Here is a 55,042-nt window from a genome sequence, read left to right on the forward strand (position 1 = left end):
CCTGGCCCACAATAAGCAGAATATGCTTGTCCTGGGGAAGCGACAGCCCGTGATCCTGGTCGCCAACGTTATACTTGCTCAGCCCCAGGGCAACGATTCGCTCACGCAGCCGTCTGGCTCGCGCTAGTAGGTGGACCGAGAACTCGCTCTCCTCGAGCAGTGTCTCCAGGTCGCTGGGGCGACTAGGGTCGTAGTGGATGCCACTGCCATCGATCACCAGCGATAGCGGCCGTACCAGGTCCACCCCGAGACCGACTGAGCGGATGAAGCCATCCTCCATTCGCCATGGCCTCGGCAGCGCTTGATGCCGGGCCAGTTTCTGGTGTGTCTGACGGTCGCTCGACCACACCAGCAGGTGCTCCTGGGGTGCTGGGTCGGCGTGGGAGACGCTCCTGGCGTGGCGCAGGCTGGCGCACCCTCCGAGGAAGTCACCAACGAAGCCCCGCTTCCACGATGAGAAGCCAATACCTACCCACTCGCCCGCCAGTTGCGCTTGCCGTCGGCGCTGGTCGGCAATCAGGTCGATGGTGGCTTCAAGCGTCGATGGTTCACCGGTATAGGGGTTGGCGTAGCGGCAGTAGCGCAGGTAGGCCGCAGCGAAGAGCTGCTCCAGGGTGCGAGACTGGCCTCGCCGTTCGCAGCCGAGACGGTCGTCGGTCACGCCCCAGCCGGCATAGAAGGGCATGCCATGACAGACGACCCGGCGGCCGGCCAGCAAGGCCTCGAAGCCGAGCTGGCTGGTGACGACGTGAACGCAGTCGACCGCGTCGAGCAGCCCCCATGGGTTGAGGTCGTCGCCCAGCAGCTGGCAGCGCGGGTGCTTGCGGGCCGCCTCCAGCAGGTGCCCCCGCTTTTTTTCTGCAATCACATCGGGGTGCACCTTGACCAGGATGTCGGCCTGTGGATGCTCATCGAGGGCAACCTGCAGCATGGTCTCGAAAGTGGCCGCATCGGCGAGTCCGAACTCGATGGAGGCGTCGCCGGCGGTTTGATCGACCACTAGGACCCTCGGTCGATCGGCGGGCGGCAGTGGTTGAAGTGGAGCATGGTTGTACTTGGTCAGGCGGTAGTGGCGCAGTAGCGCCATGCAGTAGCGGGCTCGCCCCAGTTCTTCTGCATCGAATGGGGCCTCGAGAATAAGATTCTCGAGATCCGACGGCCGGGTGGCGTCGTAGTAGATACCGGCATGATCGACCACCAGGCTATGTGGTTGATGGCCGCTGACGCCGAGCCCCCAGGAGCGTAGAAAGCCATCCTCCAGAGACACATAGGGAATCCCTCGGCGCGCCGCGAACTGTCGAGCCTTCCGGCTAGTTGGCTTCAGCCCCCAGCCCAGCACGGCATCCGGCCGTTGCCAGGGTCGCAGCCTGGAAAAGCGTTGAAATTCGCCGAGACAGGCAGGGAGAATAGCGAGTCGACGAATGCCAGGCGTGGCACAGGCGGCGGTTAGGGGAGGCATCCTGCTACGTGCTCCATGCTGTAACGATGGGGGCGCATTGTACGCGATTCCCCTGGCGCTGGCTGACGATGATCGCCGTGTGGGGTAGTCTGGGCGTCAATATAGTCATCCCAGAGGGAGTACCGATGAGCGAGCTGAGAACGACCCTGGTGCAGTGTGATCTGCGCTGGGAGGATCCGACGGCCAATTGCCGGATGCTGGAGGAGACGCTTGGCGATCTCGGGGGGGATGACACCGACCTGATCGTTCTGCCGGAGATGTTTGCGACGGGCTTCACCATGAACTCTCGCGAGATGGCCGAGCCCATGGGTGAGAGTGCCACCGTGGCCTGGCTAAGGGAGCAGGCGTGGCAGCGGGGCTGCGTGGTCACCGGTAGCGTGGCGGTGGTCGACAATGGCGACTACTACAACCGGCTGGTGTGGGCGCGTCCCGATGGCTCCTACGCCACCTATGACAAGCGCCACCTGTTTCGCATGGCCGGCGAGCACGAGCGTTATGCCATGGGGCACGAGCGCGTGATCGTCGAGCTCAAAGGCTTCCGGATTCTGCTCAGCGTCTGCTATGACCTGCGCTTCCCGGTCTGGCTGCGGCAGCAGCCGGGCGCTGACGAACACTTCGAGTATGACGCCCTGCTGTGTGTGGCCAACTGGCCGGCACCCCGGCGCCACCCCTGGCGTGTGCTACTGCAGGCGCGGGCCATCGAGAACCTCTGTCCGGTGATCGGGGTGAATCGTGTCGGCGAGGATGCCAAGGGGCTGCCCTACAGCGGTGACTCCATGCTGATCGATGCCAAGGGCGAGGCGCTGATCGACGAACCCGAGGGCACTTCCTTTGTGAAGACCGCCATGCTTTCCTTGGAGGAGCTGAAGCGATTCCGCGACAAGTTTCCCGCCTGGCGCGATGCCGACCACTTCCGCCTGTCAGATGGGGTGGGCTGCTGATGCGTCTCGACCGCTTTATCTGTGAATCCACCGAGCTGACCCGCAGCCTGGCCAAGAAGGCGATGCATCGCGGCGAGGTCTGCGTCGACGGCGAGGTCATCAAGAACCCGGCCACCCAGGTGAACGAGGCGAGTCGCGTGACTCTCCAGGGCGAGCCGCTGGTGCTGGTGGGCCTGCGCTATGTGATGTTGCACAAGCCGGCCGGCGTCGAGTGTACCGCACGACGCACGCTCTATCCGCGCGCCATCGACCTGATCGATCTGCCGATGCTCGACCGTCTGCAGACGGTGGGGCGCCTGGATGTCGATACCACCGGTCTGGTGCTGCTGACCGACGACGGTCAGTGGTCGCACCGGGTCACCTCGCCCAAGCGGCGCTGCGGCAAGGTCTATCGGGTAACGCTCGACGAGCCTCTCGAGGGGAGTCGGCTCGATGATGCCGTACGCGCCTTCGCGGAGGGGGTCGTGCTCGAGGGTGAGGAGAAGCCGACCCGGCCCGCCGAGCTCTCGATGCGCGAGCCGCGCGTCGCCGAACTGGTCCTCTACGAGGGCAAGTATCATCAGGTGAAGCGGATGTTTGCGGCCATCGGCAATCACGTCGTGGCCCTGCACCGTGAATCGGTCGGTCCGCTGGCCCTGGGCGAGCTTGCCGAAGGCGAGTGGCGCGAACTCTCTCCAGAGGAAGTTGCCGCCTTCTAGCCAGAAGCGATCGATGGCGATGAGTCGAGCGTCACCGCACTCCAGGTGGCGCTGCGATTGCGCCCCCCGTATTTCGCCTGATAAAGGGCCTTGTCGGCGAGCCCCAGCAGAGCGATGGGCTCGCGTGCATGACAGGGGTAGGTCGCCACCCCGCATGATAGGGTAATCGTTGGCAGCGCCATCTCGGCGTATCGCATTCTCAGCTGCCGAACGCTCTCGACCAGCGCTTGAGCACGCGCCTCGGCACTTTCGGTGGTAGCGCCCGGCAGTAGGGCCACGAACTCCTCGCCTCCCAATCGGCACACCACATCGGCATGGCGAAAATGATCCTTAAGGAGCTCGGCCACCGACATCAGCACGCTGTCTCCTGCGGCATGCCCATATCGATCGTTGACCTGCTTGAAGTGATCCAGGTCGATCATGATCAATGACAGTGGCGTCCCCTCACGGTCGGCGCGCGTTGCCTCGTGCTGCATCAGCTCATCGAAGTAGCGGCGATTCTTGAGCCCGGTCAGTGGGTCTTCATAGGAAAACTCCTCGAGCTTGCGCACCAGATGGTCGAGCTCGACGGTACGCGTGCGGACCTGCTCCTCCAGGTGGTGATGGAGCCGGGTAAGTTGGTGTTGGGTACGTCGATAGTCCCATAGCGACACGCCGACGATGGTAAGTGAAAAGACCAGCAAGCCCAGGCTGACGGGCACCTGGCGCCACGCTAGAAGACCGTGGGCAACTGCCATATCCGCCAGCAGCAGGCCCGCCATGATCGCGAAGCTGCCGATGATCCAACGCTGTTCACCCTTTAGGCGGCTGAAATCCCAGGCGGAAACCGCAAGCATCAAGGGCAGGGTGATCGCCAGCATCAGATCGAAGGGTGGATAGGTGCTGGCGATGGTCACCAGACCCAACTGGCTGAGCCCTACCGCACCGAGCAGATAAGTTAGATGCAGGCGCCAGAGAGCCTGAACGCAGCGTTGCGGAACCCCTGTCATCCAGTGCGTGAGTAGCATCCCGATCCCCACTGGCAGGATGAAGTACCCGGCAGCCGCCAGGCCGTCCCAAATTAATGGTCGGTTCACAAGCAGCTGGCTGGCTTGTGTCTCGGCAAAGATCATGGTGCTGGCCGCCAGTGAGAAAAGCGCCACCGCTCCTAGGCTGTGGCGCTGGGTGCCTACAAGGGCAAAGCAGCCGGCGAGCAGGGCGACGAGCAACGAGAAGGCACTGATCACTACATCGGTCCAGGAACGCTTCATGACCAATGTCAGCAGGTCAAGACGATCCAGAACCATCGCTTCTCCCCAGAGGCCGATATCGGTGTAATCGGAGAACACCCTGATATGTAGGGGCTTGCCGGCAAAGTCGTCCGGCAGCTCGATCATATGCCAGGGCCACCCCGCAAACTCGCCGCGGCCCCGAGCGTCAAACTCGCCGTACTGATACAGCGGCTTTCCATCAAGGTAGAACTGGGCAATCAGGTCGATGCTGTAGATGTATAGGACAGGGTCTCGCCACTCCCCTGCGGGGAGCACCGTTCGTAGCCACAGGATTTCGTGATTCTGGCGGTCGGGAGGGTTGGAGGGGAAGTCGATGGCCTGCCAGCCGGCCTCTCCGGTTTCGTTTAGCCAGGCGAGAGACCCTGAGGGATCCACGGGCGAGTCGCCCCAGCGCCACTCCCACCCGGCGATCGGCTGTGATGGCGACGCAGTGGCGACGGGTGTCGCCAGCAAACACAACAGGCTCAGCAGCAGGGCTAGGCAGGGGCGCATGGGGCACCGCTTGAAAACGGGACAACGCCGATTATAGACCGGACTTCGGGTTGCGCCCCCATCGACTCAAACGGGGAGAATCAACGCAAGGTTGGTCATGTCTGTCGGCTCGCCGCGGCCACCAGGGCGCGGGTATAGTCGCTGCGTGGCCGTTCGAGCACCCCCAGGCAGTCGCCCTGCTCCACGACCTCGCCCTCCTTGAGTACCAGGATGCGGTGCGCCATGGCGCGTACCACCGCCAGGTCGTGACTGATAAACAGATAGCTGATGCCGTGTCGCGCCTGGAGGTCGCGCAGCAGTGCCACCAGCTGTTTCTGCACGGTGCGGTCCAGGGCCGAGGTGGGCTCGTCGAGCACCAGCAGTGCCGGTTGGAGGATGATCGCCCTGGCCACGGCGATACGCTGGCGCTGGCCCCCCGAGAACTCATGGGGGTAGCGGTCGGCGCACGCCTCGGGAAGCCCCACCTCGCGCAGGGTATCGGCCACGCGGCGGCGGACTTCCCCCTCCTCGAGCTCCGGGTGGTGGAAGCGCAGCCCCTCGCTGACGATATCGGCGACCGGCAGTCGAGGGGAGAGCGAGCCGTAGGGGTCCTGGAAGACGATCTGCACCCGCTGGCGCATGCGCCGCAGGGCGCCGCCGGAGAGACCGTCCAGGCGGGTGCCATCGAGATGGATCTCGCCGTGACTCTGCACCAGACGCAGCAGCGCCATGGCAAGCGTGGTCTTGCCGGAGCCGGACTCGCCGACAATGCCCAGGGTCTCGCCATGACCGAGCCACAGTGACAGGGGTTTTATCGCCTCGAAGGCCGGCGGGCGCTTCATCAGCAGCTTCTTGGGGCGCTGGAAGCTTACCCCGAGACGCTCTGCCTTCAGCAGCGGCGCCGCCGAGGCGACCGCCACGGGGCGGCCCTCGGGCTCGGCCTCCAGCAGGGTCCGGGTGTAGGCGCTGCGGGGCGAGGTAAAGACCCGCTCCACCGGTCCCGTCTCCTGTTCGCGGCCCTGGTTGAGCACGCAGACCCGGTCGGCGTGCCGACGCACCAGGTTCAGATCATGGGTGATAAACAGCATGCCCATGCCGTGCTGGTCACGCAGCTCGGCGAGCAGGGCGAGGATCTCCTGCTGCACGGTGACATCGAGTGCCGTCGTGGGCTCATCGGCGATCAGCAGCTCCGGCCCATTGGCGATGGCCATGGCGATCATGACCCGCTGACGCTGGCCTCCGGAGAGCTGGTGGGGCCAGGCGTCGGCCAGCTCCGCGGCGCGCGGCAGCTGCACCTGCTCCAGCAGTTCGATGACTCTGGCCCTGGCCCCCTTGCCGGAGATCCCCTGGTGGAGGCGCAGGGTCTCGCCGATCTGCTTGCCGACGGTATGCAGCGGATTGAGCGAGGTCATCGGCTCCTGAAAGATGAAGCCCACCCGGCCGCCGCGCAGGCCCTGCCAGTCACGGGCGCGCAGGCGGGCGAGGTCGGTATCGCCCAGCCAGCGGCCGCCGGTCACGCGGGCGTTGCCCGGCAGCAGGCCCATGGTGCCCAGCGCCGACACCGACTTGCCGGACCCTGATTCGCCGACCAGAGCCAGGGTCTCCCCACGCCTGACGCTGAGGCTCAGGCAATCCACCACGCTGACGCCGTCGAAGGCGATAGAGAGGTCCTCGAGACGCAACAGGTCAGGCATCGGCGGGTCTCCTCTCGATGGCCGGGTCGGGGGCAGCATGCTGGATATGCCGGGGATCGAAGGCATCACGCAGACCCTCGCCGATAAATACCAGCAGCGAGAGCATCAACGACAGGCTGACGAAGGCGGTGATGCCGAGCCAGGGGGCATGCAGGTTGTTCTTGCCCTGGGCGACCAGCTCGCCAAGCGAGGGTGAGCCCGGCGGCAGGCCGAAGCCCAGGAAGTCCAGGGCGGTGAGGGTGGTGATGGCGCCGGTAAACAGGAAGGGGATAAAGGTCAGGGTGGCGACCATGGCGTTGGGCAGCACATGCCGCCACATGATCAGCCGTGGTGTCAGCCCCATGGCGCGCGCCGCCCGCACATACTCGAGGTTGCGGGCGCGCAGGAACTCGGCGCGCACCACGTCGACCAGGCCGAGCCAAGAGAACAGCAGCATGATGCCGAGCAGCCACCAGAACCCGGGCTGCACGAAGCTGGCCAGGATGATCAGCAGGAAGAGCACCGGCAGGCCCTGCCAGATCTCGGTGAAGCGCTGGCCGATCAGGTCGGTCTTGCCACCGAAGTAGCCCTGAATGCCGCCGACCAGCACACCCAAGGCGAGGGAGCCGGCGGTCAGCACCAGGGCGAAGGCCACCGAGAGGCGAAAGCCATAGATCACCCGGGCCAGTACATCACGCCCCTGGTCGTCGGTGCCCAGCCAGTGGCGAGCATCGGGGGGGGCCGGCGAGGGGCGCATCATCTGCATGTCCAGGGTCTGGTACGAGAAGGGCACCGGCGGCCACAGCGCCCAACCGTGCGTCGCGATCTGCTCGCGCACGAAGGGGTCGTGATAATCGGTGGTGGTCGGCAGGAAGCCATCGAACTCGGTCTCGGGGTAGTCGATCAGCAGTGGTACATACCACTCCCCCTGATACTGCATCACCAGGGGCTTGTCGTTGGCGATCAGTTCGGCGGCGAGGCTCACCACGAACAGGGCGCCGAAGATCCAGAGCGAGACCCAGGCACGGCCATTGGCCCGGAAGACCCCGAAACGGCGCCGCGTGATGGGGGAGAAGCGCCCCGCCAGCTTGGTAAAGGCAGAGACCATCGGCTCAGGACTCCCGTGTCTCGAAGTCGATGCGGGGATCGACCCATACATAGGTGAGGTCGGAGACCAGCTTGAGAAGCAGGCCGATCAGCGTATAGAGGAACAGGGTGCCGAAGATCACCGGGTAGTCGCGCTGCATCACCGCCTCGAAGCCGAGCAGCCCGAGCCCCTCCAGGGAGAAGATCACCTCGATCAGCAGCGACCCGGTGAAGAAGATCGAGATCAGCGCGCCGGGGAGGCCGGCGATGATGATCAGCATGGCGTTGCGGAAGACATGGCCGTAGAGCACGCGCTGGTCGCTGGCCCCCTTGGCGCGAGCGGTCAGCACATACTGCTTGTGAATCTCGTCCAGGAAGCTGTTCTTGGTGAGCATGGTCAGGGTGGCGAAGCTGCCGATGGTCATGGCGATCACCGGCAGGGTGATGTGCCAGACATAGTCCTTGATCTTGCCCCAGACCGAGAGGTCATCGAAGTTCGGGGAGGTGAGGCCGCGCAGGGGGAAGAGGTCCCAGTAGCTGCCGCCGGCGAACAGCACGATCAGCAGGATGGCGAACAAAAAGCCGGGTATGGCATAGCCGACGATGACCAGCCCCGAGGTCCAGACATCGAAGCGCGAACCGTGGTGCAGGGCCTTGCGAATCCCCAGCGGAATCGAGATCAGATAGACCAGCAGGGTGGTCCATAGCCCCAGCGAAACCGACACCGGCAGACGCTCGATCATCAGTTCGATGACCGGTCGGTCGCGAAAGAAGCTGACCCCGAAGTCGAGGGTGGCGTAATCCGCCAGCATGCCGATGAAGCGCTCGTGGGCGGGCTGATCGAAACCGAACTGGGCCTCTAGCTGTTCGATAAAGCGTGGGTCGATGCCTCTCGCACCCCGGGACTCATCCTGCACCACCACTTCGCCACCGCCGGTGTCGAGCCGCGTGCTGGACAGGCTGTCGACTCCCTCGAAGCGGGCGAGCATCTGGTCGATGGGGCCGCCGGGGGCGGCCTGCACGATGATGAAGTTGAGCAGCATGATGCCGAGCAGGGTCGGGATCATCAGCAGCAGGCGGCGCAGGATATAACGGCTCACGTTTGCGGCCCTCGTGTTCGCAGCCCTCTTGTTCTCGGCCCTCTAGGCTGCCGGGTCTTGCGGGTCGTCGACATGCTCCTAGTCTCCCTGCTTGCGCTGTTCGAGTCGCGCGGCGCGCTCGGGGTCCACCCACCAGGCCTCGAGGTCCATGCCGTACCGAGGCGAGGGCTCGGGCCAGCCGAACTTGTCCCATACCGCCAGCCGGGTTTCGCCGGAGTGGTAGTGGGGAATGACGATAAAGTGGTGACGCAGTACCCGGTCGAGGGCCCGGGTGAGGGTGTTGAGGGTCTCGCGGCTGTCGGCGCGAATCAGCTGCTCGACCAGGTCGTCGACGACCGGGTTCGCCAGCCCCATCAGGTTACGGCTCTGGGGCCTCTGGGCATAATCGCTGGTCCAGAACTCCCGCTGCTCGTTGCCGGGGTTGTTGGACTGGGGGAACTGGCCGACCACCAGGTCGAAGTCGAAGCTGCGTAGCCGGTTCAGATACTGGTTGATATCGACGATGCGAATGGTGCCACGGATCCCCAGGCGTGCCATATTGCGCAGCATCGGCTGGACCACCCGCTCCATGCCGCTGTCGTAGAGCAGCACCTCCAGCGCCAGCGGTTCCCCCGTCTGGGCATCGACCAGGCCGCCGTTGCGCACCCTGTAGCCCGCGTCCCGCAGCAGCGTGAGGGCGAGGCGTAGCCGCTCGCGCAGCGCCTCAGGATGCTTCATGGGCAGCGGCTCGCTGAAGACATCCTCGGGGAGCTGGTCTCGCCAGGGCGTGAGCACCTCGAGTTCGGCCTCGCTCGGCAGCCCCGTGGCGGCCATCTCGGAGTTCTGGAAGAAGCTCTCGGTGCGTCGATAGGCATCGTAGAAGATATTGGCGTTGAGCCAGGGGAAGTCGAAGGTCAATGCCAGGGCCTCGCGGACCCTGGGGTCCTGAAACTTCTCCTGGCGCAGATTGTAGATAAAGGCCTGCATCCGTGCCGGCTGGCCGTCGGGCACGCGGAGTTTCCTGACCAGCCCGTTGTTGAAGGCCGGGAAGTCGTAACCGGTGGCCCAGGTGGCGGCGCGCGCATCGACACGATAGTCCAGCACGCCGGCCTTGAAGGCCTCCCAGGCGATGTCCCGGTCGCGGTAGTAGTCGTAGACCAGGCGGCCGATATTATGGCGGCCACGCTTCACCGGCAGGTCGCGCGCCCAGTAGTCTTCCACGCGCTGATAGACGATGCGCCTTCCGGGGTCGACCTCGGCGATGCGATAGGGTCCGGAGCCGGGGTGTCGCTCCAGGGTCGGCGAGCCGAAGTCGCGGGTTTCCCAGTAGTGCCTGGGCAGGATCGGCAACTGGCCGACGATCAGCGGCAGCTCCCGGGAGTGGGTGGAGGCGAACTCGAAGCGCACCGTGTCATCGTCCAGGGCGGTCACGCTCTCGACGTCGGCGTAGTAGGCCCCGTAGAAGGGATTGCCCTGCTCGGTAAGCAGTTCGAAGCTGAAGACGACGTCCCTGGCAGTCAGGGGCTCGCCGTCGTGGAAGCGCGCCTCGGGGCGCAGGTCGAATTCGATCCACTCCCGGCCGGGGTCCAGACGGATGCCTTCGGCCAGCAGGCCGTAGAGCGAGAAGGGCTCGTCGGGGTTGCCCTCGAGCAGGGTGTCGTAGATGCGCGATACCCCGGCAGCGGGGGTGCCGCGAATGATAAAGGGATTGGTGGAGTCGAAACTGCCCCCCACGGCGGCCTGCGTCAGGCTGCCCCCCTTGGGCGCTTCGGGGTTGACGTAGGGAAAGTGCGCAAAGCCTTCGGGGAGTGCCGGCTCACCGTAGAGCGAAAGTCCGTGCACGGTGGGAACCCTGTCATCGTTCGTCGCCGGGGCCTTCGGGTCGGGTGCGGCTTGGGCGCTGGCCTGAGAAGCGAGGAAGCCGAACAGGCCGAAAAGTGTAAGCAGCAAGAGATGTGAGGCGGCTAGGCAGCGGCGTGATGGTGTAGGCATTCTGACATCCCGTGTCGACGGTAACGCCGGCTGGCGCCGGCGTCGTTGCCTGATAAGGTGTCAGTCTCGAGCGTGAAAGACAATACCCATGCCGTGCTTAACGCGAGGCGAGGCTGCGGGTGGGAAGCTCAAGCGTCTGCCCCGGGCGAATCAGGTTGCCCGAGAGGCCGTTGGCCTGGCGCAGCTCGGCGACGCTGATGCCCTGGAGGGCGGCGATCTCGGCCAGGGTGTCGCCACGCTGCACCAGGTAGCGGGAGTCCTGGGTGCCGCCTGGCGCCACGGGAGTGTCGAGGCGTGCCAGCATGGCGTCGGCGCGCGCGGCGGGCACCAGCAGCACTCGATCATTGCCGGGGAGAACGGTGCCGCCGGTTACCCCCGGGTTGAGCTCGGCGATCGTGCCCTTCGAGACACCGGCGAGGCGAGCGGCCTCGTCCAGGCGCAATGGGCGCTCCACGGGGATCTTGGCGAAGGCCGGGGCATGCTCGATGGCGGGGAGGGTGACCTGGTACTCCTCGGGCGAAGCGATGATGGCGGCAATGGCCTTGAGCTTGGGCACGTAGTTCATGGTTTCGCGAGGCAGCGAGAGACTCCAGTAGTCGCCGCTTCTGCCCCGGGCGAGAGCCCGGCGGCGCGCCTTGTTGACGGTCCCGGCCCCGGCGTTATAGGCCGCCAGAGAGAGCTCGAGATCGCCCTCGTACCACTGGTCGGCCTGGTATTCGATATAGTCGAGGGCGGCGTAGGTCGAGGCTACCACATCCAGACGCCCGTCATAGCCGCGCTGCCGGCTCAAGCCCAGGGAGTCACCGGTGCGTGGCATGAACTGCCAGAGGCCGGCGGCACCGCGATGGGAGCGCGCGCTCGGATCGAAGGAGCTTTCGATAAACGGAATCAGGGCGATTTCACCGGGCAGGCCACGCTCCTCGACCTTCTGGATGATCCAGGCCAGCCAGGGGCGTGCACGCTCGGTGATTTCGGCAATATTGTGCGGGGACTGGCGATAGTGGTCGATCCAGGCCTGCACGCGTGGCTCGTCCAGTTCGTCCTGCCACTGGAAGCTGTCGCGCAGTTGGCTCCAGGCGTCACGGGGCTCAACCGCCAGTTCGTCCCAGAAGTGCTGGGACGTGAGGACCGGGGATGGAGTAAAGGTGGCGTGCTGCGCCGCTCGGGCACCACGGCTCTGGTCGAACGTCGCTGCCTGGATCTGGGCGCCGGCGCTCATCAAGGCCCCGAGCAGGGCCGCGCTGCTGGCGAAGGCGAAGAGCCGGCGGCGAGTGGTGTAGTAGGTCATCCGGTCGTGTTCCTCCAGGGCGCCTCAGGGCCTCCGGCAGTGTCGGAAGGCATCAGGCGTCCACGGATCGAGTTCAGAAGTTGTCTTTCCAGGCGCGCAGGGTGGCGAAGGTCGCCTCGTCGCTGTCGACGTCGCCATGGGCCGAGCTGGCCTGGCGTACGCCGGCATCCGCCACGCGCAGGAAGGGGTTGATGCGTTTCTCGCGGGCCAGGGAGGTGGGCAGTGTCGGGCGCTCAAGCTCCCGGGCACGCTGGCACTCTTCCATGGCCTGGACCACGTCCGAATTGTGGGGGTCGGCGGCCAACGCAAAGCGCAGGTTGGCCTGGGTATATTCATGGGCGGCGAAGATCAGGGTGTCATCGGGCAGGGCCGCAAGCTTCTGCAGCGAGGCGTGCATCTGTGCCGGGGTGCCTTCGAAGAGGCGACCACAGCCGGCGCTGAACAGGGCATCGCCGCCGAACAGCAGCGGCGGGATACCGGCCGTGAAGAACGCGATATGATCCAGGGTATGGCCGGGCACCGCGATCACCTCGAACAGCCGTCCCATGACGCGAACCTCATCGCCCTCGGTCACCCTGGTGTCGATGCCGCCGATGGCATCGTTGTCGGGGCCGATCACCCGCGGGGAGTAGCGCTCGATCAGCTCGGGCAAGCCACCGGTGTGGTCCGGGTGATGATGGGTGATCAGCACCGTCGAGAGGGTCAGCGACTCGCGCTCGAGCAGCTCGATGACCGGGGTGGCATCGCCGGGATCCACCACGCAGACATCGGGGGTCGTGTCCTGACGCAGAAGCCAGATATAGTTATCGCTAAACGCGGGAATCGGTGTCACGCTCAACATGGGCTGAGTGTCCTGAATGGGCATGAACGGTTCGCAAAATCCGCTCAATATGAAGAGTAGGGAGGGGCATGTCAACCGACAGGGGAGCCCAGCGGCTGGCGGCACTGTTTCGTGAAGGCCAGCGCTTCTGGGCCACGCCGCCAGGCGAGGCCGTACGGCGTGCCGAAAGAGCCTGCCTCGGGCCGGTCTGTGAGCGGCTCTTCGGTATGCACAGTCTCGAGCTGGGGTTCGGCAGTGTGCTGGCCGACATGTGTCCGGTACGCCACCCCATGCAGTGGGCACCGACCCGAGAGCTGGCCCAGGGGGCGTCGACGCTGATCTGCTCACCCGACGCGCTGCCACTCCCCGATGGTAGTCTCCACCTGGTGGTCGTCCACCATCTGCTCGAGGTGGCCCCCGACCCGCATCACATGCTGCAGGAGGCTGCACGCATTACCGCCGATGAGGGGCGGCTCATTCTCTTCGGCTGGATGCCACTCTCTCCGATCGCGCTGGGGCGGCTGTCGCCCGGGCGTCGCCAACGGCTGCCCTGGCGGGGTCAGTGGCGCTCTCCCGCTCGTCTGCGCGACTGGCTGGCGTTTGTCGACTTCGAGATCGAGCGGGTAGACTACTGCGCTTTTCAACTGCCTGGACGACTGCCCCGCAACTCCTTCTTCGAGACGCTGGGGCGCCGCCACAATCTGCCCCTGGGCGATAGTTACATGATCCGGGCCCAGCGCCGTCCGCAGCTGATCGAGACCCGCAGTAGCGGGTTGCGCTTTACCGCTCCCCTGGGAGGGGCGGCGTTCGGCACCGCCCGCCTGGAGCCCGACCAGGCCGCGGCTCGACAGGGGGCGGCTCGACAGGGGGCGGCCCACGAAAGAAGGATGACAGAGATTGAGTGATTCAGAGGCCGGCGGCTCCCCGTCGGTGACGATCTATACTGATGGCGCCTGCCGTGGCAACCCGGGACCCGGTGGCTGGGGGGCGTTGCTGATCAGCGGACCCCATGAGAAAACGCTGAATGGCTACGAGGCGCGCACGACCAACAATCGCATGGAGCTGATGGCGGCGATCATGGCACTGCGCGAGCTCAAGCGCTCCTGTCGCGTGGCGCTATGGACCGATTCCGAGTATCTGCGCCGCGGTATCACCGAGTGGATCCATGGCTGGGTCAAGCGGGGCTGGAAGACGGCCGGTCGACAGCCGGTCAAGAATGCCGAGCTGTGGAAGGAGCTGCTCGAGGAGACCCACCGCCACGAGATCGAGTGGCACTGGGTCAAGGGGCATAGCGGTCATCCGGGGAACGAGCGCGCCGATGCGCTTGCCAATGAGGCCATCGACAGCCACCGCCAGCAGACGTGAGGGAGATGTGATGCGGCAGATAATTCTGGACACCGAGACCACGGGCATCGACCCCCGGGAAGGCCACCGCCTGATCGAGATCGGCGCGGTGGAGATGGTCAATCGCCGGCTGACCGGGCGCACCTATCACCAGTTCATCAACCCCGAGCGCGAGATCGAGGAGGAGGCGATCTCGGTGCATGGCATCACCAATGAACGGGTTGCCGGTGAGCCCCTGTTCGCGGAGATCGCGGATGAGTTCTGGGCCTTTATCGAGGGTGGCGAGTTGGTCATCCATAACGCTCCCTTCGATGTGGGGTTTATCGACCATGAGCTGGCCATGCTCAACGCTTCGCGCGGCGAGCCACGGCTGGGGCCGGTAGCGGAGCATTGTCGCATTCTCGATACCCTGCAGCTGGCACGCGACAAACATCCAGGCCAGCGCAACAACCTGGATGCGCTGTGCAAGCGCTACGAGATCGATAACGGTCACCGGGTTCTCCACGGCGCCCTGCTTGATGCCGAGATACTCGCCGAGGTCTATCTGGCGATGACCGGTGGCCAGACCGCCCTGCTTCTGGACGCCTCCATGAATGCGGAGGGGGGCAGAAAGGCCGGCATCCAGCATCGCCCCGTATCGGTAGCGGCGGGTCAGCTGCGCGTGTCGACGCCCAGCGACCAGGAGCTGGCCGCCCATCGCAAGAAGCTGACAAGCATCCGCGAGGCGGCAGGCGAGTGCCTGTGGGATGGCGTGGAAGGGATTCCACACTGATGCTGCGCCGCGAACTCCCCCTCGAGGCGCGAGAAGGCCATGTGATTCGGCTTGCCGAAGGGCGCATCGCGCCGGCGCCCGACGGCGGGGTCCTGCAGCCGGTCATGCCCTGGACGGAGCAGATGCAGCCGCTGGGCTATTGGCATGACGTGCCGGTGGCGCTCTCACTCGAGGCCGAGGCGGGCGATGACTGGCCTAGCGGGCGTGAGTGGCTGGCGCGGTTGCCGGAGTCGCGCTTCGGGCTGGTCTCGACCTCGCTGCAGGTGGCCGCCTGGCTACGCAACCACCGCTTCTGCGGCCGATGCGGCGCACCGGCGGCGCGCCTCGACGCCGAGTTTGCGATGCATTGCCACGGCTGCGGGCACCGTAACTACCCTCGTATCTCGCCCTGCATCATCACCCTGGTGACGCATGGGGAGTCGCTGTTGCTGGCGCGCAGCCCGCGTTTTCCACCACGGCGTTACTCGACCCTGGCAGGCTTTATCGAACCCGGGGAGTCGGCAGAGGAGGCGGTGCGCCGCGAGATCTTCGAGGAGGTGGGGGTGAGCGTAGGCAGGATTCGCTACTTCCGCAGCCAGGCCTGGCCGTTTCCCCACGCCCTGATGCTCGGCTTCTTTGCCGAGGCGGCCAGTCGACGCATCCACATCGATGGTGTGGAGATCGCCGATGCCGCCTGGTTCTCTCCTCGCCAGCTACCTCAGCTACCTCCGCTCTACTCGATCTCACGGGCCCTGATCGAGACACATCTGGCCGAGGTGGCGGCCCGTTAGGTATGCCCCGATAAGGCGAGGGGAAACCGATATCAGGGCTATTTGCAGATAGCTTGGCACCTCGATATTCGGGGCTGATCTGGCGACAAGCCCCGGGAAGCCGGACCGACGAGGAGGCGCTGTGAATACTTCCCTGTACGCTACCTCGGCCGTCCCTGGTCCACGGACCTCCTTCTCGGCTTGTCCCCAGCGCCCCTTGGTTTCGGGGTGTAACCCGCATTGCGCCTTCAGTGGGCCCGGCTGGGACGGGGTGTTGCGGTTATTCGCCGGGAAACAGGCTGGTCAGCTTGGTGGCCAGCATGATGTTGCCGGTGGCCTTGAGCTTGCCGGTCATGAAGGCCGTCATGCCGTTGACCTCGCCGGTCATCAGGCCCTTGAGTGTCGCGGTGCTCATGGTCAAGCTGACGGACGGGTCGTCGTGCTCCCCCTGCTCAACGCTCAGCGACTCATTCTGGATGACCAGGTAGTGGCTCTCGGCATCGTCGAAATGGAACTGGAAGACCTCATCCATGCCGCTGGCGGCCTTCGGATCGAAGCGAGACGTCAGGGTGTCGAGGGTGGACTGGCTCATGGGAGACTCCTGGGGTTGGGTGGGGGATGGCGTGAGCGTATTTCAAACAACTGTTTAAATCAAGCGGGCCTGGGCTGCTGTTGTGCGCAGCACTGTTGTCATGCCTGTTGTCATGCACAGGGCGCCGGGCCCCTAGGGAGGCATTGATGGGAGAGTGGCTGGCGGACGTCGGACTGTTTCTGGTCCAGTTGCTGAGCGTGGTGCTGATGGTCGGGCTCGCTGTCGCGGTGGTGGCCAGGCTGCGCCAGGAGGCGGGCAGCGACTCACGGCTCAAGCTCGTGGAACTCAATCGGGGGCGTGACGAAAGGAAGCGGCGATTGCGGCTGGCGGCCAGCGAGCCGGGGGCTCGCAAGCGCCTGCTCAAGGCCTTTCGTCGCGAGGACAAGCAGCAGGCCAAGGCCGGCAAGTCCCATAAGCGTGAGGGAGGGGAGAGCCGGTCGACGGTCTGGCTGATCGACTTCCATGGGGATATTCGAGCCAGCGGGACCGACCGCTTCGCCGAAGAGATTTCGGCGGTCATCGCGGCAGCCGAGTCGGGAGACGAGGTGGTGGTGTGCCTGGAGTCCGCGGGTGGCCTGGTGCATGCCTATGGTCTGGCTGCCGCCGAGCTCGACCGCCTGCGTGATGCGGGGCTGGCCACGACGGTCTGTATCGACAAGGTGGCCGCCAGCGGTGGTTACCTCATGGCGTGTGGGGCGGACAGGGTGCGGGCGGCGCCGCTGGCGGTGGTGGGTTCGGTCGGTGTGGTGGCCCAGGTGCCCAATGTGCACCGCCTGCTCAAGCGCCACGATATCGATGTCGAGGTTCTGACCGCCGGGCGCTACAAGCGCACCCTGACAGTGCTTGGCGAGAATACCGAGGAGGGGCGCGAGAAGTTCATCGATGATCTGGAGAGGACCCACGAGCTGTTCAAGCGCCATGTGGCAAAGCGTCGGCCCGGGCTCGATATCGAGGCGATCGCCACCGGCGAGATCTGGTACGGCAGCGAGGCCCTCGACAGGGGGCTGGTCGATGCTCTGGGTACCAGCGAGGCCTATCTGGTCGAGCGCATGCAGGAGTCCAGGGTCATACGGGTCAAGCTGGAGCCGTCACGCCGGCTCGGCGAGCGGCTTGGTGCGGCGGTATCCGCGGGAGTGGAGCAGGCGCTGCTGCGCGGTGCCCAGGCGCTGGATGCCAGTCGCTGGCAGAAGCACTGAGCCTGCGCGTCCTCCGGGCTGGAGGCCTGCCCTATGGCCCGGAGGACTCGATATGACGCCCTCACTCGTCAGCCGTCCGCCAGGCCGAGGTTAACGAGGGTGGCGATGATCGACCTGACGCTGTCGCCCTGCAGCGAGTAGTAGATGGTCTGGGAGCTGCGTCGGGTCGATACCAGCTCCTCCCGACGCAGAATGGCCAGGTGTTGCGATAGGGCCGACTGGCTCAGTGCCAGATGTCCGTTGAGCTCGGTCACCGACATCTCGCCCGTGTCGAGCAGGCAGAGGATGCGAAGGCGGTTGTCGTTGGCCATCGCCTTGAGCAGGGCGGTGGCGCGATCAATGGCGCCGCTCCCCCCTTCGATGAGTCGTGCTGCCTCGCGGCTGGGAGTCTTCATGGCATGTCCCCGCGCTGCGCGTGAGTGGAGGGGTCGTATGCGACGCTATCGAGCGCCGCGACGGTATATCATGCTTTGCTCAAGCATAGCGTAAATCCTGTTGTCTGTGGGCCTCGAGGCGGTGGTTTTTTCATGGAGCCCGCCTCACTACAGTTGTTGACAATAAAGCATCAAGATCTGCTTCTTTCGTCGAAACTTAGCCTATCGTATGAGGGAGCCCGGGGATCTGTGCTTTACAGTGTCAACAATTACATGCACTGGACCGTGACAGGATCGCCATGAGCAACCACTCGATGAACAGCTACGCCAATGAGGTTCGTCGTTCGATAGATCACCCTGAAACCTTCTGGGCCGAGCAGGCGCGCCGCATCCCCTGGTTCAAGGAGCCTGAGAGGATCCTCGAGTATGATGAGGCCAACCATGCCCGCTGGTTCGGCGACGGCGAGCTGAATATTGCGTATGCCGCTCTCGACTATCATGTCGAGCAGGGCAGGGGGGAGCAGCCTGCCCTGCTGTGGGACTCCCCGGTGACCGACAGCAAGCGCACCCTGAGCTATCGAGAGATGCGCGATCAGGTGGCGCGGTTTGCCGGTGCGCTGAAGGCGATGGGGGTCGAGAAGGGCGACCGGGTGGTGATCTACATGCCCATGGTGCCCGAGGCTCTGGTCGCCATGTATGCCTGTGCCAGGCTCGGCGCGGTGCACTCGGTCGTGTTCGGTGGCTTCGCCCCCCACGAGCTGGCGGTGCGCATCGAAGATGCCGCCCCCAAGGTGGTCGTCGCCGCCTCCTGTGGCGTCGAGGTCGGCAAGGTTCTGCCCTACAAGCCGATCGTCGACGCGGCCATCGCGCAGAGTGCCCATAAGCCGGATGCCTGTGTGATCTTCCAGCGCGAGCAGCATCTCGCCGAGCTGGGTGAGCGCGACCATGACTGGGCGACGCTGGTCGAGACATCGACGCCCGCCGAGTGTGTGCCGTTGAAGGGCACGGACCCTCTCTATGTCCTCTACACCTCGGGCACCACGGGCAAACCCAAGGGGGTGGTGCGCGATACCGGGGGCTATGCGGTCGCGCTGACCTACTCCATGGACGTCATCTATGACGTGGCGCCGGGCGAGGTGTTCTTCTCGGCCTCGGATGTGGGCTGGGTGGTCGGTCACTCCTACATCGTGTATGCGCCGCTGCTGCGCGGGGCGACCACCGTCGTCTACGAGGGCAAGCCGGTGAAGACGCCGGATGCCGGAGCGTTCTGGCGGATCATCGAGGAGTATGGGGTGAAGAGCTTCTTCACCGCGCCGACGGCCTTCCGTGCCGTCAAGAAGGAGGACCCGGACGGCAAGCTGCTGGCGCAGTACGATATCTCGAGTCTCAAGGCGCTGTTCCTGGCGGGGGAGCGCCTCGACCCGCCGACCTTCCACTGGCTGGACGATCTGCTCGACGTGCCGGTCATCGATCACTGGTGGCAGACCGAGAGCGGCTGGCCCATCGCCGCCAATCTCCATGGCCTCGAGCCCATGCCCACCAAGGCGGGCAGTGCCACCGTGCCGGTGCCCGGTTTCAACGTGCAGATCCTCGACCGCGAGGGGGAGTCCATGGCGGCCATGGCCCAGGGCAGCGTGGTGATCAAGCAGCCCCTGCCGCCGGGCTGTCTGGCGGGGGTGTGGGGAGATCCTCAACGTTTTCACTCGGCCTATATGGCAGCCTTTCCGGGGTACTATCTGACCGGGGATGGCGGCTATATCGATGAGGACGGCTATCTGTTCATCATGGGGCGCACCGATGATGTCATCAATGTGGCCGGTCACCGCCTCTCCACCGGCGAGATGGAGGAGGTCGTTGGCGATCATCCTGCCGTGGCCGAGTGTACCGTCATCGGTATCCATGACGCGCTCAAGGGGCAGCTGCCGGTGGGGCTGGTCATCCCGAAGGATGGCTTCGATGGGCGGGAGGTGGATCTGGAGAAGGAGCTGGTCGCCCTGGTGCGGGAGAAGATCGGGCCGATCGCCTGCTTCAAGCAGGTGCTGGTGGTGGATCGTCTGCCCAAGACGCGCTCCGGCAAGATCCTGCGCAAGCTGTTGCGCAACATTGCCGATGGCAAGGAGTACTCGGTGCCTTCCACCATCGATGATCCGGCGAGTCTCGAGGAGATTCATGAGGCCATGCAGGCCCATGACGTCGGTGCCGCCAGCGAGGCGCGCCAGGTCTAGGCGCCGCGCTGGGTGACATCATGATGTGATCGCACGCCGCCCCATTGGGCGGCGTGCGGCGTTTCGGGCGGGCGCCCTCCACCCTGCTAGTGTCATCTGCGCTGGCCCTGGCGTCGCGCATGGCCAGTCGGCCCCCCACGCCGTATAATGCGCCCGCGCCGCGTCGCTACCGACGCAATCTTACACGAGGGTTCCCTCACCCCTCCCCAAAAAAGGATTCACGATGTTCGTGCTCTCTTCACTACAGTATCGTCGCTGCCTGGCGTTGCTGGTTACCTTCCATATCGCCGTTATCGCCGCCAGCAACTATCTGGTGCAGTTGCCATTCATGGTGTTCGGCCTACATACCACCTGGGGCGCCATCAGCTTTCCCTTTATCTTCCTGGCGACCGACCTGACCGTGCGTCTGTTTGGCAAGGGGGCGGCCCGGGCGATCATCATGCGGGTGATGTTTCCGGCGCTGGTGATCTCCTATGTCGTGTCGGTGGTGTTTCCACGTGGCAGCTTTGCGGGAGTGGAGGCGCTTGGCGAGTGGGACCTGTTCGTGGCGCGCATTGCCTTGGCCAGCTTCATGGCCTATGTGCTGGGTCAGTTGCTCGATGTTCACGTCTTCGATCGCCTGCGTCGACTGCGCGCCTGGTGGGTGGCACCAGCGATCTCCACGGTGCTGGGCAATCTGGCCGATACCCTGGCCTTCTTCTCGATTGCCTTCCACAACAGCTCCGACGCCTTTATGGCAGCCAACTGGCTGGAGATCGCGCTGGTCGACTATGCGGTCAAGCTATTGATCAGCGTGGTGTTCTTCCTGCCTCTCTATGGCGTGTTGCTGGCCTGGCTCAGCCGTCGCCTGGTGAGCGTCACCGGGGGCGAGGATGTGGCGCCTGAAGTGGCGCGCGCCCGTTACTGATTTTCGGTTTTTGCGAACCCCTATTACCCGAACCCGGTTTTCCGAACCCTGCTTCACGAACCACAGCACGAGGACCCTTCCATGTCGATCGAGCTCAACTACCTGGATACCGGCGGCGATGGCACGCCACTGGTGGTGATCCACGGCCTGTTCGGCAGTGCCGATAACTGGCGCTCCCATATCAAGGCCTGGGAGGAGCGTCATCGGGTGGTGGCGGTGGATTTGCGCAACCACGGTCGCTCCCCGCATGTGGAGGGCATGGGTTACACGGCAATGGCCGACGATATTCTGGCTCTGCTCGATAGCCTGTCGATCTCCCGTGCCCACCTTCTCGGACACTCCATGGGGGGGAAGGTGGCCATCACCCTGGCGCGTCGGGCCCCGGAGCGGGTCGCGTCGCTGATCATCGGGGATATCGCGCCGGTGGCCTATGGGCATGATCACGACAGTGTCATGGCGGGACTGCGCCGTGTGAAGGAGGGTCGCCCCGCGAATCGCCGCGAAGCCGATACGATGCTGGCGGAGCATGTGAAGGAGAGGGCGGTGCGCCTGTTCCTGGCCACCAATCTGGTGCGTGGTGAAGGCGAGGGGCTGGTGCTGCGCCTCGGGCTGGACGAGATTCAGTCGGACTATGAGTCGATCATGGCCGAGCCGGCGGGTAGCGAGCCCTTTACCGGGCCCACCCTGGTGCTGCGAGGCAGTGCCTCCCACTATGTCGCCGACGAGCACCTCCCGGCACTGCGCAAGGTGCTGCCGGAGGCACAGCTGGTGACGCTGGACGCCGGGCATTGGCTGCATGCCGAACAGCCCGAGGCATTTCGTGGCGCCATCGACAGCTTTATCGACGCGCTGTAGCGCTCTTGACCCAGACGCTATCTCTGGAGTCTACCCAGCACCCGGGTCTACCGCCAGTCTCTCCAGCGGGCTGATCGTGTCGATCAGCCCGTTTTCATGCAGGTAGGCCTCGACACGGCGATAGCGCCCGCTGTCCAGCGCCGCCGGCTGGGCGCTCATGCGTAGCAGGATGGCGTTCCAGCTCGCCCGGTTCACGGAGGTGTCCAGCGTCGGCTCCTGTTCGGTCAGGGCCTCCCAGGCCGCGTCGGGGTGCTCGATCATCCAGAGGGTGGTCTCTCGCAGGATGTCGAGCAGCTCGTTGATCGGTTCTCGCAAGCGCGGAAACTGGTCGCGGTGGGCCACGAGTATCAGGCCGTCATGGTGGGGAATCCCGTACTCCTCGACCTTGAGCAGTCGGTTTGCCACGCCTCGGTTCGCCAGCTGGCGAGGCAGTGTCAGGCGCAGGGGGGTCACCAGCCCGTCCAGGGCCTGCTCGGTCATGGCGGTGGCCAGGGCGAAGCCGGTCTCGACAAGCTGGACCTCATCGGTAGCGATGCCCTGGGGTTCGACAAGGGCCGGCAGGAGGATATCTCGGGCCACGTCGGTCGCGTGCCCGAGGCTGAGGCCGGCGAAGCTCTCCGGCCCCTCGACATCGGCGGACTCGCGCGTCACCACGCCGGTCAGCGGGGTGTCGACCAGCGTCGCGACGCGGAGGGGGGCCTTGCCACGGTCGACCTGCAGATGCAGTTGCAGCTGGTGGGTGAGCGCCAGGTCGATGAGCCTGGCATCGAGAAGGCGAAGCGGTGCGCCGGGGTCGGCCGGTGTTCGAATCTCCAGCTCGAGGCCTTCGCGCTGGGGCAGCCCGTTGCTCGCCGCCAGGATCAGGGCGGCGTGGTGCAGGCTGGGGTACCAGTCGAGCATGATGGTCAACGACTCCAGCGGCGGCGGCGCCAACGGCTCGGGGGGCGCATGGATGACGCTGGGGACCGGCATGACAGGTTCGCCGGGCTCCGCCTCGCCGATGGAGGGGGCCTGCTCGGGCTCTAGCCTCTGGGTGGTCTGTGGAGCCGGCTTCGGCAGGGCCTCGATGACCGGCACCATCACATCACCCTCCAGGGTCAGGGGAGCGGGTGGTGCCTCTAGGCCCTCCTCTGCCCAGGTCGTGGCGGGCGCCAGCGTCTGGAGTGCCAGCAGGCCGAGGGCGAGACATAGGCGACGCCAGGAGAGGGGGGCTGGGTGCTTGGGCATTCATGGGCTCCGCGGCTGAAGAGGTGTGCGGCCGCCGGCAAGTGTATCTTCAACGCCGGCCGACTCGCCAGTTGCCATCCAGGTGAGCCGCCCACGGCTATCGCACGGTTTCCGGGCACATGCAATAATGTTTGTCCTGCCCTTGAGAGGATGCCATGGACGTCATCAATACCCTGTTCTTCTTCACCGGGCTGCTGATCGCCCTGAGCGTGCTAGGTAGTCGAGTCTCCTCACTGATTGGCCTTCCTCTACTGTTGATCTTCCTTGGTCTGGGCATGCTGGCCGGCGAGGAGGGGGTGCTCGGCATCGAGTTCGATAACTACCCCCTGGCCTTTCTGATCAGTCATCTGGCCCTGGCCATGATTCTCCTCGATGGCGGACTACGGACACGCCTGAAGACCTTCCGCGTCGCCTTCAAGCCGGCCCTGACCCTGGCGTCTGCCGGTGTCTTTATCACCGGGGGGCTGGTCGGTCTGTTTGCCATGTGGATATTCGACCTTGGCCTGGCCGAGGGCCTGCTGGTGGGGGCCATCGTGGGCTCGACCGATGCGGCCGCGGTGTTCTCGATGCTCAGCGGGCGAGGGCTGAATCTCAACGAGCGGGTCGGGGCGACCCTGGAGATCGAGTCCGGCACCAACGACCCCATGGCGATCTTCCTGACCCTGGTCCTGGTGGAGATCCTGGTCGGCGACATCGGTGGGCCCATGGAGACCGGCCTGATGCTGATCCAGCAGTTCGGCCTCGGCCTGGTGATCGGCGTGGGTGCCGGCTGGTTGAGCGGTCGCCTGCTGCGCTGGGTCGATCTGGCACCCGGGCTCTACTCCCTGCTCGCCCTGTCGCTGGGGTTCTGTATCTTCGGCCTGACCAGCTTTCTCGGAGGCAGCGGCTTCCTGGCGATCTATCTGGCCGGCCTGATGATCGGCAACCAGAAGGGGCGCCACCTCAACTATATCCTGCCGGTTCATGATGGTCTGGCCTGGCTCAGTCAGATAGGGCTCTTCCTGGTGCTGGGGCTGCTGGTATCGCCATCGGACCTGCTGCACTATGCGTTGCCTGCGACTCTGGTGGGGCTGATGCTGATCTTCGTGGCGCGCCCCTTTGCGGTACTGGTCTCGCTCAAGCCCTTCTTCAAGTTTCGCTGGCGCGAACTCGGTTTCATCTCCTGGGTCGGCCTGCGTGGGGCCGTGCCGATCGTGCTGGCGATCTTCCCGGTGATCGGTGGTGTGGAGGAGGCGGCGCTCTACTTCAACGTGGCCTTCGCGGTGGTGCTGTTATCCCTGCTGCTGCAGGGCGGCACGCTGTCGCTGATGGCGCGGTGGACTCGAGTGCTGATACCGACACCGGTCAGCCCCAACCATCGCGGCCCTCTGGGGATTCTGCCCGAGAACGATTACGAGATGTTCGTTTACCGGGTCGAGAACGAGGATCTCGCCGATGTTCCGATTCGTCTGCTGCGCTTTCCCTCCGGTGCCCTGATCTCGGCCCTCTTTCGCGAGCATGCCATGCTGCACCCCAAGGGGAGTACGCGATTGCAGCTGGAGGATGTGCTTTGCGTGATCGGTCGCAGCGAGGATCTGCCGGCGCTGAACCGACTCTTCAATGGAGAGGCGAAGCTCAAGCAGGAGCGCGCCTTCTTCGGCACGTTCACCTTCGAGGGGGAGGCCAGGATGCAGGATATCGCCGATGCCTACGGGCTGACCCTGAGCCCCGGTGAGCGGGAGATGAGCCTCAGCGAGTTTGTCTCGTTGCGTGTCGGTGGCCACCCGGTGGTCGGCGATGATGTGGACTGGCATGGTATCCACTGGGTGGTCAGCGAGATGGATGGGAACCGCGTCACCCGGGTCGGTCTGCGGCTTTACTAGCCATCACTGATATATCCCTAAGGCATTGATCACAATTGGCTCTTGACCTGGGGGAGAAAGCTGGTAATATTCACCGCCGTAAGCCGGAGGGATGGCAGAGCGGTTGAATGCACCGGTCTTGAAAACCGGCGTAGGTGAGAGCCTACCCAGGGTTCGAATCCCTGTCCCTCCGCCACTACACTAGAAAAAGCCACTGTTCTCAGTGGCTTTTTCTTTTTTTAAGCTTCTCTCCTGGCTTCTACCACGGCCCATGCCATAGCATCCTTTCCTCGAGGCGACCCGAATGGCATTGAAAGCCACGATTTACAAGGCACGGCTGCAGATTGCCGATCTGGACCGCCACTACTACGGCGACCATGTGCTCACCCTGGCTCGACACCCCTCGGAGACCGACGAGCGCATGATGCTGCGCGTGCTGGCCTTTGCCCGACATGCCCATGACGATCTCGCCTTCGGTCGCGGTGTCAGCACCGACAATGAGCCCGATCTCTGGGTGCGGAGCCTGACCGACGAGATCGAGCTCTGGATTCAGCTGGGGCAGCCGGATGAGCGCGAGATACGTCGTGCCTGCGGCCGCGCCCGCCAGGTAGTGCTCTATACCTACAGCGGCCAGGGAGCCGGGATCTGGTGGGAGCAGCTCGGCAGCAAGCTGGCCAACCTGGGCAATCTCTCCGTATACGACATCTCGCCGGAGACCATGGCCGCGCTGGGGCAGTTGGCGCGGCGAGGCATGGAGTTCAATATCACCATCCAAGATGGCGCCATCTGGCTGGCCAATGCCGAGACGGCGGTAGAGGTTGGCGTCGAGGTGCGCCAGGAAGCCGGCACGCGTCGGTAGTCGGCAGAGCGCTCTCGGGAGCTGACCCGTCCGTCGGCTCGCTGGCAAGGCCCCCTTGCGAGCAGGGGGCGAAGCTCGCAAAGTAGGGGGGCGCCTGCTGCTGGGAGGCACTTCATGTCGACGCCTGACACCTTGCCCCGCCCGACACTCGCTGTTGCCGCTGCCGTGATCCGCAACGAGCGGATCCTGATGGTTCGCCGCGCCCATGCCCCGAACGCCGGGCGGCTGGCTCTGCCCGGGGGCAAGGTGGAGCCTGGTGAGACGCTGAAGGCCGCCGCCGAACGTGAGCTGCACGAAGAAACCGGGTTGCTGGCGAGAGCGGGTGAGGTGCTTGCCGCCATCGATGTGCTCGACCATGACCCCATGGGGCATCTACGCTCACATCATGTGGTGGTCGTGCTGCGCATGGCGTGGCAGGGCGGTGAGGAGGCTGCGGCAAGCGACGCCAGCGAACTGCTCTGGCTCGATCGGGACGCGCTGGAAAGGGCGGGGTCCGATGTCTGCAGCAGCGCGGCCAGGGTCGCTGGCGCGCTGTTGGCGGCATGAGGTCAGCAGAAACAGCCTTGAGGTCCCGTGCATCAGGCTCTTGCGCGAGGAACTTCCAGCCGGCATGCTAGTCGATTGGCAAGATCAACTGACGTTAGGGAGCACAGGATCAATGGCCTACCAAGAGTCACAGATTAGCCGCCAGCAGAGTCAGGTGGGAGTCAGCAATACCAGCAAGGTATTGCGCAACACCTATGGCCTGCTGGCCATGACGCTGCTCTTCTCCGCCGTGACGGCGGGTGCCGCCATGGCGATGGGTATCGAGCGCATGAACATTCTGGTGTTCTTCATCGGTGCCTATGGACTGATGTTCCTGGTCCACAAGACGGCAAACTCCGCGATGGGTCTGCTGACCACCTTCGCCTTCACCGGCTTTATGGGCTTCACCCTGGGGCCGATCCTCAACGCCTACCTGGCGATGCCCAACGGCGCCGCCCTGGTGATGAATGCCCTGGCGATGACCGGGCTGACCTTCATCGGTCTCTCCGCCGTGGCGCTGATCACCAAGAAGGACTTCAGCTTCCTGGGCAACTTCATGATGGCGGGTGCCATCGTGCTGGTGCTGGCCATGGTCGCCGGGCTGTTCTTCCAGATCCCCGCGCTGATGCTGATGGTATCCGCCGGCTTCGTGCTGTTCTCCTCCGCGGCGATCCTCTACCAGACCAGTGAGATCGTTCATCGCGCCGGTGAGACCAACTACATTCTGGCCACCATCACGCTCTATGTGTCGATCTACAACCTCTTCGTCAGCCTGCTCTCCCTGCTGGGCATCATGAGCAGCGACTGACAGCGCGAGTCACGCGAGACAGGGCTGGCCCCGCTTCGGCGGGGCCAGTCTGTTTGCAGGCCAGTTTCAGGAGTCTCCGGATGCGCTACGCCATCCTTCTACTCGATGCGCCTTACACCAGCCAGGCATCCCACTCCGCCTTGCGTTTTACCCGCGCGCTGCTGGCGCGGGGGCATGACGTCGAAGGAGTGTTCTTCTACCATGACGGCGTGCATAACGCGGCCAGGCTTGCCGCACCGCCACAGGATGAGCCACATCTGGTCGATGCCTGGGCCGAGCTGGCGCGGGAGCACGGCGTGCCCCTCCAGGTCTGCATTGCCGCCGCCCTGAGGCGTGGCCTGCTCGACGAACAGGAGGCCGCACGGCATGGCAAGGAGGGGGCCAGCGTTGCGCCACCCTTCGAGCTGACCGGGCTGGGACAGCTCGTCGACCTGGGCCTGCGCTGCGATCGCCTGATCACCTTTGGTCCCTGAGGAGAGTTTCCGATGCAAGACACAGCATCTCCGGCTGAGCTGATGGTGATCCTGCGCCATGCCCCCCATGGATCCAGCTGGCTGAAGGAGGGGCTCGATGTCGCCCTGGTCGCTGCCGCCTTCGATCGGCGAGTCACGCTGCTGTTCATGGGGGAGGGCATCACGGCGCTGCTCGAGGGACAACAGGCAGGCCCGCTGGGGCAGAAGGGCACGGCCCCGACTCTGGCCATGCTCGAGATGTATGACATCGACAATCTGCTGGTGGAGCAGCGGGGCATGGATGAGCTGGGTTTGACCAGCGACCAGCTGATGCTCCCTGTCAGGGGGGTGGGCGACGCCGAGATCTCTCGCCTGGTGGCATCCCATGTCCTGGTACTGAATTTCTGACGAGGCACTCCATGTTGCTGCATACCCTGAACAGGCCCCCGACATCCCAGGTTCTTGCCCAAGCATTGGCGGGGATGGGGCCGGATGACAAGCTGCTGTTGATCGAAGATGGCGTCATCGGTGCCTTGCCTGCACACCGGGAGCGCTTCGGCCGGGTGGCGGGGCGCCTCTATGCCCTGCAGGAAGACCTCGAGTCCCGTGGACTTCTTTCGCTCCGTGACGAAGCGGTGCGGGTTGTCGACGTCGGTGGCTTCATCTCCATGACCGAAACGAGCGAGCGCACGGTGAGCTGGTACTGATGGCAAGTACAGAAATATACCGTTATCTACTGGTCAGTAGCCAAGATATCCCGCTCGATCCCGAAGGCTATCTGGTCAACATGAACGAGTGGTCGACTGACGTCTGTGAGCGACTCGCGGAGGAAGAGGGCATCGCCCTGACCGTAGACCACTGGGAGGTCATCCACGTGCTGCGGGACTTTTACGACCGCTTCGAACAGGCACCGGCGATGCGTCCACTGGTCAAGGCCGTCGGCCAGGCCCTGGGGCCCGACAAGGGACGCTCGATCTACCTGATGAAACTGTTTCCGGGCAGCCCCGCCAAGGTAGGCGCACGCCTGGCAGGGCTGCCCAAGCCCGCCAACTGCCTATGAGACCGTCATGAACTTCCTTGCCCATGCCTGGCTCGCCCGCGGTGGAGGCGACGATTTTCTGTATGGCAATCTGATCGCCGATGGCGTGAAGGGGAACGGCCTGGAGGCCTGGTCCACCGAGGTGGCGCGAGGGATTCGCCACCATCGTCGTGTCGATGCCTTCGTGGATCGTCATGGGGTGACCCGAGATATCCTGGCGCGCTCGCCACGCTCGGGCAGACGCTATATGGGCATCGCCCTGGATCTGGTCTGGGATCACTTCGTGGCTCTGGACCTTGAAGATACTGAGGGTGAGGAGTCGTCGGTCGTGACACGCAGCTATCGGTTGCTGAGCCGCCGATCGGCACCCTCACGGCTGGCACCGATGGTGCCTGTGCTGGTGGAGCAGGACTGGCTGCGTCGCTATGCCGACTTTAGCTTCACCTGCCGCGCCATCCGTGGCATCGGTCAGCGCCTCTCGGGACCCAATCGGCTCGCGGAGCTGGTGCCCTGGCTGGAAGCCGAATATCCCAGGCTGGGTGAGGAGTTCCAGCGCCTCTGGCCCGATGTGCGCGAAGCGCTGGAAGTCACGCCTGATGATACTAGTCGGTCATGAGCCACAGGCAGGTGATGGACTCTCCGGGGGAGATCGAGGTCTGCGCGGGAATGACCGCCAGGGCATCGGCCTCGATGCAGGAGGAGAGGATGGCCGAGTTCTGGTCGGCAAAGGCCTCGGCATGTACGCCCTGGTCATCGAAGCGCAGCGTCACACGCATGTAATGCGCGCGAGGCCCTGCCCGGGTCGCAAAGCCACTGCGCGCCGGTATTTCGGGCAGCGTGGCCAGGGCCGGGCAGCCCAGCATGCGGCCTATCAGGGGCCTCAGGAACAGCCAGGTCCCGACGAAGCTTGAGACCGGGTTGCCGGGAAGTCCCACGAAGCGTGCCTCACCATCCCCGTTGCCGCGGCCGATTCTGCCCAGGGCCAGCGGTTTTCCCGGACGAATCGCCAGCCGCCACATGTCCAGCTCCCCCAGCGCTTCCACCGCCGCCTTGACGTGATCCTCCTCGCCGACGCTGACACCTCCTGTGGTCACCACGATATCGGCCTGGCCGGCGGCCTCGGCGAGCATGCGGCGGGTAGTGGTGGGATCGTCGGGAATCGATGCCATCGAGACGACCGTCGCCCCGAAGCGCTCCAGCAGGCGACGCAGCATGGGGCGATTGGAGTTATAGAGCTGTCCCGGCCCCAGTGGGGTGCCGGGATCGACGATCTCATCGCCGGTGGAGAGCAGCGCGACGCGTGGTCGCCGGCGGACCTCCACCTCGGTGATACCCTGGCCGGCGAGATGGCCCAGGGCGGCGGCTTCCAGGCGACGGCCGGCCTCCAGCAGGACCGAGCCCGAGGCAACGTCTCGGCCCCGTCGACGGACATTGTCACCCTGCGGGATATCGCCGGGAAGAGTGGCGACACCATCGGCTACCTCGACACGCTCCTGCATCACGACGCAGTCGGCGCCCGGCGGAATCTCTCCGCCGGTGAAGATCCGTGCGCAGCTACCGGGCGCCAGTGGCTGCACCGGCGTCCCGGCGGCGATGCGCTGGCGAATGGGCAGTGCCTGGCCGGCATCGCCATGGTGCAGCGCATAGCCATCCATGGCGCTATTGTCGAAGGAGGGCACATCGAGTCGCGCCGTGACGTCATTGGCCAGCACACGACCGGCGGCCTCCTCGCACGCCACTCGCTGGGCCTCGAGCGCCCCGACATCCTTGAGCAGCGCCTCCAGCGCCGCGGCAATGGGCTTGAGCTCACTGGTTTCCGTGCTACCCATGCTGACCCCGCTCGGGAATCACCAGGTTGGCAAAGTTGCAAGGCTTGTGACGGCTATCGAGCTGCTCGGCCAGGATGCCGTCCCATGCGGTGCGGCAGGCACCGGTAGAGCCAGGCAGGCAGAAGATGACGGTCCCGTTGGCGAGTCCGGCCAGACAGCGGCTCTGCACGGTGGAACTGCCGATCTCCTGCCAGCTCAGTTGCCGGAACAGTTCACCAAACCCCTCGATGCGTTTATCCATCAGCACCGAGACCGCTTCCGGTGTGGAGTCGCGTCCGGTAAAGCCGGTTCCCCCGGTAGTCAGCACGACCTGAATATCCGGATCGGCGATCCAGGCCGCCACGACGGCTCGAATCTGATAGATGTCATCGCGGACGATATGTTTGTCGGCCAGGCGGTGCCCCGTGCGCTCGAGTCGTTCGACCAGTGCCTGCCCGCTGCGGTCGGACTCTTCGGTGCGTGTATCGGAGACCGTCAATACGGCGACGGTGAGGGGAATCATCGGCTCAGCCATTCTGGGATGACTCCTCGTTGCCCTGTTTGCTGGCCTGTTTGCGCGCCTGTTGAGCCTGGAAGGCGGCCTGCTGTTCGGGCGTGGCGTCCTGCTGATACTTTTCCTTCCATTCGCCATAGGGCATGCCGTAGACATACTCGCGTGCCGTTTCGTAGTCGAGTTCGGCACCACGCTCCTCGGCGGCGCCCACCAGCCACTTCGACAGGCAGTTGCGGCAGAAGTCGGCAAGGATCATCAGGTCGATATTCTGCACCTCCTTGTGCTCGTCGAGGTGGCGCAGAAGGTGGCGAAACGCCGCGGCCTCGAGCTCGGTACGGGTTGTTTCGTCGAGATGTTGCATAAGACGCTCTCCTCTGTGCGGTTTTCGTCCAGCATAACAAAAAGACACCGCCCGAGGGCGGTGTCGATGGTTGAGGGATGAGTGGCTCATGGGGAGCTCTGGGCGGGTCCCTCGGCGGTGTCATCCTTGCCACGCGAGGCGATCTGCTCCTCGGGGATCGACTCTCCCTTCACCTCTTCGTACCAGAGGTTGTGGTGCTCCTTGGCCCAGGTCTCGTCGACATAGCCGGTGGTCATGCCCTCCAGGGAACCCTCGGTGCCGATGGTGCCGATATAGATATGCCCGAAGGCCACGGCGGTCAGGCCCAGGGCACCCACCGCATGGATCAGGTTGGCCCACTGCATGGTGTCCCGTGCCTGTCCATAGTTGGGAAAGTCGAGCACCAGGCCGCTGATGATCACCACAATGCCGGCGGTCGCCAGCAGCCAGTACCAGGCCTTCTCGCCGGCATTGGCGAAACCGGCATCGGGGTGCTCATTGCCGATCATGCCACCGCCCTTGCGGAACCACTCGAGGTCATGCTTTTTCGGCAGGTTGTGCACGAACAGCTTGGCCAGCAGCACAATCAACAGGATGCCGAAGAGGGGCCCCAGGTAGTTGTGCAGTAGCTTGGAGGCCGACACCATGGCGCCCCAGATACCGGCCCCGAACAGCGGGTAGAACACATGCTTGCCGTAGAGCAGCGTGACGCCGGTCAGTGCCAGCAGGATAAACAGTGTTGCCACACTCCAGTGCAGCGCCCGCTCGAGCGCACTCCAGCGCAGCAGCTTGTTGCCCGTGCGTGGCTCCTCCAGTCGCTTGCGACCGGCGAGCAGGTAGAAGATGACGATCATCACCAGCATGCCGCCCATGACGACCAGGCCATAGGGCGATACCCAGCGATTACGCCACTGGCGCCAGGTCTCGCCACTGGCATTGACCAGGTTATAGGTGGAGTCGAAGCGACTGTCGCGATAGTAGGCATCGACCTCGCCACTGCGAACCTGCCGCCAGGTGTCGGCATCCAGGGCGGGCACGGCGGTCGCCGCCTCCGCCTGGGGGGCCGACTGAGCCTCGGCGACCTGGGTCAGTGCCAGGCCAGCGATCAGCAACAGTGCCATGAGAGGCAGTCGCCATAGCGACTGCCAATGGATGGTGTGACTCATGACATCACCTCCTCAGCCCTGGCGTGCGGCGTCGTAAGCGAGAGAGTCAGCCATGGAAACATCAGGCTGGCCCGCCCTGGTCTGCTGCCCTTCTCGGCGTTGGTTACCGGACCAGCCCCCATCGGGGTGGCCGCGACGCACGACCCGCTGGCGGAAGATATCCGCCACTTCCTGGGCATCACCGGCCAGCAGGGCCTTGGTGGAACACATTTCGGCGCACAGCGGCAGCTTGCCCTCCTCGATACGGTTGGCACCGTACTTCTGGAACTCCTCCTCCTTGGTCTCCGCCGGGCCGCCGGCACAGAAGGTGCACTTGTCCATCTTGCCGCGCTCGCCGAAGGCGTTCTGCTGGGGAAACTGCGGGGCGCCGAAGGGGCAGGCATAGAGGCAGTAACCGCAGCCGATGCAGAGGTCCTTGTCGTGGAGCACGATGCCATCATCGGTCTTGTAGAAGCAGTCCGTGGGGCAGACCGCCATGCAGGGGGCATCGTCACAGTGCATGCAGGCGACCGAGATCGAGACCTCCTCGGGCTGTCCGTCGTTGAGTGTCACGACACGACGGCGCTGGATCCCCCAATCGGTTTCGTTGGCGTTCTTGCAGGCGGTGACGCAACCGTTGCACTCGATGCAGCGCTCCGCGTCACACATAAACTTCATCTGGGCCATGATAATCTCCTTGGCGCGGAGTGGAACCTGGCCACTCCGCGTTTCATGTCAGGCGTCAGGCGCGCTCGATGCGGCACAGGGTGCACTTGGTTTCTTGCATCTGGGTCACCGAGTCGTAGCCGTAGGTCGTGGCGGTGTTGGCCGCTTCGCCCTGCACGTAGGGGGCCGATCCCTCCGGATAGCGGTCATGCAGATTCTCGCCCTGGAACTTGCCACCGAAATGGAAGGGCATGAACACGACCTCACGCGCCACGCGCGGAGTGACCAGCGCCTTGACCTTGACGCGCCCACCCTCGGCGCCTTCTACCCAGACATCCTCGCCCTCGGCGATGCCTAGGTCGTTCGCCAGTGCCGGGTTGATCTCGACAAACATCTCCTGCTGCAGCTCGGCCAGCCACGACATGGAGCGCGTCTCCTCGCCACCGCCTTCGTACTCCACCAGGCGACCCGAGGTCAGGATGATCGGATACCTGTCGGTGACATCCTTCTCCTGAATGCTGCGATAGAGAGTCGGCAGGCGGTAGTGGGAGTCGACGTCATCCCAGGTGGGATAGTCCTTCACCAGGTCACGGCGGCTGGTGTAGAGCGGCTCGCGGTGCTTGGGAATGGGGTCCGGGAAGGTCCAGACATTACAGCGCGCCTTGGCGTTGCCGAAGGGGGCGCACTCGTGGGCGATCGCCACGCGCTGAATGCCGCCGGAGAGGTCGGTCTTCCAGTTCTTGCCCTCGGCTTCGGCCTTCTCCTCGTCCGTCAGGTCGTCCCACCAGCCAAGATCCTTGAGCATCTGGGCGGTGAACTCCGGATAGCCATCCTCCAGCTCGGACCCCCGGCTGTATGAACCGTCGGAGAGGATGTTCTCACCATCACGCTCGATGCCGAAGCGGGCGCGGAAGGTCAGGCCGCCCTCGGAGACCTTCTTGCTGGTGTCATAGAGGATCGGTGTGCCGGGGTGACCCATCTTCGCCGTTCCCCAGCACGGCCATGGCAGGCCGTAGTAGTCGCCATCGGCGGGACCACCCTGGGCCTTGAGGTCACTGAAACTGAAGGTGTGCCAGTTCTTCTGGTGCTGCTTGAGGCGCTCGGGGCTCTGGCCGGTATAGCCCACCGTCCACATGCCGGCGTTGAACTCGCGAGTGATGTCCTCGATAAGCGGTTCGGTGCCATTCACCGTGATGTTCTTGAAGAGCTCCTCGGCGAAGCCCAGCTTGCGCGAGAGCAGGTACATAATCTCGTGGTCAGGCTTGGATTCGAACAGTGGATCGATGACCTTGTCGCGCCATTGCAGCGAGCGGTTGGTGGCGGTGACACTTCCTGTGGTCTCGAACTGAGTGGCCGCCGGCAGCAGGTAGACACCGTCCTGCCGTCCATGCATGACGCCCGCCACGGTGGGGTAGGGGTCGACGATGACCATCATCTCCAGCTGCTGCATGGCCTTCTGCATCTCGGGCCCGCGGGTCTGGGAGTTGACCGCATGCCCCCAGTAGAACATCGCCTTCAGCTGGGTGCGCTGGGAGATATTCTCGTCATCTTCCAGTACGCCATCGATCCAGCGCGATACCGTGATGCCGTTGGTGTGCATGGGCTTGCCATCGGCGTACTCGGTCTGGTCGAAGCGGCTCTTCAGCCACTCGTAGTCGAGATCCCAGACGCGGGCCCAGTGCTTCCAGGCCCCCTCGGAAAGGCCATAGTAGCCGGGCAGTGAGTGGGACATCAGCCCCAGGTCCGTGGCGCCCTGGACGTTGTCGTGGCCGCGGAAGATGTTGGCGCCACCGCCGGACTTTCCGACGTTGCCGAGTGCCAGCTCCAGAATGCAGTAGGCGCGGGTGTTGTTGTTGCCGGTGGTGTGCTGGGTTCCCCCCATGCACCAGACGATACAGCCGGGACGGTTTTCGGCGAGTCGGCGAGCGGTGTCATGCATCTGCGCCTCGGGCACGCCGGTGATGCGCTCTACCTCCTCGGGAGAGAAGTTGGCGACTTCGGCGCGTACCTCGTCCATGGCATAGACGCGCTGCTCGATATATTCGCGGTCCTCCCAGCCGTTGGCGAAGATGTGCCACAGCAGGCCCCAGATAAAGGCGACGTCGGAGCCAGGGCGAATGCGCACGAACTTGTTGGCCTTGGCGGCAGTCCGCGTGAAGCGCGGGTCGACGACGATGATCTCGCAGTTGCTCTTTTCCTTGGCCAGCAGGATGTGCTGCATGGCGACCGGATGCGCTTCGCTGGGGTTGGAACCGATAAACATGATCGACTTGCTGTTCTGAATATCGTTGAGCGAGTTGGTCATCGCTCCATAGCCCCAGGTGTTGGCTACCCCGGCCACCGTGGTGGAGTGACAGATGCGCGCCTGGTGATCGGTATTGTTGGTACCGGCCAGGGCGGCGAACTTGCGCATCAGGTAGGCCTGTTCGTTACTGAACTTGGCCGAACCCAGCCAGTAGATGCTGTCGGGACCATGCTGGTCGGTGAGTTCCAGTACCTTGCTGCCGATCTCCTCGATGGCATCATCCCAGCTCAGGCGCTGCCATTCGCCGCCCACCAGCTTCATGGGGTACTTGAGGCGGCGGGTGGAGTGACCGTGCTGGCGGAGCGAGGCCCCCTTGGCACAGTGAGCACCACGGTTGATGGGGTGGTCGAATGCCGGCTCCTGCTTGGTCCAGACGCCCTCCTGGACCTCGGCATAGACACCACAGCCCACGGAGCAGTGGGAGCAGACGGTACGCCGGGTTTCCACCGGGGCGTTGGAGACCGCGGTCTTCTCGGCGGCCTCGGCACGCCGCATCATCGGGGTCCCCATGAAGCCGGCGGCCGCGAGGCCACCGGTGGTCGCACCGCTTCGCTTGAGGAACTGGCGACGGGAAATGCCCAGGCCCTGAGGCTGCTGGGACGGTGCCTTACGAGTCAGACGCATGACATTTCTCTCCTTGCTGGCAGCCGTCAATCACGCAGGGTGGCGTAGAAGGCGCGGATATGGGGCGTTTCGCGATAGTGGGTATCGGCCTTTTCAGGAGCGGCCTTCTGCTCGTCTTCAGCCTGAACCAGGGTCACATGGCCCACTGCAGCAGCAGTCCCCGCCGCGGCGGTACCCACACCGAGTGCCTTCAGGAAGCGCCTACGTTCGGGGTTGCTTGTCGCACGCATGGTCTTCTCCTCTCTCATGCTCAATTCTTCTTCTCGCCATATTCTTAATGGCCAACAGCCAACATCGATCAGGTGCTCGGGGGTCGGTCAGGGTTCGATGATTCTGACCGGGGAGCGCTCTGCCTCTGCCGCCAGCTGGCTGTGCTCCTCGACGATGAAGGCCTTGCCCAGCTCTCCCGTTCGAGCATAGAAGAGCGTATCGACCCTAGCCAGGTCGTCGAGGCAACGCTCCGCCCACGGAGCGAGGTGTGACATGAAGAACCCCCCGGCTTCCGGTGACTGCTCCTCGACCAGCATGGCCATCACCTCGAGCATGGCGGCCAGATGATCCTCGGGGTCATGACTGGTGTCACGCCGCGTGAAGCCCAGTCGTCGCAGGTCCTCGCGCAGTGCGACCAGCGCCTGTTCCATCAGCTCGCCGTGGCGATACCACGAGGCATAGGGAGTGATCTCTCCCTGGATCACGCCCACCAGATGGCGGAAGTGAGCGCGCTCCAGCTCTTCCGGACTGGCGGCAGCCGCCGCCTGTGCCAGGGCCATCAGGGCCGAGACGACGGGGTCCTGGTGCGCCTCGATGCCGTCATCCGACTGGTGTTCGGCCAGCCAGGCAAGCAGAGGCGCGTCGGCGGGTTCGCGTATCAGGCGAGCCAGGAGCCGATAGAGATCGGCGCGCAGCGCGTCCTGCTCCATCGCCACCTCATCCTCCCTGGCCGGCACTGACGATTCCATTTCCCGAGTCATGGCGTCATACCTTGAGTTGTGATTCCGGGTCGCGGGCCATGGACTGCCACACATCCTTGACGCGACAGTCCTCGCACATCTCGAGACGCGCGGCGGCATCACCGGCAAAGTAGGGGTGGTCGGCCAGTTTCGCCTTGATAGTGGCGATGGTGGCGGCGGTCGCGAAGGGCTTGTCACAGCGAATGCAGCAGAAGGGCGCTTCCTCGTGACGCACCTGGCGCTCGGTGCGACTGGCATCGGCCAGGAAGCCCGGCAGCAGGCGAATGGCATCCTCGGGACAGGCCTCGACGCACAGGCCACACTGCACGCAGTCGGCCTCGCGATAGCTGAGCAATGGCGTCTGATCGCCGGTGGCCAGGGCCGGGGTGGGGCAGTTGCTGACGCAGGAAAAGCAGAGCGTGCAGGCGTCGCGATTCACCTCTAGGCCGCCATAAGCCGACCCCGCCGGCATGGAGTGGCGTCGACCGCTGGTCTCGCCCAGGGCCGTCAGGCGTGCCAGCACTGCCTCGAAGCGCTCGCGCTTGCCATCCCCCGAGAGCACAAGAGGCTCCTCGCCGAGAGGCAGTCGCTCCGGCAGGGCATCGCGGGCGGCACTGTCACCGCGCTGAATGCGACGAATCCGCCCCGGGTCATGGCCCAGGGCCTCCAGCATCACCCGGGCCTGGGCGACCTGGTCGTCGACAAAGGCGCTCAGCGTGGCCGGCAGATCGGCATGTATCTGGACCCGTACCTCGGCGGCACCGGCGGCCAGGGCGGTGAGCCACTGGTCGTGCCCGGCATTGCCCAACTCCTCCAGCGGTACATCGAGCAGGTGGCCCGCCGGGGCATCGGCCTCACCCTCCAGGTCTGCGGCCTCGACGAAGCGCATCACCGGTGCCTTGCCGCCGGCCTGGCGATAGGCGTCCAGCCAGCTGATGAGGGCCTCCTGCTGGCGAGCGGGTTCGGGCAGACGGAACTGTATGGCGCCGGTTGGGCAGGCGCTGGAGCAGCTGCCGACGCCCTGGCAGAGGTAGGGGTCGATCTCGATGCGCGACTCGATGCGCCCCTTGTGGCTGGAGATGGCATCAGCGGGGCAGACCTCGAGGCAACGCGTACACCCCACATTGCCGGAGGCGGAGTGGGCGCAGAGGTCGGCGTTGATCTGGAAGTAGCGTGGCTTGTCGAACTCCCCGACCAGCTCGGCAAACTCGCTCAGTGCAACGTCAGATGCTGGATCCTGGAGGGAGAGGTGCCGGTAGCCGGGAGGGAGGAGCTCGAGCTCCAGCACGGGGGAGCGCCCCAGGTCGAGGATCAGGTCGGCGTGTCGACGGCCGAGCAACGCCAGTGCGAGATCAAGAGGGGCGTCCGGGCCATGCAGGCCGATGCTGAACCGCCCGAGATAGCCCTCGATACGCAGCTGGCTTCGCTGGGTGGGCGTAAGCGTCCGGCAGGGCAGCTGGCGGGTGCTCGCAAGCAGCGTCTCGAGCTGCGCCTCGTCGAGCCCGGCATCATCGGCACTCGGCTCAGTGATCAGCAGTGCGATGGCGGCAAGGCCACTACGCTGCAGGCGTGTCGCGGCCTGACGCACGCTGATCTCGTCGCCGAGGAGCAGGGCATGCCCGGCACTTTCATAGGTGACGCTGGCCGGCGTCAGGTTGACCGGCCAGGAAACACGCTGTCTCGCCATCTCGCGGGCGCTGCGGTTGGCCGCATCGTCCACGGTGATGGCGTCAATGGCCACGGTTTTGGCATCAATGGATGGTGTCATGCAGCCTCACGGTCGTAGTGTCGCGTTTATTTTTATTTTAGGAAATATAAAAATATCACATTTAGATAAGCTTATTATCGCCGTCTGTCGTCTCTTCGTCTAATGGACTCTGCGCCGACTCCTCATGGCGCGACAAGTCCTCGGCGTCGTCGTCTCGCTGAGCAGTGTATGGCGGCTCGACAGGCCGTGACGCTTGGGTATCGCAATCGACATCATCGGCCGCGTGTTGCGCCTCCTGCGGGGTCTCCTCGAGGGCCTCTTCATTGGGGCGAGTCCAGCGCCGCAGCTGCTCGGCCATGTCCCGAGCGAGCGGCTTGAGCACTTCATTATAGTTCTCGTCGTAGTCGTCGAGGCCGTCGCGCACCCCGTAGTTGCCGGCCGACCAGAGACGGCGCAGCGCCCGTCGGCGCAGCTGACGGCTGATCCCCTGCTGCAGGTAGGCTGAGAAGTCGGCCTCGGCCGGGAGGGTGTCGGGGTCCGGCAGTGTGTGATCGAGGCTGCCCGGCGTAGGCGGCTCGGCTTCTCGCGTTATCCCCTCCTGGTGGTCACTCGGCTGGTTGTCACCGGGGGGCGCGTGAGTGGCGTGAGTGTCTGGCTCGTCGAGGGGCGCACCATCGGGGAGTGGCGTTGCCATCTCCGACTCTTCACCCAGCTTGCGGCGCGACCAGCGCTCGAAACGGCTCATGGCGTGATCTCCCGGGCGCGTCCCGCGCCCTTGTGTTTCTTCTTGCGTCCCTCTGGCGGCGCCTCGCCGTGGCGGGCCAGGTAGGCTTCGATCCAGGCCTGAATCGCCAGGGGCATCGCCACCTCCAGCACTTCCTGCTCACCATCCATCCAGCTGCCGGCGACGTCCTGGCTGGCGGTGATCGCCGACGGGACGGGAGGCTCGCCGGCGTCGCCGCTGCGCACGAAGAGTCGCGGCGTCTCGGAGGTGAGATTGAAGCGGTAGGCGGCACGCTCGGTCATGGTGAGCTGCAGCGTCAGCGTCCAGGGTCCGTCGTCCCCGAGGGTCAGCTCACGGATAGAGTAGCGCCGTGAGACGAAGCCCTTGATACGGGTTGTCTGCTCATCCAGCGTGAGACTTACGGTGCGGCGATTGGAGAAGGCTGTCATGGGGAAAGAATTCTCGAACGTGGGTGGCTATCTACATTGAAGACTTTCCGTATCGGGAATGCCATCATGGCGTGTCTACAGTTTGCCGGGAGCTCGTAACGGATGCCACCGATCAGTCTTAGCCGCGCCCGCCTGCCCGCCACCCTGGAGATCGAGGTACTCGATGAGTATGGCGATCACCGTCGCCAGGCGATTGCCGCCGAGCGTCCTCTGACCCTCTATCTCAACAAGCGAGAGATCGTCACCCTGATGACCCTGGGGGCAGACCCCGAGGCGCTGGTGGCGGGCTATCTGCGCAATCAGGGATTGATAGAGCGTCGCGAGGACCTGGTGGCGGTGCATGTCGACTGGGAGGTGGAGGCCGCGGCGGTGGTCACGCGCCACCTTCCCGAGGATCTCGACGAGCGGCTCGGGCATCGCACCGTGACCACCGGATGTGGCCAGGGTACGGTCTTCGGTCGGCTGCTGGATGCCGTGCCCCAGCAGCCTCTTTCCGTCGAGCCGGTTCGCCAGTCGGTCCTCTATGCACTACTCGAGAACCTGGGGGCCTATAACGAGACCTACCGCAGCGCCGGAGCGGTGCATGGCTGTGCACTCTGCCGGCAGTCCGAGGTGCTCGACTTCGTGGAGGACGTGGGACGCCACAATGCGGTGGATACCCTGGCGGGGCGTCAATGGCTGGGAGAGGGGGCTATCGAAGCGTCGGATATCTTCTATACCACCGGTCGCCTGACCTCGGAGATGGTGATCAAGGTGGCCCAGATGGGCATCGGGGTGCTGGTATCGCGCTCGGGGGTGACCCAGAAGGGCGTGGAGCTGGCGGAGCGGTTCGGCGTCATGCTGATCGCCCGCGCCAAGGGGCGCCATTTCCAGGCGATCCATGCTCATCGACGCCTCGAGCTTGATGCCGTCCCCGCCAGGCGCCCGGGGGACAAGCGACGCGAGAAGGCCTGATCAGGCGGCCTCACCGCGGGTACAGACCGATAGCACCACGGCATCCTGTTCGCTGGTAGAGACCAGCGCATGGCCCATGGCGCTGTCGAAATAGATGCTGTCGCCGCTCTCCAGGCGTAACGGTTCGTAGAACTCCGAGTAGAGCAGGATCTCGCCCTCCAGCACCATCAGAAACTCCTCGCCGTCATGGCGCACCCACTCGCTGAAGTCCTCGAAGGCGCGTGCCCGCACGATGGTCTTGAAGGGAATCATGCGCTTCTGTGCCAGCTCGCAGCTCAGCAGCTCATGTTCATAGGTGGGTGTCGGGTGCAGGTCGCCCTGGCCACGGCGAGTCAGGTCGCGGCGCCCCATAGTGCGAGTCTGCTGGCGTGGCGGGGAGAGAAGCTGGGGCAGGTCGATGTCCAGCCCGCCGATCAGCTTCTGAACCGCGGTGAAGGTCGGCGAGATCTGGTCATTCTCGATCTTCGACAGGGTGGAGCGGGCGAGCCCCGTGCGCTGGCTGACATCCTCCAGCGTCCACTGGTTAGAGAGACGTATCTCGCGGAGACGCTCGCCGAGGCGCAGCGGTTCCACGAAGGGCTTGCGCCCGGAGGCGATGCGCAGGGCGGCATCCTGGTCGGTGGTATCTGGCATGCTCTTTTGTTCACTATAGGAAACAGATTTTCCTCAGCTTACCACAGCGCCACCGGGTGTCGGCTATCTGCGGTTGCCTTCAACCGCAAGCGTGCTCGGGTCATCGTCATCACCCTCACCGAAAGGCAGCCCGAGGAGTGCCTTGACGTGGGCGTCGACGCTGCGTCCCAGTGATGCCAGGTGATAGCCCCCTTCGAGTACCGATACCAGGCGTCCATCGGCATAGAGCTCGGCAATTTCCAATGCCATCCGTGTGACCCAGTGGAAGTCTTCATCCTCCAGGCAGAGCTCGGCCATATCATCCTCGCGATGGGCGTCGAAGCCTGAGGAGAGCAGCACCAGATCGGGCTTGAAACGATGCAGGGCGGGTAGCCAGTCATCCTCGATGGCCTGGCGAAAGCCAGCACTGGCGGTGCCGGCGGAGAGTGGCGTGTTGACCACGTTCTGCCACTCGCTACGCAGGTACCGCCAGGGGTAGAAGGGGAACTGGAAGCTGGTGCAGACCAGTACTTCGGGGTCATCCTTGAAGATGTCGATGGTGCCATTGCACTGGTGGACATCGAAGTCGAGGATGGCGATGCGACGCGCACCGTATTTCTCGCGGGCATAGGCGGCGCCCACCGCGATGTTGTTATAGAAACAGAACCCCATGGCGTCGGTGGCTTCGGCATGGTGGCCGGGCGGGCGCACCGCACAGAAGACGTTGTCGGACTGGCGACGAAACACCTGGTCGACACCGCGGAGCACCGCACCGGCGGCGACGCGCGCCGCCTTGAGGCTGTCGGGGTTCATCATGGTGTCACTGTCCAGGGTGACGATGCCCGTCTCCGGCACGCACTTGTCCAGGGCGCGAAGGTGGCGCACGGGATGAACCAGGGCGAGCTCCTCCTCGGTCGCCAGGCGCGCCTCGGTCTGCATGGTCTGCTGCAGGGTTCCCGTCAGGGAGAGGCGAGCGCGAATCGCCTCGAGTCTCAGGGGACTTTCCGGGTGCTCAGGCCCCATATGGTGAAGCTGGCAGTCGGGATGCGTGATATATCCGGTAATCATGTGGCTCTCCATGCAGACCCGGCTCACTTTACTTGTCTCGAGCCCTTGCCAGACAGTGTCAATAGGTCGTACACAGTAGGCAGTTACCTCAAGCGCCATGCGCCAACTGCCGGGAGATCTCAGTGAGTACCCGTTTCCTTCACCACTTCTTCGAACCCGGTACCATCGCCGTGATCGGTGCCTCGGAAAAGCCGGGATCCCTGGGGGGGATCGTCATCCGCAACCTTCTCGAGGGGGAGTATCCCGGCGCCATCTGGGCGGTGAACCCCAAGGGCTACAGCAGCGTACACGGTCAACCGGGCTTCTCCCGGGTGTCTCAGCTTCCCGAGGTGCCCGACCTGGCGGTGATCTGTTCCCCGATCGAGACGGTGCCGGGGCGTATCGCCAGGCTGGGAAGCTTCGGCTGTCGTGCCGCCCTGGTGCTTTCCGGCGGCTCACACCTCGACGAGGAGCGCGACGGCAAGGCCTCGATTCGCAGCCGAATGCTGGATGCCGCCCGTGCCTCGGGCATCCGCGTGCTGGGCCCCGAGTGCATGGGTCTGATCGTTCCCGGCCGCCGACTCAACGCCTCCTATGCCAGCCAGACCATCAAGCGGGGCAAGGTCGCCTACCTGGGCCAGTCGGGCATGCTGGGCACGGCGATGATCGACTGGGCGGCGGGGCGTGGGGTGGGCTTTTCTCACCTGATCACCCTGGGGGACAGCGTCGATGTGATGCTTCCCGACCTGCTCGACTACATCAACCAGTACTCGCCCAGCCAGGCCATCCTGCTGCATCTCGAGAAGGTGATGGATGCCCAACACTTCATGACGGCGTTGCGCGATGCGTCGCGCAATCGCCTGGTGCTGGCCATCAAGAGCGGGCGGACCCGCCAGTCCGACCTGACGGAGCTGCCGCCGACCCCGGGAATCGCCAATCGCGACCAGATCTTCGATGCCGCCTTCTCGCGTGCCGGCGTGGTTAGGGTCCATGACTCCGACGAGCTGTTCGACGCCCTGATGACCCTGTCGCGGATGAAGCCCCTGCGCGGGGATCGCCTGGCGATCGTCTCTAACGGTCTGGGGCCGGCGATGCTGGCCATCGACAAGTTGATCACCGCCGGTGGCAAGCTGGCGGACTTCACCGAGGAGACGCGTCGAACCCTGCGCAGTGGTGGCCTGGATATCAGCAAGCCCGGCGAGAATCCCGTCGATCTGGGGGGCAACGCCACCCCTGAGATGATGGTGGATGCCCTGGAGGTGGTGGCGGGAGATCCCAACGTCGATGCGGTGCTGGTGGTACATGCACCCACTCGGCTAGCGCCTTCCAGGGTCACCGCCCAGGCGCTGGTGGCCAATCGCAAACGCTTTCGGCGTAACCTGCTGACCAGCTTCATGGGGCTGGAGGAGGCCTTTTCCGCACGGCACGAGTGTAACCTGGCGGGCATTCCTACCTACGTCTCCCCCGAACAGGCGATCAAGGCCTTCATGCACATGGTGGACTATCAGCGTGTGCAGTCACTGCTGCAGGAGACGCCTCCCAGCCTGCCATTTTCCACGAATCGCGAGATTCGGATGCGGTGCCGCAAGCTGATCGAGTCGGTCAAGGCCGAAGGGCGAGAGACCCTGACGCACTCCGAGGCCGCTCAGGTGCTCGAGGCCTACGGCATTCCTGTGGCGGCCAGCCGCTATGTGAGGACGGCAGAAGAGGGCGCCCTGGCAGCACAAGCCCTGGGTGGCAGCATGGCGTTGAAGGTGGTCCATGAGGGCAACTGTCGGCCATTTCGGTACCGCAAGCACCCACACCGCCTCTCGGCGGGGCTGCTTCAGGACCTGAAGACGCCGCAGCAGGTGGCGGAGGGCATCGAGCTGCTGCGAGAGAAGGTCGCCGAGAACTATCCCGCCTTCGAGGTTCGCGAGTACTGCCTGCAGCCGATGCAGCGGGGCAAGCACTCCATGCAGGTGTGTGCGGGAATTACCCGCGACCCGGTATTCGGCCCCGTGGTGGTATTCGGGATCGGAGGTTACAAGGTCAATATCCTGGCCGATCGTCAGGTCGCTCTGCCGCCGCTCAATATGCGGCTGGCCGAGGATCTGGTGGAGCACACCCATGTCGCACGTCTGATCCACGAACACTCGAGCGACCCCGAGCGTGATATCGACCGACTGTGCCAGCTACTGGTCAAGTTGTCGCAGATGGCCACCGACCTTCTCGAGCTGCGGGGGCTGGAGATCAATCCGCTGCTGCTCAATCGAGATGGCGTGGTCGCGGTAGACTTCGCCATGGACCTGGGACGCCCGGCTCGCTTCGCGATCATGCCCTATCCCGAGGAGCTTCGAGAGTGGACCACGCTGAATAATGGCTGGGAGGTCGAGGTCCGTCCCATCCGGGCAGAGGATGCCCCGCTGATTACCAGTTTCCATGACAAGCTCTCGGAAGAGAGCATTCGATTCCGATACTTCCATAACAAGGCCGATCTGACCCAGCGTGACCTGTCGATGCTCTCGCATATCAACTACGACCGGCAGATGGCCTTTATCGCCGAGCACCTGCTGGAAGATGGTCGCAAGGAGATGCTGGGCGTGGTCCGGGTCTGGAACGACCCCGACAACATTCGTACCGAGTTTTCCGTCATCATCCGCGATGACCTACAGGGCCTGGGGATCGGCAGCCTGCTGATGAACAAGATGATCAACTATTGCAAGAGTGTCGGAACCCTGGAGATGATCGGCAAGATCATGGTCGATAATCATCCCATGCGGGCGCTGATGAAGCACCTGGGCTTCAAGCAGCGCTACAACATGGAGGAGCAGGTGGTGGATGCCGTACTGCGCCTCAACGAGCCCGAGAGTGAGTGGCAACGCCACCGCCTGGAGAGCCTGTCAGACTGAGGGGCAGTCGGACTGGTGACGGATAGTGACGCCCCGTCCAGTAGGACGGGGCAGCCAGGACGTGCCAGGTTCGAGCAGCACCTATACATGAAATATGAATGGGGCTTCCCGGGGCGGGTCTAGGGTGTCATCTAGGGTGCCAGACGGAAATGATGCCAGGCGCCGTCACGATGTTCGTAGCGGATGCGGTCATGCAGGCGGCTGGGCTGACCCTGCCAGAATTCGATCATTTCGGGAATGACGCGATAGCCACCCCAGTGGACCGGACGGTTGATCTCCTGGCCCTCATAGGCCTGCTCGAATCGGCTCTTGCGCTCCTCGATCCAGCTACGGTCGGGAATCACCACGCTCTGGGTCGCGATCCAGGCCCCCAGCTGGCTGGCCCGCGGGCGGCTGGCAAAGTACTCGTTGGACTCCTGCTCGCTGACCTGCTCGACGTTTCCCTCGATGCGCACCTGGCGAGACAGCGACGGCCACCAGAATGTCAGGGCGGCCCGGGGCACGTTGGTCAGCTCGCTGCCCTTGTGACTGTGGTAGTTGGTGTAGAAGACGAAGCCGTTAGCGTCGACTCCCTTGAGCAGCACCACGCGTGCATGGGGACGCCCCTGGCTGTCCACCGTGGCCAGCGTCATGGCATTTCCATCGAGGCCCTCACTCTCCAGCGCCAGGGTCAACCACTCCTCGAACAGCGGCATGGGGTCATCGGTCGCCTGCGACTCGTCGAGCTGTCCACCCTCGTAGTCACGGCGGATATCGGAAATGTTGCGTGTCATGGTGATTGTTTCTCCTGGAAGCTGATGTGCATGGTCGCCGCTTCGCTGGCGCAGCTCAACCGTTGTTTTTGATCGTAGTCAGGATTCCTGGCACTTGGCAGGGGGAATAGAGTGGCGCCCTTATACCATCCAGCCAAGCTGTACCATCGCCATATAGGCCCCGGTACCACCGATGATCGATAGTAACGCGTTGCGCCGCCATAGATGCAGCAGGGCGACGATCAGCGAGGCTATGATCATTGGCCAGCCGTTGGCACCGGCATTGAGGTGACCGTCGAGGAGCGGACGGAAGTCACGCAAGGCATAGATCACCAGAATCATCATCACCGTGGGTGGCAGGTAGCGCCCGAGGTGCAGGATAAGGGGGTGGTCAGCATGTCGCGCGAGGGCCACGAAGGGGGTGACCCGGGTGGCGAAGGTCGCCAGCGCACAGACGGCGATAAATATCAGCAGGGCCGGGGTGGTCATGGGCGGGTCTCCTGATGGCGGCCGAGTGAGTAGTGGAACAGCAGGATGAGGCTGGCCGCGCCGATGGCGCTCAACAGCAGATGGCGGTCAGGTACCAGCCATATCCCGGCAAGCCCGGTCAGCAGGGCGATGGCAAAGGGTAGCCAGCGACGCAGCCGGCGCGCCTGCTCGAGGGTGAGCACGATAAACAGTGCCGTCAGGGCAAACTCGATCCCCTGGCTATTGAAGGTCAGCGTGGTACCCGCCAACACCCCGGCGATGGAGCCGAGCACCCACCAGGCCTGGTTGAGCAGGCAGATGCGGAAGGCCAGGGCATGATCATGGCCATGTGCGGCGGCGGGCAGGGTGGTGATCAGCGAATAGGTCTCGTCGGTCAGGGCAAAGATCATGTAGGGCTTGCGCCAGCCGGCACCCTGATAACGCTTGAGCAGTGATAGCCCATAGAAGAGGTGGCGGGAGTTGAGCATCAGCGTGGCCACCGCCAGCTCCATCAGTCCGGCGCCGGCGGCAAGCAGTGCCACGGCGAGAAACTGGCCAGCGCCGGCATAGATGATCAGTGACATCAGTACCGCCGCCCACCAGGGCACGCCGACTTCCACGGCCAGGATGCCATAGGCGGCACCCAGCGGCAGATAGCCGAACATGACCGGCAGTGTGAGCTTCCCGGCTTCCTTCCAGGCGTGAGGTGGCGACACGGTGATAAACTCCCTTGCTGCTGATGGATGGCGGTGAATGACGACAGTCATATTAAGGTAGATCCACCGGCTTGACAGCTTTTTGCAAGAAATTCGACTAATGTTGGCAAGGAGGCGAGATGACACGACTAAAGGTCTGGGATATTCCTGTACGGCTCTTCCATTGGTCTCTGGTGGTCCTGGTGGGGCTATCCTTCTACACCATGAAGACGGAAGGGGCCCCCTTCGTCTTTCCCATCGAGATTCATGCCCGGGCGGGCTATCTGCTGGTGGGGCTTCTGCTGTTTCGTTGGCTCTGGGGCCTGTGGGGCAGCCCCCATGCGCGCTTTACGAGCTTTTTATACCCACCGGGCCGCATGCTCGATTACGGCCGGCGTCTGCTGCGTGGCAAACCTCCTCACTATGCCGGCCACAACCCGCTGGGGGGCGCCATGGTGCTGCTCATGCTGATATCGCTGACGTTTCAGGCGGCAAGTGGTCTGTTTCTGACCGACGATATCTTCTTCGATGCACCACTCCACGGCTGGGCAAGCAGCGGGATCGTCAAGTCCCTCGCCTCGCTTCACTCCCTGAATGCCGACCTGCTGGTGGTGTTGATCGCCGCGCATCTGATGGCGCTGCTGCTCCATCGTTTCAAGGGGGAGCGGCTGGTGAGTGCCATGATCACCGGTCGCAAGGCATTCGATGGCCGTCCGGAGGATGAGCCGGCGGAGGGATTGAAGCCGAGATTCAGGAACGACAGGATCGCGATTCTCCCCCTGGCGCTGGTGGTGCTCGCGCTCTCTTCCTTGCCCGTTATCTGGCTCTGGAGCGCCTGATCGGCGGTATCCTGTAAAAAGCCACGGGGCGGCCTGAGGGCCGCCCCGTGGGTCCGATACTTTTTACGAGCTACACTTCGCTATCTCCGCGGCAGGTGGTCTCACTCGGCACGGTAATCGTCGTGGCATCCCTTGCAGCTCTTGCCGACGGCACCGACCTGGGCGCGTAGAGCGCTGAACGCCTCACCATCCTCCACCATCTGGGCCAGGGTGGCAGCTTCCCGCTCGAAGGTCTCCTGACGCTCCTCGAAGCCTGCCCAGTCGTCGCCGATCTTGGCCAGAGCGCCGGTCTCGATACCGTGGCCGTCACCCCTCAGGGTGCCTTCCATAAAGCCTTCCCAGGGCAGGTGGGCAACGGCGGCCAGGTTGTTCGCACGCGTGGCAAATGCCTCCTCGTCATACTCCATATCGCCCTTGGCCATGGCACCCATGGGGCCCATCTGCCAGCCCATCACGCTGAGGGCGGATTGGCGATAGTGGATGGCGTCTTCGGGCTCGGCGGCCTGAGCGACGATTGGCAGCGCCAGGGCAGCCGAGAGGCCAAGGGCGAGCAGCGGGCGAAACATTACGGTCATCACGAGCTCCTTTCGTTTTTTTCGATTCGTGTTTCTGATGCGGGTGGGATTATCGGCCGATTGGCTCGATATACACCACCCCGGCAAGGCTAGCATGGAAGAGGCTCAGTTGCCGTGGTCTGTGGCGCGTGACTGGCGACTGCGAAAGCGCGCATAGCCGGTGCATCCGGCGAACAGCGCCAGGGAGACGAGCGCCTCCAGTGAGCCGCGTAGCCCCTGGCCTGGCAGCGTGGCGACCATGACCCCCTGGGCAAAGTAGAGCAGGCTGACGAAGGCCAGCCAGGCATGACCGCGGGGGCGCCTGCCGATCAGGGATGGCAGGAAGAGCACCAGGGGGAGCACGAAGGCAACGATAGGCACCAGCGGGCCGCTGTCGCCATCGACCTGCAGGCCGCGGTAGACCATCAGTGCCACCAGCAGGGCGTAGCTGCCCAGCACCAGTCGGCGCATCCTTGCAGTCAACAGATCGAGGCCCTTGGCATTTTCCAGGCGTTCCAGTGCGCTCCTCATGAGCGCTTCTCCCGCAACGGGGCCAATGCCAGGGCGAGACGCGCCAGCCGGCGCCCCTGGGCCTGGGCCAGGTTGCGCTCATGTTCATCGAGGGGCTGGTCGCTGCGTTTTCCGGCAAGGTGGCTGGCCCCATACGGGGTACCGCCGCGGGTCGTTTCCATCAGTTCGGTCTCGCTATAGGGCAGCCCGGCATAGACCATGCCGTGGTGAAGCAGGGGCACCAGCATCGTCAACAGGGTCGCTTCCTGGCCCCCGTGCAGGCTCGAGGTGGAAGTGAAGGCGGTCGCCGGCTTGTCGATCAGAGCGCCGCCTAGCCACAGCTCGCTGGTGCCATCCAGGAAGTACTTGAGGGGGGCCGCCATATTGCCGAAGCGTGTGGGGCTGCCGATGGCCAGGCCGGCACAGTGGCGCAGGTCGTCCAGAGAGACATAGACTGCCCCTTCGGCGGGAATTTCGGGATCCACCGCCTCACAGGTAGGGGATATCGGTGGCACGGTGCGCAGCCGCGCCTCGATGCCGCGCAGGGACTCCACGCCGGCGGCCAGGCGCTCGGCCATGGCGCGGGTGGCACCATGGCGGGAGTAGTAGAGGATCAGCACATAGGGCAGGGAAGCGCTCATCAGGGCTCCTGAGACTCGGGGAAAGGGGGAGGCATCAATCGAGCAGGGCGAGAATGTCCTCGGGTGGGCGCCCGATGATGGCACGCTCGCCATCGTCGGCAATCGGTCGCTCCATAAGCCGCGGGTGAGCGATGATCGCCTGAACCACCTGCTCCGGGTCACGGGCGTCGGCGGCCAGGCCCTGCCACTCGCTCTCCCTGGTGCGCACCAGGCGCTCGATACCGCCCTCCAGGCGATCGATCAGCGCGCGAAGCTCGGCTTCACTCAGCGGCTCGTCAAGATAGCGACGAATCGTCACCGGAGTACCCTTTTCTTCGAGCAGGGCGAGGGCCTGGCGTGATTTCGAGCAGCGGGGGTTATGCAATAGCGTCAGCATGCAAGGATTTCCTGGTCTTGGTGTGCAAGCGCCGCCATTGTAGGCTGCCCCGTGAGGCGATCTCAATCGAGCTGGATCGGCTAGCCTCATCGATCCTCACTCCTCGGGAGCTCGAGAGGGCATATGGCGCTCGATGGCACCGAGTGCCGTCATGATCACCAACGCCAGACCGGCGACCAGGGCCGCCAGGGTGAAGTTATGCACGCCGGCGGCGATGCCGATGGCTCCGGCAAGCCAGATCGATGCGCCAGTGGTAATGCCCTGCACGTCGGTACCGCTGCGGATGATGCTGCCGGCGCCAAGGAACCCGATGCCGCCGATGACTCCCTCGACGATGCGGGTGGGGTCGATACGTGCCGATGGGTCCCCCTCGGCGGTGGCAAACAGGATCTGGAGTCCCACTATCAGGAATGCCGCTGCCCCCAAGGCGACCAGCATATGAGAGCGCAATCCTGCCGGCTTGCCGCGTATTTCCCGCTCAAGCCCCAGCACCATGGCCAACCCCGCGGCCACCCCAAGACGGGTCAACATATCGAGCAGGGCGATTTCCTCGTTCATGTTGTCACTCCAGTGGGCGACCGACGAAGGGGGGGATCAATTCAAAAGAGCACTGATAGACCAATATAGCCTCGAATAATGCCCGCAGCCGTTGGGGCCTTCGGTTATGGTGTCTCCGGCAGGCGTCGATAGACCCAGGCCTCGCTGCCGTCGGCGAGTGTGTGGCGCACCCGCTCGTAGCGAATGCCCAGACGCTCGTAGCGGTCGAGCCGGGCAAGCGCCTCGGCATCGACGGTCAATACCTCTCCAGGCACGCGCTCGCCGGGGGCCGGCTCCAGGTCGAGTCCGGTCCGTCGCCAGCCTTCGAGGTAGGCTGGGCGGGTCTCGACCTCATCACCGATCACGATCCAGCGCACCACGGGCACGCGCAGGGTGCCATAGACATACACCGCGTGAGGTCCCTCGGCGATGGGCTCGAGGTGCTCGGGGCGTTCATAGAAAAAGGGGCTGAGCAGGGTCAGCCATAACCAGCCTCCCACCATGAATGGGAGGCCGAGGAGGGTCGTGGTCAGCAGGAGGCGAGGGCGCATGGGCAGATACGATACCCATGGTGACAGCAGAAAGACAACGGGGGTCAGGCAAAGGCGGCCAGGGAGAGTTCGTCGCGGTCTGACTCAGGAGCCTGACTGCGCAGCCGAAACAGCGGTTCGGGCTGATCCACCCCGGGCTGATAGGCGCGGCTGAAGACATGCAGGTTGCGCAGGGCATCGTCCAGCCACTGGTCTTCACGCAGCGAGAAGCCATCGAATCCGCAACGGCGCATATAGAAGAGCTGGTCGACCAGCACATCCCCGATGGCGCGTATCTCGCCACGATAGTCATGGCGTTCGCGAAGCAGGCGAGCCAGGCTGTAGCCGCGCCCATCGGTGAACCTGGGGAAGTCGATGGCCACCAGGGGGGCCTCGGCGAGGCGAGCGGCCAGGGCCTGGTCGAGCTCGGTATCGGCTGCCAGCCAGGGGGCATGCAGATCGCAACGCCCCTCCTCGAGCCATTGGGCCAGGGGCACAATGCAGGGCGTGTCGGTCGTGGCCTGGTCCTCGCGGATCAGCTGCCAACCATCGGTGGCCGGCTGGTCTCGGAAGAGATAGGGGCGCCGGGCGGCAGACAGAGGGGCGGTGTGGGGGGCATGATCAGGCATAGACACGCTCCTTGAAGGGTTTGATTCCGATACGACGGTAGGTATCGAGAAAGGTCTCGTCATCGTTGCGCTCACCGACATAGACCTTGAGCAGGGTATCGATGACGTCGGGTACCGCGTCGCGGCCGAAGGAGGGGCCGAGAATCTTGCCCAGCGATGCCGCATTGCCCTGGGTGCCGCCCAGCGAGATCTGGTACCACTCCTCGCCCTTCTTGTCGACGCCGAGGATGCCGATATGACCGACATGGTGATGGCCGCAGGCGTTCATGCACCCGGAGATATTGAGGTCGAGCGGCCCCAGATCATAGAGGAAGTCCAGGTCCTCGAAGCGCTCCTGGATGGCCTGGGCCACCGGGATCGACTTGGCGTTGGCCAGGGCGCAGTAGTCTCCTCCGGGGCAGCAGATCAAGTCCGCCAGGGTGCCCACCGTGGGGTTGGCCATGCCGAGGGTTTCCAGCTCGCGCCATAGCGCTTCCAGACGATCCATGGGAACGTCGGTAAGCACCAGATTCTGTTCATGGGTGACGCGTATCTCGCCGAAGCTGTATTCGTCGGCGAGATCTGCCACCTGGTGCATCTGCTTCCAGGTGACGTCACCAGGGGAGTGCTCGCGCCGTTTCAGGGAGAGGGTTACCGCCTTGTAACCGGGCACCTTATGGGCGTGGACGTTATTGGTCATGAAGCGGCCGAAGGCGCGCTCCCTGCTGCGTAACGCCTCGATCTCGGCAATGGCCTTCGCCGAGACGGGGCGGCGCTTGGGGTCCTCGAAATGGGAGGCCATCCGCTCGATGCTCTCCCGGGTCAGGGTCTGGGGGCCATCCTTCAGGTGTGCCCACTCCTCGTCGACACGCCGCCGAAACTCCTCGACGCCCAGCGCCTTGACCAGGATCTTGATACGCGCCTTGAACTTGTTGTCACGGCGGCCGAACAGGTTATAGACCCGGACCAGTGCCTCGAGATAGGTCAGCAGATGTTGCCAGGGGAGGTCGTCACGGACCACCTCGCCGATCATCGGCGTGCGGCCCAGGCCACCGCCGGCCAACACCCTGACCCGCACCTCGCCCTGGGCATCTCGCCACAGCCGCAGGCCGACATCGTGAACCTGAATCGCGGCGCGGTCCTCACTGGCACCGGTCACGGCGATCTTGAACTTGCGCGGCAGATAGGCGAATTCCGGGTGGAAGGTGGACCACTGACGAATCAGCTCGCACCAGGGGCGCGGATCGACCTCCTCATCCTCGGCCACCCCCGCGAACTGATCGGTGGTGGTGTTGCGGATATCATTGCCGCTGGTCTGAATGGCATGCATCTGCACGCTGGCAAGCTCCGCCAGCATGTCCGGCACGCTCTCCAGTCTTGGCCAGTTGAGCTGCAGATTGGTACGGGTGGTAAAGTGACCATAGCCGCGGTCGTAGTCACGCGCCAGGTCGCCCAGCTTGCGCAGCTGGTAGGAAGCGAGCATCCCGTAGGGGATGGCGATGCGCAGCATCGGGGCATAGCGCTGAATATACAGGCCGTTCTGCACACGCAGCGGCAGGAACTCCTCTTCGCTCAGGCGTCCGGCCAGGTAACGCTCCATCTGGTCGCGAAACTGGGCCACGCGTTCGTTAACGAGAGTCTGGTCGTGGGAATCGTAGCGGTACATTCAGCCATCCTGCAGCGATGAAAGTGGCAGTGCATGGACTGTACGATACGCGCGACTTCTTATTGTTTAAAAGAATAAATAGGCATAGTTTTTATACTTAAAGTAATTAGGCTCGGCCTCGAAACTTCCTGCGTCCCCCTTCATACCACGAGCCGCTGCCAGCGTCGGCGTTGCCAGATCCCCGCAAACCACAGGGAGTTGAGGAAACGATAGGCGAGCTGTACCCACCAGATGCCGACCAGCCCCTGCTCGAACCAGACGCCCACCAGCCAGGCCAGCGGCAGGAAGAGCAGCCACTGCAGCGACAGGGTCGTGGTCATCACCGTGCGATTGGCACCGGCCCCGAGCAGCGCCTGGGCAAGAACCAGTGCCGCGGCATCGAGCACGATCATCAGCGCCGTCAGCCGCAGCGGCAGGCGCGCCAGATCCACCAGGGTCGGGTCGTGCAGGAACAGGCCCAGGACGGCGTCGGGAAACAGCACCATGGGCAACGCGATAAGGGCCAGGCAGAGCCAGGCGAGGTACACCACCTCCCATCCCCAGCGGTGGGCGTCGGCCAGTTCATCGCGTCCCAGCGCCTGGCCCACCAGGCTCATGGCCGCCATGCCCAACCCGACACCGGGCAGGATCATCAGCAGCGACAGATTGACCAGCACATGCCCCACCGCCACGCTGGCGGTGTTGACCTGGCCCAGTATCCAGAACAGTACCGCGTAGCCGGCCGCAAACCACAGCTGCTGAAATGAGTGAGGCCCGGCCAGGCGCAGGGTGGTAAGCAGGGTGAGGCGCTGCGGTAGTGCCGCCAGCAGGCCACCGGGCCTGGCATGACGCAGGCTGGCAAAGGCCCAGATGGCCGCTCCGACGAACAGCGACAGGGTAGTGCCGACCCCGGCGCCGGCGGCGCCCATGGCCGGTAGCCCCAGGTACCCGAAGATCAGCCCCAGGCTCGCGACCACATTGATGGCGTGCATCACCAGAATGATGCGCAGGTAGAGGCCGGTCCGCTGGATGCCGTTCCAGTAGCCCCGGAAGCAGAAGATCATGGCCACGGCGGCAAGCGACAGGACCCGCCAGCGGAAATAGGCTACCGCCTCGGCATTGACCGCGGGGTCCTGATTGATCAAGACCATCAGCCTCGGCGCCTGCCACAGGCAGAGCAGGGTGATCGGCAGCGATAACACGGCGGCGATAATCAGACCGGCATTTAGGGGCATGGCGAGTCGTGTCCAGGCCTGCTCGCCATGGCGTCGTGCGGTCTGGGCCTGCACCCCCGAGGAGAGTCCGAACACCAGGGCGGTGACCATGAACATCACGTAGCCGCCGATCCCCACGCCTGCCAGCGGCACTTCGCCCAGTGAGCCGACCATGGCGGCATCGATCAGATTGATCAGGCTCTGGGTGAGCATGCCGGCGATGATCGGCAGGGAGAGACGCAGGATGGTGCGACGACGTGTGGCGTGAAGCAGCATGGTGATCCGCAATAGGAGAGGGGGTGGGCCGCCTGACTGGCGGCCCACCGTGAATCAGGCGGGGTCGTAGGAGAGCACCGGCATGAGCCAGCGCTCCATCTCCTCGAGATCCATGCC

59 protein-coding genes and 1 tRNA gene (2 of these 60 only partly in view) are annotated in these 55,042 nt (G+C 64.4%); 23 read left to right on the forward strand and 37 right to left on the reverse strand.

Annotation, left to right across the window (positions count from 1 at the left end; all coding sequences use genetic code 11):
* Positions 1-1,459, reverse strand: partial view of a capsular polysaccharide biosynthesis protein gene (locus tag IOC61_RS03380; RefSeq protein ID WP_195687465.1) — the 5' portion only. 557 nt of this gene lie to the left of the window's left edge; only the first 1,459 of its 2,016 coding nucleotides appear in the window; it begins with the start codon at positions 1,457-1,459; the stop codon falls past the left edge of the window.
* 125 nt (positions 1,460-1,584) lie between these two features.
* Here IOC61_RS03380 and IOC61_RS03385 point away from each other — a divergent pair, with 125 nt between their 5' ends.
* Together IOC61_RS03385 and IOC61_RS03390 are read left to right on the forward strand one after the other, a co-directional pair.
* Positions 1,585-2,400, forward strand: coding sequence for an amidohydrolase (locus IOC61_RS03385; protein WP_195687466.1), 816 nt, complete (start codon positions 1,585-1,587; stop codon positions 2,398-2,400).
* Positions 2,400-3,098 (forward strand): pseudouridine synthase, encoded by a 699-nt coding sequence (locus IOC61_RS03390; RefSeq protein ID WP_195687467.1) that lies wholly within the window; start codon positions 2,400-2,402, stop codon positions 3,096-3,098. Before IOC61_RS03385 ends, IOC61_RS03390 begins: the two co-directional genes overlap by 1 nt.
* On the opposite strand, the gene IOC61_RS03395 is transcribed toward IOC61_RS03390, so the two are convergent.
* From IOC61_RS03395 to gloB, 7 genes are all read right to left on the reverse strand, one after another.
* The gene (locus IOC61_RS03395) at positions 3,095-4,861 is read right to left on the reverse strand and encodes a GGDEF domain-containing protein (RefSeq protein WP_195687468.1); all 1,767 of its coding nucleotides are present in this window, start codon (positions 4,859-4,861) and stop codon (positions 3,095-3,097) included. The two genes, IOC61_RS03390 and IOC61_RS03395, sit on opposite strands and share 4 nt — an antisense overlap.
* Before the next feature lie 95 nt (positions 4,862-4,956).
* On the reverse strand, positions 4,957-6,534 hold the full coding sequence (locus tag IOC61_RS03400) for an ABC transporter ATP-binding protein (RefSeq protein ID WP_195687469.1): 1,578 nt from the start codon (positions 6,532-6,534) through the stop codon (positions 4,957-4,959).
* Complete coding sequence (locus IOC61_RS03405; RefSeq protein ID WP_195687470.1) at positions 6,527-7,621, reverse strand: ABC transporter permease; 1,095 nt, start codon at positions 7,619-7,621, stop codon at positions 6,527-6,529. The genes IOC61_RS03400 and IOC61_RS03405 overlap by 8 nt, the downstream gene beginning before the upstream one ends.
* Before the next feature lie 4 nt (positions 7,622-7,625).
* A complete protein-coding gene (locus IOC61_RS03410) occupies positions 7,626-8,699 on the reverse strand; it encodes a microcin C ABC transporter permease YejB (protein WP_195687471.1) in 1,074 nt (357 codons plus the stop codon).
* Between the two features lie 78 nt (positions 8,700-8,777).
* Positions 8,778-10,670 carry an extracellular solute-binding protein gene (locus tag IOC61_RS03415; protein WP_195687472.1) on the reverse strand — a complete coding sequence of 631 codons (1,893 nt, stop codon included), beginning with the start codon at positions 10,668-10,670 and terminating at the stop codon, positions 8,778-8,780.
* A 97-nt stretch (positions 10,671-10,767) separates the two neighbouring features.
* Complete coding sequence (locus IOC61_RS03420) at positions 10,768-11,958, reverse strand: transglycosylase SLT domain-containing protein (RefSeq protein WP_195687473.1); 1,191 nt, start codon at positions 11,956-11,958, stop codon at positions 10,768-10,770.
* A 73-nt stretch (positions 11,959-12,031) separates the two neighbouring features.
* The gene (gloB, locus tag IOC61_RS03425) at positions 12,032-12,799 is read right to left on the reverse strand and encodes a hydroxyacylglutathione hydrolase (RefSeq protein WP_195687474.1); all 768 of its coding nucleotides are present in this window, start codon (positions 12,797-12,799) and stop codon (positions 12,032-12,034) included.
* 68 nt (positions 12,800-12,867) lie between these two features.
* Here gloB and IOC61_RS03430 point away from each other — a divergent pair, with 68 nt between their 5' ends.
* From IOC61_RS03430 to nudC, 4 genes are read left to right on the forward strand one after another with little or no spacing between them, the layout of a single operon-like run.
* Positions 12,868-13,683 (forward strand): methyltransferase domain-containing protein, encoded by an 816-nt coding sequence (locus tag IOC61_RS03430; RefSeq protein WP_195687475.1) that lies wholly within the window; start codon positions 12,868-12,870, stop codon positions 13,681-13,683.
* A complete protein-coding gene (gene rnhA / locus IOC61_RS03435; RefSeq protein WP_195687476.1) occupies positions 13,676-14,143 on the forward strand; it encodes a ribonuclease HI in 468 nt (155 codons plus the stop codon). The genes IOC61_RS03430 and rnhA overlap by 8 nt, the downstream gene beginning before the upstream one ends.
* A 10-nt stretch (positions 14,144-14,153) precedes the next feature.
* Positions 14,154-14,894 (forward strand): DNA polymerase III subunit epsilon, encoded by a 741-nt coding sequence (gene dnaQ / locus IOC61_RS03440; RefSeq protein WP_195687477.1) that lies wholly within the window; start codon positions 14,154-14,156, stop codon positions 14,892-14,894.
* Complete coding sequence (gene nudC / locus IOC61_RS03445) at positions 14,894-15,664, forward strand: NAD(+) diphosphatase (protein WP_195687478.1); 771 nt, start codon at positions 14,894-14,896, stop codon at positions 15,662-15,664. Before dnaQ ends, nudC begins: the two co-directional genes overlap by 1 nt.
* A gap of 259 nt (positions 15,665-15,923) precedes the next feature.
* On the opposite strand, the gene IOC61_RS03450 is transcribed toward nudC, so the two are convergent.
* Complete coding sequence (locus IOC61_RS03450) at positions 15,924-16,235, reverse strand: SCP2 sterol-binding domain-containing protein (protein ID WP_195687479.1); 312 nt, start codon at positions 16,233-16,235, stop codon at positions 15,924-15,926.
* A gap of 146 nt (positions 16,236-16,381) precedes the next feature.
* On the opposite strand from IOC61_RS03450, the gene sohB reads away from it, so the two are divergent.
* Positions 16,382-17,431, forward strand: coding sequence for a protease SohB (gene sohB / locus IOC61_RS03455; RefSeq protein WP_195687480.1), 1,050 nt, complete (start codon positions 16,382-16,384; stop codon positions 17,429-17,431).
* Positions 17,432-17,499: 68 nt separating this feature from the next.
* Here the strand turns inward: sohB and IOC61_RS03460 are convergent, their stop codons facing one another.
* A complete protein-coding gene (locus tag IOC61_RS03460; protein ID WP_195687481.1) occupies positions 17,500-17,826 on the reverse strand; it encodes an ArsR/SmtB family transcription factor in 327 nt (108 codons plus the stop codon).
* Between the two features lie 257 nt (positions 17,827-18,083).
* Here IOC61_RS03460 and IOC61_RS03465 point away from each other — a divergent pair, with 257 nt between their 5' ends.
* The 3 genes from IOC61_RS03465 (at position 18,084) to IOC61_RS03475 (ending at position 21,792) form a co-directional block, all read left to right on the forward strand.
* Positions 18,084-20,030 carry a propionyl-CoA synthetase gene (locus tag IOC61_RS03465; protein WP_267491272.1) on the forward strand — a complete coding sequence of 649 codons (1,947 nt, stop codon included), beginning with the start codon at positions 18,084-18,086 and terminating at the stop codon, positions 20,028-20,030.
* Positions 20,031-20,253: 223 nt separating this feature from the next.
* Complete coding sequence (locus IOC61_RS03470) at positions 20,254-20,937, forward strand: 7-cyano-7-deazaguanine/7-aminomethyl-7-deazaguanine transporter (protein WP_195687483.1); 684 nt, start codon at positions 20,254-20,256, stop codon at positions 20,935-20,937.
* An 81-nt stretch (positions 20,938-21,018) separates the two neighbouring features.
* On the forward strand, positions 21,019-21,792 hold the full coding sequence (locus tag IOC61_RS03475) for an alpha/beta fold hydrolase (RefSeq protein ID WP_195687484.1): 774 nt from the start codon (positions 21,019-21,021) through the stop codon (positions 21,790-21,792).
* Between the two features lie 30 nt (positions 21,793-21,822).
* Here IOC61_RS03475 and IOC61_RS03480 read toward each other — a convergent pair whose 3' ends face one another.
* Positions 21,823-23,019 carry an ABC transporter substrate-binding protein gene (locus tag IOC61_RS03480; RefSeq protein WP_195687485.1) on the reverse strand — a complete coding sequence of 399 codons (1,197 nt, stop codon included), beginning with the start codon at positions 23,017-23,019 and terminating at the stop codon, positions 21,823-21,825.
* Between the two features lie 155 nt (positions 23,020-23,174).
* Between IOC61_RS03480 and IOC61_RS03485 the strand changes: the two genes are divergently transcribed.
* The 10 genes from IOC61_RS03485 to IOC61_RS03530 all read left to right on the forward strand — a co-directional run bounded on the left by IOC61_RS03485 (position 23,175) and on the right by IOC61_RS03530 (position 29,159).
* Positions 23,175-24,881: a potassium/proton antiporter gene (locus IOC61_RS03485; protein ID WP_195687486.1), complete on the forward strand. Its 1,707-nt coding sequence runs from the start codon at positions 23,175-23,177 to the stop codon at positions 24,879-24,881.
* Between the two features lie 85 nt (positions 24,882-24,966).
* Positions 24,967-25,056: transfer RNA gene (locus IOC61_RS03490), tRNA-Ser, on the forward strand.
* 108 nt (positions 25,057-25,164) lie between these two features.
* The gene (locus tag IOC61_RS03495) at positions 25,165-25,719 is read left to right on the forward strand and encodes a YaeQ family protein (RefSeq protein ID WP_195687487.1); all 555 of its coding nucleotides are present in this window, start codon (positions 25,165-25,167) and stop codon (positions 25,717-25,719) included.
* Between the two features lie 114 nt (positions 25,720-25,833).
* Entirely contained in the window at positions 25,834-26,265 is a 432-nt protein-coding gene (locus IOC61_RS03500; protein WP_195687488.1) for an NUDIX hydrolase, read from the forward strand.
* Positions 26,266-26,377: 112 nt separating this feature from the next.
* Positions 26,378-27,052 (forward strand): Bax inhibitor-1/YccA family protein, encoded by a 675-nt coding sequence (locus tag IOC61_RS03505; protein WP_195687489.1) that lies wholly within the window; start codon positions 26,378-26,380, stop codon positions 27,050-27,052.
* An 80-nt stretch (positions 27,053-27,132) separates the two neighbouring features.
* Positions 27,133-27,525: a sulfurtransferase complex subunit TusD gene (tusD, locus tag IOC61_RS03510; protein ID WP_195687490.1), complete on the forward strand. Its 393-nt coding sequence runs from the start codon at positions 27,133-27,135 to the stop codon at positions 27,523-27,525.
* A gap of 12 nt (positions 27,526-27,537) precedes the next feature.
* Positions 27,538-27,912: a sulfurtransferase complex subunit TusC gene (gene tusC / locus IOC61_RS03515; RefSeq protein ID WP_195687491.1), complete on the forward strand. Its 375-nt coding sequence runs from the start codon at positions 27,538-27,540 to the stop codon at positions 27,910-27,912.
* An 11-nt stretch (positions 27,913-27,923) separates the two neighbouring features.
* A complete protein-coding gene (gene tusB, locus IOC61_RS03520) occupies positions 27,924-28,211 on the forward strand; it encodes a sulfurtransferase complex subunit TusB (RefSeq protein WP_195687492.1) in 288 nt (95 codons plus the stop codon).
* Complete coding sequence (locus IOC61_RS03525) at positions 28,211-28,564, forward strand: TusE/DsrC/DsvC family sulfur relay protein (protein ID WP_195687493.1); 354 nt, start codon at positions 28,211-28,213, stop codon at positions 28,562-28,564. The genes tusB and IOC61_RS03525 overlap by 1 nt, the downstream gene beginning before the upstream one ends.
* Before the next feature lie 7 nt (positions 28,565-28,571).
* Positions 28,572-29,159 (forward strand): ACP phosphodiesterase, encoded by a 588-nt coding sequence (locus IOC61_RS03530; protein WP_195687494.1) that lies wholly within the window; start codon positions 28,572-28,574, stop codon positions 29,157-29,159.
* Here the strand turns inward: IOC61_RS03530 and glp are convergent.
* From glp to IOC61_RS03585, 11 genes are all read right to left on the reverse strand, one after another.
* Entirely contained in the window at positions 29,146-30,372 is a 1,227-nt protein-coding gene (glp, locus tag IOC61_RS03535; RefSeq protein ID WP_195687495.1) for a gephyrin-like molybdotransferase Glp, read from the reverse strand. The two genes, IOC61_RS03530 and glp, sit on opposite strands and share 14 nt — an antisense overlap.
* On the reverse strand, positions 30,365-30,886 hold the full coding sequence (moaB, locus tag IOC61_RS03540) for a molybdenum cofactor biosynthesis protein B (protein ID WP_195687496.1): 522 nt from the start codon (positions 30,884-30,886) through the stop codon (positions 30,365-30,367). The genes glp and moaB overlap by 8 nt, the downstream gene beginning before the upstream one ends.
* Positions 30,879-31,226 (reverse strand): DUF1244 domain-containing protein, encoded by a 348-nt coding sequence (locus IOC61_RS03545; RefSeq protein ID WP_195687497.1) that lies wholly within the window; start codon positions 31,224-31,226, stop codon positions 30,879-30,881. The genes moaB and IOC61_RS03545 overlap by 8 nt, the downstream gene beginning before the upstream one ends.
* Positions 31,227-31,312: 86 nt before the next feature.
* The gene (locus tag IOC61_RS03550) at positions 31,313-32,371 is read right to left on the reverse strand and encodes a formate dehydrogenase subunit gamma (RefSeq protein ID WP_195687498.1); all 1,059 of its coding nucleotides are present in this window, start codon (positions 32,369-32,371) and stop codon (positions 31,313-31,315) included.
* 12 nt (positions 32,372-32,383) lie between these two features.
* Positions 32,384-33,037, reverse strand: coding sequence for a formate dehydrogenase FDH3 subunit beta (fdh3B, locus tag IOC61_RS03555; protein ID WP_195687499.1), 654 nt, complete (start codon positions 33,035-33,037; stop codon positions 32,384-32,386).
* 55 nt (positions 33,038-33,092) lie between these two features.
* A complete protein-coding gene (locus IOC61_RS03560; protein ID WP_195687500.1) occupies positions 33,093-35,945 on the reverse strand; it encodes a molybdopterin-dependent oxidoreductase in 2,853 nt (950 codons plus the stop codon).
* Positions 35,946-35,971: 26 nt separating this feature from the next.
* Positions 35,972-36,175: a twin-arginine translocation signal domain-containing protein gene (locus IOC61_RS03565; RefSeq protein ID WP_195687501.1), complete on the reverse strand. Its 204-nt coding sequence runs from the start codon at positions 36,173-36,175 to the stop codon at positions 35,972-35,974.
* Positions 36,176-36,262: 87 nt separating this feature from the next.
* The gene (locus IOC61_RS03570; protein ID WP_229332899.1) at positions 36,263-36,916 is read right to left on the reverse strand and encodes a TorD/DmsD family molecular chaperone; all 654 of its coding nucleotides are present in this window, start codon (positions 36,914-36,916) and stop codon (positions 36,263-36,265) included.
* 4 nt (positions 36,917-36,920) lie between these two features.
* The gene (locus IOC61_RS03575; protein ID WP_195687502.1) at positions 36,921-38,663 is read right to left on the reverse strand and encodes a 4Fe-4S dicluster domain-containing protein; all 1,743 of its coding nucleotides are present in this window, start codon (positions 38,661-38,663) and stop codon (positions 36,921-36,923) included.
* A gap of 61 nt (positions 38,664-38,724) precedes the next feature.
* Entirely contained in the window at positions 38,725-39,348 is a 624-nt protein-coding gene (locus tag IOC61_RS03580; RefSeq protein ID WP_195687503.1) for a DUF3306 domain-containing protein, read from the reverse strand.
* A complete protein-coding gene (locus tag IOC61_RS03585; protein ID WP_195687504.1) occupies positions 39,345-39,776 on the reverse strand; it encodes a DUF3305 domain-containing protein in 432 nt (143 codons plus the stop codon). Before IOC61_RS03585 ends, IOC61_RS03580 begins: the two co-directional genes overlap by 4 nt.
* A gap of 102 nt (positions 39,777-39,878) precedes the next feature.
* Here IOC61_RS03585 and IOC61_RS03590 point away from each other — a divergent pair, with 102 nt between their 5' ends.
* Positions 39,879-40,730 (forward strand): formate dehydrogenase accessory sulfurtransferase FdhD, encoded by an 852-nt coding sequence (locus tag IOC61_RS03590; protein ID WP_195687505.1) that lies wholly within the window; start codon positions 39,879-39,881, stop codon positions 40,728-40,730.
* Here IOC61_RS03590 and IOC61_RS03595 read toward each other — a convergent pair whose 3' ends face one another.
* Together IOC61_RS03595 and IOC61_RS03600 are read right to left on the reverse strand one after the other, a co-directional pair.
* Complete coding sequence (locus IOC61_RS03595) at positions 40,731-41,363, reverse strand: helix-turn-helix domain-containing protein (RefSeq protein WP_195687506.1); 633 nt, start codon at positions 41,361-41,363, stop codon at positions 40,731-40,733.
* 63 nt (positions 41,364-41,426) lie between these two features.
* Entirely contained in the window at positions 41,427-42,410 is a 984-nt protein-coding gene (locus IOC61_RS03600; RefSeq protein ID WP_195687507.1) for a histone deacetylase family protein, read from the reverse strand.
* Positions 42,411-42,532: 122 nt separating this feature from the next.
* Here IOC61_RS03600 and IOC61_RS03605 point away from each other — a divergent pair, with 122 nt between their 5' ends.
* On the forward strand, positions 42,533-45,280 hold the full coding sequence (locus IOC61_RS03605; protein WP_195687508.1) for a GNAT family N-acetyltransferase: 2,748 nt from the start codon (positions 42,533-42,535) through the stop codon (positions 45,278-45,280).
* Between the two features lie 131 nt (positions 45,281-45,411).
* Here the strand turns inward: IOC61_RS03605 and pdxH are convergent, their stop codons facing one another.
* The 3 genes from pdxH to IOC61_RS03620 all read right to left on the reverse strand — a co-directional run bounded on the left by pdxH (position 45,412) and on the right by IOC61_RS03620 (position 47,267).
* The gene (pdxH, locus tag IOC61_RS03610) at positions 45,412-46,053 is read right to left on the reverse strand and encodes a pyridoxamine 5'-phosphate oxidase (RefSeq protein WP_195687509.1); all 642 of its coding nucleotides are present in this window, start codon (positions 46,051-46,053) and stop codon (positions 45,412-45,414) included.
* A 120-nt stretch (positions 46,054-46,173) separates the two neighbouring features.
* Positions 46,174-46,521, reverse strand: coding sequence for a branched-chain amino acid transporter permease (locus tag IOC61_RS03615; protein WP_195687510.1), 348 nt, complete (start codon positions 46,519-46,521; stop codon positions 46,174-46,176).
* Positions 46,518-47,267: an AzlC family ABC transporter permease gene (locus tag IOC61_RS03620; RefSeq protein ID WP_195687511.1), complete on the reverse strand. Its 750-nt coding sequence runs from the start codon at positions 47,265-47,267 to the stop codon at positions 46,518-46,520. The genes IOC61_RS03615 and IOC61_RS03620 overlap by 4 nt, the downstream gene beginning before the upstream one ends.
* A gap of 68 nt (positions 47,268-47,335) precedes the next feature.
* Here IOC61_RS03620 and IOC61_RS03625 point away from each other — a divergent pair, with 68 nt between their 5' ends.
* Positions 47,336-48,034, forward strand: a complete 699-nt coding sequence (locus IOC61_RS03625; protein WP_195687512.1) for a cytochrome b/b6 domain-containing protein — start codon at positions 47,336-47,338, stop codon at positions 48,032-48,034.
* Between the two features lie 101 nt (positions 48,035-48,135).
* Here IOC61_RS03625 and IOC61_RS03630 read toward each other — a convergent pair whose 3' ends face one another.
* The 10 genes from IOC61_RS03630 to metH form a co-directional block, all read right to left on the reverse strand.
* Positions 48,136-48,609 carry a c-type cytochrome gene (locus IOC61_RS03630; RefSeq protein ID WP_195687513.1) on the reverse strand — a complete coding sequence of 158 codons (474 nt, stop codon included), beginning with the start codon at positions 48,607-48,609 and terminating at the stop codon, positions 48,136-48,138.
* Positions 48,610-48,714: 105 nt separating this feature from the next.
* Positions 48,715-49,119: a DUF2069 domain-containing protein gene (locus tag IOC61_RS03635; protein WP_195687514.1), complete on the reverse strand. Its 405-nt coding sequence runs from the start codon at positions 49,117-49,119 to the stop codon at positions 48,715-48,717.
* On the reverse strand, positions 49,116-49,739 hold the full coding sequence (gene wrbA / locus IOC61_RS03640; RefSeq protein WP_195687515.1) for an NAD(P)H:quinone oxidoreductase: 624 nt from the start codon (positions 49,737-49,739) through the stop codon (positions 49,116-49,118). Before wrbA ends, IOC61_RS03635 begins: the two co-directional genes overlap by 4 nt.
* Before the next feature lie 34 nt (positions 49,740-49,773).
* Entirely contained in the window at positions 49,774-50,115 is a 342-nt protein-coding gene (gene arsC / locus IOC61_RS03645) for an arsenate reductase (glutaredoxin) (protein WP_195687516.1), read from the reverse strand.
* 96 nt (positions 50,116-50,211) lie between these two features.
* On the reverse strand, positions 50,212-50,673 hold the full coding sequence (locus tag IOC61_RS03650; RefSeq protein ID WP_195687517.1) for an MgtC/SapB family protein: 462 nt from the start codon (positions 50,671-50,673) through the stop codon (positions 50,212-50,214).
* A gap of 104 nt (positions 50,674-50,777) precedes the next feature.
* On the reverse strand, positions 50,778-51,203 hold the full coding sequence (locus IOC61_RS03655; RefSeq protein WP_195687518.1) for a gamma-glutamylcyclotransferase family protein: 426 nt from the start codon (positions 51,201-51,203) through the stop codon (positions 50,778-50,780).
* 44 nt (positions 51,204-51,247) lie between these two features.
* Positions 51,248-51,811, reverse strand: coding sequence for a DUF934 domain-containing protein (locus IOC61_RS03660; protein ID WP_195687519.1), 564 nt, complete (start codon positions 51,809-51,811; stop codon positions 51,248-51,250).
* Entirely contained in the window at positions 51,804-53,456 is a 1,653-nt protein-coding gene (locus IOC61_RS03665) for a nitrite/sulfite reductase (RefSeq protein ID WP_195687520.1), read from the reverse strand. Before IOC61_RS03665 ends, IOC61_RS03660 begins: the two co-directional genes overlap by 8 nt.
* 140 nt (positions 53,457-53,596) lie before the next feature.
* On the reverse strand, positions 53,597-54,925 hold the full coding sequence (locus tag IOC61_RS03670; protein WP_195687521.1) for an MATE family efflux transporter: 1,329 nt from the start codon (positions 54,923-54,925) through the stop codon (positions 53,597-53,599).
* A gap of 54 nt (positions 54,926-54,979) precedes the next feature.
* Positions 54,980-55,042 carry the final stretch of a methionine synthase gene (gene metH, locus IOC61_RS03675; RefSeq protein ID WP_195687522.1) on the reverse strand. It continues 3,639 nt past the right edge of the window, so the window shows 63 of its 3,702 coding nt (coding positions 3,640-3,702); the start codon falls outside the window, past its right edge; its stop codon occupies positions 54,980-54,982.

It is taken from the genome of Halomonas sp. KAO, assembly GCF_015595025.1.
In the GTDB taxonomy this organism is placed as follows: Bacteria; Pseudomonadota; Gammaproteobacteria; order Pseudomonadales; family Halomonadaceae; genus Halomonas.

Coding starts and splice junctions, on each gene's coding strand:
- IOC61_RS03385 (WP_195687466.1), top strand. CDS start 1,585: ATGAGCGAGCTGAGAACGACCCTGGTGCAGTGTGATCTGCGCTGGGAG.
- IOC61_RS03390 (WP_195687467.1), top strand. CDS start 2,400: ATGCGTCTCGACCGCTTTATCTGTGAATCCACCGAGCTGACCCGCAGC.
- IOC61_RS03395 (WP_195687468.1), bottom strand. CDS start 4,861: ATGCGCCCCTGCCTAGCCCTGCTGCTGAGCCTGTTGTGTTTGCTGGCG.
- IOC61_RS03400 (WP_195687469.1), bottom strand. CDS start 6,534: ATGCCTGACCTGTTGCGTCTCGAGGACCTCTCTATCGCCTTCGACGGC.
- IOC61_RS03405 (WP_195687470.1), bottom strand. CDS start 7,621: ATGGTCTCTGCCTTTACCAAGCTGGCGGGGCGCTTCTCCCCCATCACG.
- IOC61_RS03415 (WP_195687472.1), bottom strand. CDS start 10,670: ATGCCTACACCATCACGCCGCTGCCTAGCCGCCTCACATCTCTTGCTG.
- IOC61_RS03420 (WP_195687473.1), bottom strand. CDS start 11,958: ATGACCTACTACACCACTCGCCGCCGGCTCTTCGCCTTCGCCAGCAGC.
- gloB (WP_195687474.1), bottom strand. CDS start 12,799: ATGTTGAGCGTGACACCGATTCCCGCGTTTAGCGATAACTATATCTGG.
- IOC61_RS03430 (WP_195687475.1), top strand. CDS start 12,868: ATGTCAACCGACAGGGGAGCCCAGCGGCTGGCGGCACTGTTTCGTGAA.
- dnaQ (WP_195687477.1), top strand. CDS start 14,154: ATGCGGCAGATAATTCTGGACACCGAGACCACGGGCATCGACCCCCGG.
- nudC (WP_195687478.1), top strand. CDS start 14,894: ATGCTGCGCCGCGAACTCCCCCTCGAGGCGCGAGAAGGCCATGTGATT.
- IOC61_RS03450 (WP_195687479.1), bottom strand. CDS start 16,235: ATGAGCCAGTCCACCCTCGACACCCTGACGTCTCGCTTCGATCCGAAG.
- sohB (WP_195687480.1), top strand. CDS start 16,382: ATGGGAGAGTGGCTGGCGGACGTCGGACTGTTTCTGGTCCAGTTGCTG.
- IOC61_RS03460 (WP_195687481.1), bottom strand. CDS start 17,826: ATGAAGACTCCCAGCCGCGAGGCAGCACGACTCATCGAAGGGGGGAGC.
- IOC61_RS03470 (WP_195687483.1), top strand. CDS start 20,254: ATGTTCGTGCTCTCTTCACTACAGTATCGTCGCTGCCTGGCGTTGCTG.
- IOC61_RS03475 (WP_195687484.1), top strand. CDS start 21,019: ATGTCGATCGAGCTCAACTACCTGGATACCGGCGGCGATGGCACGCCA.
- IOC61_RS03480 (WP_195687485.1), bottom strand. CDS start 23,019: ATGCCCAAGCACCCAGCCCCCCTCTCCTGGCGTCGCCTATGTCTCGCC.
- IOC61_RS03485 (WP_195687486.1), top strand. CDS start 23,175: ATGGACGTCATCAATACCCTGTTCTTCTTCACCGGGCTGCTGATCGCC.
- IOC61_RS03495 (WP_195687487.1), top strand. CDS start 25,165: ATGGCATTGAAAGCCACGATTTACAAGGCACGGCTGCAGATTGCCGAT.
- IOC61_RS03500 (WP_195687488.1), top strand. CDS start 25,834: ATGTCGACGCCTGACACCTTGCCCCGCCCGACACTCGCTGTTGCCGCT.
- IOC61_RS03505 (WP_195687489.1), top strand. CDS start 26,378: ATGGCCTACCAAGAGTCACAGATTAGCCGCCAGCAGAGTCAGGTGGGA.
- tusD (WP_195687490.1), top strand. CDS start 27,133: ATGCGCTACGCCATCCTTCTACTCGATGCGCCTTACACCAGCCAGGCA.
- tusC (WP_195687491.1), top strand. CDS start 27,538: ATGCAAGACACAGCATCTCCGGCTGAGCTGATGGTGATCCTGCGCCAT.
- tusB (WP_195687492.1), top strand. CDS start 27,924: ATGTTGCTGCATACCCTGAACAGGCCCCCGACATCCCAGGTTCTTGCC.
- IOC61_RS03525 (WP_195687493.1), top strand. CDS start 28,211: ATGGCAAGTACAGAAATATACCGTTATCTACTGGTCAGTAGCCAAGAT.
- IOC61_RS03530 (WP_195687494.1), top strand. CDS start 28,572: ATGAACTTCCTTGCCCATGCCTGGCTCGCCCGCGGTGGAGGCGACGAT.
- glp (WP_195687495.1), bottom strand. CDS start 30,372: ATGGGTAGCACGGAAACCAGTGAGCTCAAGCCCATTGCCGCGGCGCTG.
- moaB (WP_195687496.1), bottom strand. CDS start 30,886: ATGGCTGAGCCGATGATTCCCCTCACCGTCGCCGTATTGACGGTCTCC.
- IOC61_RS03545 (WP_195687497.1), bottom strand. CDS start 31,226: ATGCAACATCTCGACGAAACAACCCGTACCGAGCTCGAGGCCGCGGCG.
- IOC61_RS03550 (WP_195687498.1), bottom strand. CDS start 32,371: ATGAGTCACACCATCCATTGGCAGTCGCTATGGCGACTGCCTCTCATG.
- fdh3B (WP_195687499.1), bottom strand. CDS start 33,037: ATGGCCCAGATGAAGTTTATGTGTGACGCGGAGCGCTGCATCGAGTGC.
- IOC61_RS03560 (WP_195687500.1), bottom strand. CDS start 35,945: ATGCGTCTGACTCGTAAGGCACCGTCCCAGCAGCCTCAGGGCCTGGGC.
- IOC61_RS03565 (WP_195687501.1), bottom strand. CDS start 36,175: ATGCGTGCGACAAGCAACCCCGAACGTAGGCGCTTCCTGAAGGCACTC.
- IOC61_RS03570 (WP_229332899.1), bottom strand. CDS start 36,916: ATGACTCGGGAAATGGAATCGTCAGTGCCGGCCAGGGAGGATGAGGTG.
- IOC61_RS03575 (WP_195687502.1), bottom strand. CDS start 38,663: ATGACACCATCCATTGATGCCAAAACCGTGGCCATTGACGCCATCACC.
- IOC61_RS03580 (WP_195687503.1), bottom strand. CDS start 39,348: ATGAGCCGTTTCGAGCGCTGGTCGCGCCGCAAGCTGGGTGAAGAGTCG.
- IOC61_RS03585 (WP_195687504.1), bottom strand. CDS start 39,776: ATGACAGCCTTCTCCAATCGCCGCACCGTAAGTCTCACGCTGGATGAG.
- IOC61_RS03590 (WP_195687505.1), top strand. CDS start 39,879: ATGCCACCGATCAGTCTTAGCCGCGCCCGCCTGCCCGCCACCCTGGAG.
- IOC61_RS03595 (WP_195687506.1), bottom strand. CDS start 41,363: ATGCCAGATACCACCGACCAGGATGCCGCCCTGCGCATCGCCTCCGGG.
- IOC61_RS03600 (WP_195687507.1), bottom strand. CDS start 42,410: ATGATTACCGGATATATCACGCATCCCGACTGCCAGCTTCACCATATG.
- pdxH (WP_195687509.1), bottom strand. CDS start 46,053: ATGACACGCAACATTTCCGATATCCGCCGTGACTACGAGGGTGGACAG.
- IOC61_RS03615 (WP_195687510.1), bottom strand. CDS start 46,521: ATGACCACCCCGGCCCTGCTGATATTTATCGCCGTCTGTGCGCTGGCG.
- IOC61_RS03620 (WP_195687511.1), bottom strand. CDS start 47,267: ATGACTGTCGTCATTCACCGCCATCCATCAGCAGCAAGGGAGTTTATC.
- IOC61_RS03625 (WP_195687512.1), top strand. CDS start 47,336: ATGACACGACTAAAGGTCTGGGATATTCCTGTACGGCTCTTCCATTGG.
- IOC61_RS03630 (WP_195687513.1), bottom strand. CDS start 48,609: ATGACCGTAATGTTTCGCCCGCTGCTCGCCCTTGGCCTCTCGGCTGCC.
- IOC61_RS03635 (WP_195687514.1), bottom strand. CDS start 49,119: ATGAGGAGCGCACTGGAACGCCTGGAAAATGCCAAGGGCCTCGATCTG.
- wrbA (WP_195687515.1), bottom strand. CDS start 49,739: ATGAGCGCTTCCCTGCCCTATGTGCTGATCCTCTACTACTCCCGCCAT.
- arsC (WP_195687516.1), bottom strand. CDS start 50,115: ATGCTGACGCTATTGCATAACCCCCGCTGCTCGAAATCACGCCAGGCC.
- IOC61_RS03650 (WP_195687517.1), bottom strand. CDS start 50,673: ATGAACGAGGAAATCGCCCTGCTCGATATGTTGACCCGTCTTGGGGTG.
- IOC61_RS03655 (WP_195687518.1), bottom strand. CDS start 51,203: ATGCGCCCTCGCCTCCTGCTGACCACGACCCTCCTCGGCCTCCCATTC.
- IOC61_RS03660 (WP_195687519.1), bottom strand. CDS start 51,811: ATGCCTGATCATGCCCCCCACACCGCCCCTCTGTCTGCCGCCCGGCGC.
- IOC61_RS03665 (WP_195687520.1), bottom strand. CDS start 53,456: ATGTACCGCTACGATTCCCACGACCAGACTCTCGTTAACGAACGCGTG.
- IOC61_RS03670 (WP_195687521.1), bottom strand. CDS start 54,925: ATGCTGCTTCACGCCACACGTCGTCGCACCATCCTGCGTCTCTCCCTG.